Origin of the sequence: Devosia sp. (genome assembly GCF_035944845.1) — a bacterium.
Lineage (GTDB): Bacteria > Pseudomonadota > Alphaproteobacteria > Rhizobiales > Devosiaceae > Devosia_A.
The window spans coordinates 1-56,126 of the sequence record NZ_DASZAW010000087.1 but is presented as its reverse complement, the minus strand read 5'-3'; the positions used below and the strand labels follow the sequence as shown (position 1 = coordinate 56,126).

At 64.7% G+C, this 56,126-nt stretch carries 55 protein-coding genes and 1 pseudogene (1 of these 56 running past the window's edge); 29 read left to right on the top strand and 27 right to left on the bottom strand.

Translation table 11 applies throughout. From position 1 onward, the window contains the following. The 6 genes from VGV07_RS17185 to VGV07_RS17160 form a co-directional block, all read left to right on the top strand. Window positions 1-436, top strand: partial view of a carbohydrate kinase family protein gene (locus VGV07_RS17185; RefSeq protein WP_326869950.1) — the end only. 497 nt of this gene lie to the left of the window's left edge; the window shows 436 of its 933 coding nt (coding positions 498-933); the start codon falls outside the window, past its left edge; it ends in the stop codon at window positions 434-436. A gap of 77 nt (window positions 437-513) precedes the next feature. Further along, the gene (locus VGV07_RS17180; protein WP_326869949.1) at window positions 514-1,746 is read left to right on the top strand and encodes a sugar ABC transporter substrate-binding protein; all 1,233 of its coding nucleotides are present in this window, start codon (window positions 514-516) and stop codon (window positions 1,744-1,746) included. Window positions 1,747-1,884: 138 nt separating this feature from the next. Beyond that, window positions 1,885-2,760, top strand: coding sequence for an amidohydrolase family protein (locus VGV07_RS17175; RefSeq protein WP_326869948.1), 876 nt, complete (start codon window positions 1,885-1,887; stop codon window positions 2,758-2,760). Next, a complete protein-coding gene (locus VGV07_RS17170; RefSeq protein ID WP_326869947.1) occupies window positions 2,760-3,662 on the top strand; it encodes a sugar ABC transporter permease in 903 nt (300 codons plus the stop codon). The genes VGV07_RS17175 and VGV07_RS17170 overlap by 1 nt, the downstream gene beginning before the upstream one ends. Continuing rightward, complete coding sequence (locus VGV07_RS17165; RefSeq protein ID WP_326869946.1) at window positions 3,655-4,479, top strand: carbohydrate ABC transporter permease; 825 nt, start codon at window positions 3,655-3,657, stop codon at window positions 4,477-4,479. The genes VGV07_RS17170 and VGV07_RS17165 overlap by 8 nt, the downstream gene beginning before the upstream one ends. Before the next feature lie 316 nt (window positions 4,480-4,795). Next, window positions 4,796-5,842: a hypothetical protein gene (locus tag VGV07_RS17160; protein WP_326869945.1), complete on the top strand. Its 1,047-nt coding sequence runs from the start codon at window positions 4,796-4,798 to the stop codon at window positions 5,840-5,842. A gap of 67 nt (window positions 5,843-5,909) precedes the next feature. Here VGV07_RS17160 and VGV07_RS17155 read toward each other — a convergent pair whose 3' ends face one another. From VGV07_RS17155 to VGV07_RS27420, 10 genes and pseudogenes are all read right to left on the bottom strand, one after another. Beyond that, complete coding sequence (locus tag VGV07_RS17155; RefSeq protein WP_326869944.1) at window positions 5,910-6,629, bottom strand: ABC transporter ATP-binding protein; 720 nt, start codon at window positions 6,627-6,629, stop codon at window positions 5,910-5,912. Next, a complete protein-coding gene (locus VGV07_RS17150) occupies window positions 6,629-7,474 on the bottom strand; it encodes an ABC transporter ATP-binding protein (RefSeq protein WP_326869943.1) in 846 nt (281 codons plus the stop codon). Before VGV07_RS17150 ends, VGV07_RS17155 begins: the two co-directional genes overlap by 1 nt. Next, a complete protein-coding gene (locus tag VGV07_RS17145) occupies window positions 7,471-8,373 on the bottom strand; it encodes an ABC transporter permease (protein ID WP_326869942.1) in 903 nt (300 codons plus the stop codon). The genes VGV07_RS17150 and VGV07_RS17145 overlap by 4 nt, the downstream gene beginning before the upstream one ends. Beyond that, window positions 8,370-9,413 carry an ABC transporter permease gene (locus VGV07_RS17140; protein ID WP_326869941.1) on the bottom strand — a complete coding sequence of 348 codons (1,044 nt, stop codon included), beginning with the start codon at window positions 9,411-9,413 and terminating at the stop codon, window positions 8,370-8,372. Before VGV07_RS17140 ends, VGV07_RS17145 begins: the two co-directional genes overlap by 4 nt. Window positions 9,414-9,608: 195 nt before the next feature. Continuing rightward, window positions 9,609-11,219, bottom strand: a complete 1,611-nt coding sequence (locus tag VGV07_RS17135) for an ABC transporter substrate-binding protein (protein ID WP_326869940.1) — start codon at window positions 11,217-11,219, stop codon at window positions 9,609-9,611. Between the two features lie 62 nt (window positions 11,220-11,281). Next, window positions 11,282-11,779 (bottom strand): GAF domain-containing protein, encoded by a 498-nt coding sequence (locus tag VGV07_RS17130; RefSeq protein WP_326869939.1) that lies wholly within the window; start codon window positions 11,777-11,779, stop codon window positions 11,282-11,284. After that, on the bottom strand, window positions 11,776-12,384 hold the full coding sequence (locus VGV07_RS17125; protein WP_326869938.1) for an XRE family transcriptional regulator: 609 nt from the start codon (window positions 12,382-12,384) through the stop codon (window positions 11,776-11,778). Before VGV07_RS17125 ends, VGV07_RS17130 begins: the two co-directional genes overlap by 4 nt. A 77-nt stretch (window positions 12,385-12,461) precedes the next feature. Continuing rightward, on the bottom strand, window positions 12,462-13,430 hold the full coding sequence (locus VGV07_RS17120; RefSeq protein ID WP_326869937.1) for an NAD-dependent epimerase/dehydratase family protein: 969 nt from the start codon (window positions 13,428-13,430) through the stop codon (window positions 12,462-12,464). Window positions 13,431-13,522: 92 nt separating this feature from the next. Beyond that, window positions 13,523-14,545, bottom strand: coding sequence for an ROK family protein (locus VGV07_RS17115; RefSeq protein WP_326869936.1), 1,023 nt, complete (start codon window positions 14,543-14,545; stop codon window positions 13,523-13,525). Between the two features lie 6 nt (window positions 14,546-14,551). Next, window positions 14,552-14,656, bottom strand: a pseudogene (locus VGV07_RS27420) (helix-turn-helix domain-containing protein); the annotation flags it as partial. Between the two features lie 232 nt (window positions 14,657-14,888). On the opposite strand from VGV07_RS27420, the gene VGV07_RS17110 reads away from it, so the two are divergent. The 8 genes from VGV07_RS17110 to VGV07_RS17075 all read left to right on the top strand — a co-directional run bounded on the left by VGV07_RS17110 (window position 14,889) and on the right by VGV07_RS17075 (window position 23,127). Next, complete coding sequence (locus VGV07_RS17110) at window positions 14,889-16,163, top strand: ABC transporter substrate-binding protein (protein ID WP_326869935.1); 1,275 nt, start codon at window positions 14,889-14,891, stop codon at window positions 16,161-16,163. Between the two features lie 88 nt (window positions 16,164-16,251). Beyond that, window positions 16,252-17,172, top strand: coding sequence for a sugar ABC transporter permease (locus VGV07_RS17105; RefSeq protein WP_326869934.1), 921 nt, complete (start codon window positions 16,252-16,254; stop codon window positions 17,170-17,172). Beyond that, complete coding sequence (locus VGV07_RS17100; protein ID WP_326869933.1) at window positions 17,165-18,073, top strand: carbohydrate ABC transporter permease; 909 nt, start codon at window positions 17,165-17,167, stop codon at window positions 18,071-18,073. Before VGV07_RS17105 ends, VGV07_RS17100 begins: the two co-directional genes overlap by 8 nt. A 1-nt stretch (window position 18,074) precedes the next feature. Then, entirely contained in the window at window positions 18,075-19,181 is a 1,107-nt protein-coding gene (locus tag VGV07_RS17095; protein WP_326869932.1) for a sn-glycerol-3-phosphate ABC transporter ATP-binding protein UgpC, read from the top strand. Between the two features lie 54 nt (window positions 19,182-19,235). Further along, window positions 19,236-19,946, top strand: a complete 711-nt coding sequence (locus tag VGV07_RS17090; protein ID WP_326869931.1) for an SDR family oxidoreductase — start codon at window positions 19,236-19,238, stop codon at window positions 19,944-19,946. Between the two features lie 28 nt (window positions 19,947-19,974). Then, the gene (locus VGV07_RS17085; protein WP_326869930.1) at window positions 19,975-20,958 is read left to right on the top strand and encodes a sugar phosphate isomerase/epimerase family protein; all 984 of its coding nucleotides are present in this window, start codon (window positions 19,975-19,977) and stop codon (window positions 20,956-20,958) included. A 47-nt stretch (window positions 20,959-21,005) separates the two neighbouring features. Further along, the gene (locus VGV07_RS17080) at window positions 21,006-21,818 is read left to right on the top strand and encodes an SDR family NAD(P)-dependent oxidoreductase (RefSeq protein WP_326869929.1); all 813 of its coding nucleotides are present in this window, start codon (window positions 21,006-21,008) and stop codon (window positions 21,816-21,818) included. A gap of 259 nt (window positions 21,819-22,077) precedes the next feature. After that, window positions 22,078-23,127: a glycosyltransferase family 4 protein gene (locus VGV07_RS17075; protein ID WP_326869928.1), complete on the top strand. Its 1,050-nt coding sequence runs from the start codon at window positions 22,078-22,080 to the stop codon at window positions 23,125-23,127. On the opposite strand, the gene VGV07_RS17070 is transcribed toward VGV07_RS17075, so the two are convergent. Beyond that, window positions 23,077-23,235 carry a hypothetical protein gene (locus VGV07_RS17070; protein ID WP_326869927.1) on the bottom strand — a complete coding sequence of 53 codons (159 nt, stop codon included), beginning with the start codon at window positions 23,233-23,235 and terminating at the stop codon, window positions 23,077-23,079. The two genes, VGV07_RS17075 and VGV07_RS17070, sit on opposite strands and share 51 nt — an antisense overlap. A gap of 203 nt (window positions 23,236-23,438) precedes the next feature. Between VGV07_RS17070 and VGV07_RS17065 the strand changes: the two genes are divergently transcribed. Then, on the top strand, window positions 23,439-23,960 hold the full coding sequence (locus VGV07_RS17065) for a CAP domain-containing protein (RefSeq protein ID WP_326869926.1): 522 nt from the start codon (window positions 23,439-23,441) through the stop codon (window positions 23,958-23,960). 262 nt (window positions 23,961-24,222) lie between these two features. After that, window positions 24,223-25,341, top strand: a complete 1,119-nt coding sequence (locus VGV07_RS17060) for an epoxide hydrolase (RefSeq protein WP_326869925.1) — start codon at window positions 24,223-24,225, stop codon at window positions 25,339-25,341. 70 nt (window positions 25,342-25,411) lie between these two features. Here the strand turns inward: VGV07_RS17060 and glpK are convergent, their stop codons facing one another. Genes glpK through VGV07_RS17045 form a run of 3 tightly spaced genes read right to left on the bottom strand, consistent with a single transcriptional unit; the run spans window position 25,412 to window position 29,198 of the window. Beyond that, entirely contained in the window at window positions 25,412-26,902 is a 1,491-nt protein-coding gene (gene glpK / locus VGV07_RS17055) for a glycerol kinase GlpK (RefSeq protein WP_326869924.1), read from the bottom strand. Further along, complete coding sequence (glpD, locus tag VGV07_RS17050; protein ID WP_326869923.1) at window positions 26,899-28,419, bottom strand: glycerol-3-phosphate dehydrogenase; 1,521 nt, start codon at window positions 28,417-28,419, stop codon at window positions 26,899-26,901. The genes glpK and glpD overlap by 4 nt, the downstream gene beginning before the upstream one ends. Further along, window positions 28,416-29,198: a DeoR/GlpR family DNA-binding transcription regulator gene (locus tag VGV07_RS17045; protein WP_326869922.1), complete on the bottom strand. Its 783-nt coding sequence runs from the start codon at window positions 29,196-29,198 to the stop codon at window positions 28,416-28,418. The genes glpD and VGV07_RS17045 overlap by 4 nt, the downstream gene beginning before the upstream one ends. Before the next feature lie 252 nt (window positions 29,199-29,450). Between VGV07_RS17045 and VGV07_RS17040 the strand changes: the two genes are divergently transcribed. After that, window positions 29,451-30,428, top strand: a complete 978-nt coding sequence (locus tag VGV07_RS17040) for an AEC family transporter (protein ID WP_326869921.1) — start codon at window positions 29,451-29,453, stop codon at window positions 30,426-30,428. A 67-nt stretch (window positions 30,429-30,495) separates the two neighbouring features. Here VGV07_RS17040 and VGV07_RS17035 read toward each other — a convergent pair whose 3' ends face one another. The 3 genes from VGV07_RS17035 to VGV07_RS17025 form a co-directional block, all read right to left on the bottom strand. Continuing rightward, complete coding sequence (locus VGV07_RS17035) at window positions 30,496-31,299, bottom strand: transglutaminase family protein (RefSeq protein ID WP_326869920.1); 804 nt, start codon at window positions 31,297-31,299, stop codon at window positions 30,496-30,498. Beyond that, window positions 31,299-32,243, bottom strand: a complete 945-nt coding sequence (locus tag VGV07_RS17030) for an alpha-E domain-containing protein (RefSeq protein WP_326869919.1) — start codon at window positions 32,241-32,243, stop codon at window positions 31,299-31,301. Before VGV07_RS17030 ends, VGV07_RS17035 begins: the two co-directional genes overlap by 1 nt. A 171-nt stretch (window positions 32,244-32,414) precedes the next feature. Then, window positions 32,415-33,833 (bottom strand): circularly permuted type 2 ATP-grasp protein, encoded by a 1,419-nt coding sequence (locus VGV07_RS17025; RefSeq protein WP_326869918.1) that lies wholly within the window; start codon window positions 33,831-33,833, stop codon window positions 32,415-32,417. A 319-nt stretch (window positions 33,834-34,152) separates the two neighbouring features. On the opposite strand from VGV07_RS17025, the gene VGV07_RS17020 reads away from it, so the two are divergent. Both VGV07_RS17020 and VGV07_RS17015 read left to right on the top strand, forming a co-directional pair. Next, entirely contained in the window at window positions 34,153-35,082 is a 930-nt protein-coding gene (locus VGV07_RS17020) for a 2-hydroxyacid dehydrogenase (protein ID WP_326869917.1), read from the top strand. A 2-nt stretch (window positions 35,083-35,084) separates the two neighbouring features. Beyond that, complete coding sequence (locus tag VGV07_RS17015; protein ID WP_326869916.1) at window positions 35,085-35,867, top strand: SDR family NAD(P)-dependent oxidoreductase; 783 nt, start codon at window positions 35,085-35,087, stop codon at window positions 35,865-35,867. Between the two features lie 180 nt (window positions 35,868-36,047). Here VGV07_RS17015 and VGV07_RS17010 read toward each other — a convergent pair whose 3' ends face one another. Next, complete coding sequence (locus VGV07_RS17010) at window positions 36,048-36,875, bottom strand: helix-turn-helix domain-containing protein (RefSeq protein WP_326869915.1); 828 nt, start codon at window positions 36,873-36,875, stop codon at window positions 36,048-36,050. 58 nt (window positions 36,876-36,933) lie between these two features. On the opposite strand from VGV07_RS17010, the gene VGV07_RS17005 reads away from it, so the two are divergent. Continuing rightward, complete coding sequence (locus VGV07_RS17005; RefSeq protein WP_326869914.1) at window positions 36,934-37,359, top strand: SRPBCC family protein; 426 nt, start codon at window positions 36,934-36,936, stop codon at window positions 37,357-37,359. A 154-nt stretch (window positions 37,360-37,513) separates the two neighbouring features. Here VGV07_RS17005 and VGV07_RS17000 read toward each other — a convergent pair whose 3' ends face one another. After that, window positions 37,514-37,915 (bottom strand): DUF1761 domain-containing protein, encoded by a 402-nt coding sequence (locus VGV07_RS17000; RefSeq protein WP_326869913.1) that lies wholly within the window; start codon window positions 37,913-37,915, stop codon window positions 37,514-37,516. 155 nt (window positions 37,916-38,070) lie between these two features. On the opposite strand from VGV07_RS17000, the gene VGV07_RS16995 reads away from it, so the two are divergent. Next, on the top strand, window positions 38,071-39,714 hold the full coding sequence (locus VGV07_RS16995) for an alpha-glucosidase (RefSeq protein WP_326869912.1): 1,644 nt from the start codon (window positions 38,071-38,073) through the stop codon (window positions 39,712-39,714). A gap of 156 nt (window positions 39,715-39,870) precedes the next feature. On the opposite strand, the gene VGV07_RS16990 is transcribed toward VGV07_RS16995, so the two are convergent. The 3 genes from VGV07_RS16990 to VGV07_RS16980 form a co-directional block, all read right to left on the bottom strand. Next, window positions 39,871-40,191 (bottom strand): hypothetical protein, encoded by a 321-nt coding sequence (locus VGV07_RS16990; RefSeq protein WP_326869911.1) that lies wholly within the window; start codon window positions 40,189-40,191, stop codon window positions 39,871-39,873. Window positions 40,192-40,302: 111 nt separating this feature from the next. Further along, entirely contained in the window at window positions 40,303-41,355 is a 1,053-nt protein-coding gene (locus tag VGV07_RS16985; RefSeq protein ID WP_326869910.1) for an AbrB family transcriptional regulator, read from the bottom strand. A 227-nt stretch (window positions 41,356-41,582) separates the two neighbouring features. Continuing rightward, window positions 41,583-42,743, bottom strand: a complete 1,161-nt coding sequence (locus VGV07_RS16980) for a M20 aminoacylase family protein (RefSeq protein WP_326869909.1) — start codon at window positions 42,741-42,743, stop codon at window positions 41,583-41,585. A 248-nt stretch (window positions 42,744-42,991) separates the two neighbouring features. Between VGV07_RS16980 and VGV07_RS16975 the strand changes: the two genes are divergently transcribed. From VGV07_RS16975 to VGV07_RS16945, 7 genes are all read left to right on the top strand, one after another. After that, entirely contained in the window at window positions 42,992-43,750 is a 759-nt protein-coding gene (locus VGV07_RS16975) for an electron transfer flavoprotein subunit beta/FixA family protein (protein ID WP_326869908.1), read from the top strand. Next, entirely contained in the window at window positions 43,750-44,676 is a 927-nt protein-coding gene (locus VGV07_RS16970; protein ID WP_326869907.1) for an electron transfer flavoprotein subunit alpha/FixB family protein, read from the top strand. Before VGV07_RS16975 ends, VGV07_RS16970 begins: the two co-directional genes overlap by 1 nt. A 233-nt stretch (window positions 44,677-44,909) precedes the next feature. Beyond that, entirely contained in the window at window positions 44,910-46,094 is a 1,185-nt protein-coding gene (locus VGV07_RS16965) for an amino acid aminotransferase (RefSeq protein WP_326869906.1), read from the top strand. Between the two features lie 106 nt (window positions 46,095-46,200). Continuing rightward, window positions 46,201-46,854 carry a fructose-6-phosphate aldolase gene (fsa, locus tag VGV07_RS16960; protein WP_326869905.1) on the top strand — a complete coding sequence of 218 codons (654 nt, stop codon included), beginning with the start codon at window positions 46,201-46,203 and terminating at the stop codon, window positions 46,852-46,854. Window positions 46,855-47,065: 211 nt separating this feature from the next. After that, window positions 47,066-48,145, top strand: a complete 1,080-nt coding sequence (locus tag VGV07_RS16955) for an Mrp/NBP35 family ATP-binding protein (RefSeq protein WP_326869904.1) — start codon at window positions 47,066-47,068, stop codon at window positions 48,143-48,145. Window positions 48,146-48,148: 3 nt separating this feature from the next. Continuing rightward, entirely contained in the window at window positions 48,149-48,586 is a 438-nt protein-coding gene (locus tag VGV07_RS16950) for a GNAT family N-acetyltransferase (RefSeq protein ID WP_326869903.1), read from the top strand. 235 nt (window positions 48,587-48,821) lie between these two features. Then, window positions 48,822-50,126 (top strand): GH1 family beta-glucosidase, encoded by a 1,305-nt coding sequence (locus VGV07_RS16945; RefSeq protein WP_326869902.1) that lies wholly within the window; start codon window positions 48,822-48,824, stop codon window positions 50,124-50,126. A gap of 186 nt (window positions 50,127-50,312) precedes the next feature. Here the strand turns inward: VGV07_RS16945 and VGV07_RS16940 are convergent, their stop codons facing one another. Beyond that, window positions 50,313-51,119 carry a hypothetical protein gene (locus tag VGV07_RS16940; protein WP_326869901.1) on the bottom strand — a complete coding sequence of 269 codons (807 nt, stop codon included), beginning with the start codon at window positions 51,117-51,119 and terminating at the stop codon, window positions 50,313-50,315. Window positions 51,120-51,293: 174 nt separating this feature from the next. On the opposite strand from VGV07_RS16940, the gene VGV07_RS16935 reads away from it, so the two are divergent. Beyond that, the gene (locus tag VGV07_RS16935; protein ID WP_326869900.1) at window positions 51,294-52,070 is read left to right on the top strand and encodes a glycosyltransferase family 25 protein; all 777 of its coding nucleotides are present in this window, start codon (window positions 51,294-51,296) and stop codon (window positions 52,068-52,070) included. Between the two features lie 14 nt (window positions 52,071-52,084). Here VGV07_RS16935 and VGV07_RS16930 read toward each other — a convergent pair whose 3' ends face one another. From VGV07_RS16930 to hisS, 4 genes are read right to left on the bottom strand one after another with little or no spacing between them, the layout of a single operon-like run. Continuing rightward, window positions 52,085-52,837: a TSUP family transporter gene (locus tag VGV07_RS16930; RefSeq protein ID WP_326869899.1), complete on the bottom strand. Its 753-nt coding sequence runs from the start codon at window positions 52,835-52,837 to the stop codon at window positions 52,085-52,087. Continuing rightward, on the bottom strand, window positions 52,834-53,568 hold the full coding sequence (hisG, locus tag VGV07_RS16925) for an ATP phosphoribosyltransferase (protein WP_055884785.1): 735 nt from the start codon (window positions 53,566-53,568) through the stop codon (window positions 52,834-52,836). Before hisG ends, VGV07_RS16930 begins: the two co-directional genes overlap by 4 nt. Next, window positions 53,565-54,650 (bottom strand): ATP phosphoribosyltransferase regulatory subunit, encoded by a 1,086-nt coding sequence (locus VGV07_RS16920; protein ID WP_326869898.1) that lies wholly within the window; start codon window positions 54,648-54,650, stop codon window positions 53,565-53,567. The genes hisG and VGV07_RS16920 overlap by 4 nt, the downstream gene beginning before the upstream one ends. Next, on the bottom strand, window positions 54,647-56,107 hold the full coding sequence (gene hisS, locus VGV07_RS16915; protein ID WP_326869897.1) for a histidine--tRNA ligase: 1,461 nt from the start codon (window positions 56,105-56,107) through the stop codon (window positions 54,647-54,649). The genes VGV07_RS16920 and hisS overlap by 4 nt, the downstream gene beginning before the upstream one ends. Window positions 56,108-56,126: the final 19 nt, after the last annotated feature.

The following is a 56,126-nucleotide window of genomic DNA, read 5'->3' as shown; positions in this document are numbered from 1 at the left end:
CCTGGAAACCCCGGGTGTCCGCGAGTTCCTCGGCCTGCTCGACGTGTTTTCGCCCAACGAGGACGAAGCGGTCGCGCTCACCGGCATGCAGCACCCCAAGAAAGCTGCGGCGCAACTGGCCGAACTGGTGCCGATCGTTGCCGTCAAGCGCGGGGCAGGGGGCGCCCTGGTCAGCGACCAGGGTCGTTGGATCAAGGTCACAGCGCCCGAGGTGGCGGTCAAGGACACCACCGGGGCGGGCGACACCTTCAATGGCGGCTTTCTTTACGGGCTCTGCTCGGGTCGCTGCACCGAAGAGGCGGCCGAACTCGCGGTGCTCACCGCCTCGCTCTCGGTCACCGACTACGGCACCCTGGCGGCGCCAACGCCGGGCGCGCTCAAAAAGTTCGCCGCCGAGCACGGCAGGGAAAAGCTGTTTCTGGAAACGGCCTCGTAGGGTCGGCGCAATGATAGTAGTGATTGTCTATAGGATTTGTAGAGAATAAACACAGACCACAGACAAGGGAGTCCGTCATGACTAAGAAATGGCTTGCCTACGCCATCGCTGTTTTAGGATTAGTGTCTCCTGCGCTTGCGCAGTCAACGATTAGTTTTGGATACTGGGGCGATCCACCGGAGCTGCCGCCGTTCGAGGAAATCGTCTCGAAGTACCAGGCGGCGCACCCGGATGTGAAAATCGAGATCCAGCATGCTCCCTGGTCGGGCTATTTCACCCGCCTCGATGCCCAGCTCGCCGCCGGCGCCGGCCCCGATGTGTTCTTCATCACCAATGTGCCGAGCTACGCCTCGCGCGGCGCCCTGGCCCCGCTCGATGACCTGATCAAGGCCAGCAATTTCCCGATCGATGAGTACGTGCCGAGCTCGCTGCTGACCCATAGCTTCGAGGGCAAGCTCTATTCGATCCCGCGCGACAGCGCGCCGAGCGCCCTCTACTATAATTCCGATGCCTTCGATGCCGCCGGCGTCGCCTATCCGAATGCCGACTGGAAGTGGGCCGACCTCCGCGACGCGGCGATCAAGCTGACCACCAATGAAGGTGGCCGCATCACCCGCTATGGCCTCGCTCTCGAATCCAACGATTGGGCCACCTGGGTGCAGCAGAACGGCGGCAAGGTGTTCGACGATCCGCTGAAGCCGACCACCTTCCTGTTGGCCGAGCCGGCAGCGGTCGAGGCCATCCAGTACATCGGCGACCTGATCAACAAGGATAAGGTTGCCCCGAACTTCCTCGAGGCCGAGCAGGCCGGCGGCACCGCCCAGATGTTCTCGAGCGGCCAGGCGGCAATGGTGATCACCAACCCCTCGCGCCTCGGCACCTTCGCCGATGTGCCATTCAAGTGGGCGGTGGCGAACCTGCCTGCCGGGCCAACCGGTATCCACTCCAACCGCACCGGCGGCGCCGGCTTTGCCATCAACGCCAACAGCAAGAACCCGGAAGCGGCGTGGGCCTTCCTGCAATATCTCGCCGGTCCCGAGGGCCAGTCGATCTTTGCCAGCGCCAAGGCGGCGGCAGTGCCGGCGATGACCGGCAACGAGATGGTGCGGGCGGCCTTCACCGCGCCGTTCGGTGATGTCTTCCTCAGGGAAGCCGATGTCGGCGAGCAGTTCCCGCAGTTCCCGCGCTTCGTCGATCTCTCCAACCTCTACATCCAGCCGGCGCTGGATCTGGTGTGGAACGGCGAGAGCAGTGCGGCCGATGCGCTCGGCGGCATCAAGGACAAGGTCAACGCCGAACTGGCCAAATAGTCGAAACAGCAGGCCACTCTGCTGGCCGGGACGCGATCGGGCGCCCCGGCCCCTCCAAGCCTTTGATTTGGTCGCGCTTTCGAACCCGAAAAGTCTGCAACTTTTCCTGAAAGCGCTCTAGCAAACTGGATCTGACCCATGCGCGTCTTCGATGCACACGTTCACTACGGTTTCTGGGACAAGCTGTTCTCGCGCGGCGCCGAGATCGGCTTCCTCGAGGCGCTGTCCGATACCTGCGAGGCAGCGGGGGTCGAGAAGGTCGCACTGCTCGCCAACCCGGGCCGCGGCAACGACGCGCTGGCCGATGCGCTGGAGCGGCGTCCCGACCTGATCGTCGCGCTCGGTCGTCTCGAACTCGACAAGGACCCGGTGACGCTGGTCGAGGATTTCTACCAGCGCGGCTTTCACGGCATCAAGGTGACCGGCGTCTCGCGCAATTATGACGACCCGGCCTATTACCCGTTTTACGAGGCGGCTCAGGCGCGCGGGCTGCGAATGCTGTTCCACACCGGCATCCTCGGCGGTCCGGTCGATTACCTCGAGGGCGGCAAGGAGGATGCCTGGAAGGCGATCCCCGAGGGCGCCGACGAGGAAGCGCTGGTCACCCGGCTGTCGCGCGGCATCAAGCGTGAGCGCTACGGTTTCTCCAGCGCCCGCATGCAGCCGATCTACCTCGACACCATCGCTTTCTATTTTCCCGAGCTCTACATCATCGGCGCGCATCTGGGCTGGCCGGATTACCGCACCGCCTGCGCCATCGCGCGCTGGCGGCCGCGGCTGTTCTTCGATGTCAGCGGTGGCGACGTGGTGCACAACCACATCGTCGAGGGCGGCTATATCGGCAAGGAAATCTCGCCGCGCAAGCTCGTCTACGGCTCCGATTCCGACCTGCGCCGGATCAAGGGCGATATCGAGCGCTGGAAGGCCGCCTTCGACAAGATGGGGCTTTCCGCCGACGATCAGGACCGGATTTTCTACCGCAACGCGGCCACCATCTACGGGATCGACAAATAGTGGCCCGAAGTCGGCTCACGCTGACCAAGGTGGCGCGCGCCGAGGAACGCGCCGCCTGGCTGTTCCTCGCGCCGAGCCTCGTGCTGTTTGCCATCTTCACCGCCATTCCGGTGATCTCGGCGCTCTTCATCTCGTTCACCCAGTGGAACCTCTTCAACGAGGTGACCTGGGTGGGCCTGGGCAACTACATCGCCTTGGCCGGCGATGAGATCTTCGCCAAGGTTCTCGGCAACACCGCCTATTTCGTCCTGGTCTCGGTGCCGGTGCAGATCGTCCTCGCGCTGGCATGCGCGCTGGTGCTCAACCGCGGCATCAAGGGCCAGACCTTCTTTCGCGTCATCTACTTCCTGCCGGTGGTCACCAGCACCATCGCTGCCGCCCTGGTCTGGGCCTGGCTGTTCAACTCCAATTTCGGGCTGATCAACGCCGCTCTCAGCCTTGTCGGCGTCACTGACCTGCCCAAGTGGATGGGCTCGACCCGCTGGGCCATGCCGGCCATCATCATCGTCTCGATCTGGCAGAACCTCGGCTATGCCATGGTGCTGTTCCTCGCCGGGCTGCAGAACATCGGCAAGGATGTGCATGATGCAGCCGCGCTCGATGGCGCCACCGGCTGGGACCGGTTCTGGCACATCACCCTGCCGCTGCTCTCGCCCACCACCTTCTTCGTCCTGGTCATCTCGATCATCGGCAGCTTCCAGGTGTTCGAACTGGTGCTGGTGATGACCAAGGCGGGGCCCGCCAACGCCACCAACACGCTGGTCTACTACATCTACCAGAACGGCTTTCAGTTCTATCAGATGGGCTATGCCAGCGCCGCGGCAATGGTGCTGTTCCTGATCGTCCTCGCCTTCACCCTGGTGCAATACAGGCTGCAGCGGCGCTGGGTGCACTATGGGTAAGACCGCCACCGACTGGGTATTGTTCGTGGTCCTCCTCGTCGGCGCCCTGCTGATGAGCGGCCCGTTCGTCTGGATGATCGCCACCTCGTTCAAGCCGGCGGCCGACGTGTTCCAGTTCCCGCCGACCCTCTTCACGGCCGACCCGCAGGTCGAGAACTATGTCCGCATCTTTTCGACCATTCCGTTCGGCCGGGCCATGGCCAACAGCCTCGTCGTCTCGGTGTTGGTGACGCTGCTGCAGCTCATCACCTGCTCGATGGCGGCCTACGCCTTCGCCTGCCTCAGGTTCCGCGGCCGCGAAGTGCTGTTCCTCATCTACCTCGCGGCATTGATGGTGCCCTCGCAGGTGACGCTGATCCCTAACTTCATCCTGATCAAGTCGCTCGGCTGGATCGACACCTATCAGGGCCTGATCCTGCCCTACGCCTTCTCGAGCTTCGGCACCTTCCTGCTCCGGCAGTACCTGAAGTCGATTCCCGCCGAGCTGCTCGAAGCGGCCCGCATCGACGGCGCCTCGCATGCGCAGATCTATCTCACCATCGTCCTGCCCTTGGCCAAGCCCGCCTTGGGGGCGCTCGCCATCTTCACCTTCGTCGCCCAGTGGAACAACTTCCTCTGGCCGCTCATCACCACCACCAAGCCCGACATGCAGGTGGCGATCGTCGCGCTTGCAACGCTCCAGGGCCAGTACAACACCGATTGGCCGCTGCTGATGACCGGCAGCGTCATCGCCATCATCCCGGTGCTCCTGGTCTTCGTCTTCGGCAACCGCGCCTTCATCGCCGGCCTCACCACCGGCGCCTTTGGCGGGCGCTGACGCGGGCAGGGCTGTCGCACAGGGGTTATTCGCGCCGGCCTCTCGGTGCTCCTCCACCGTGAAACGGGGGAGGGGGACCAGCGAAGCTGGTGGAGGGGGCGGCCCAAACACCGGCGGATCCTGCCGCCCCCTCCACCGCCTTCCGGCGGTCCCCCTCCCCCGCTGCGCGGTGGAGGACCACCGAGAGGCCGGTGTGGGACCCATATGCGATTGCCTTACTGACGCGGGTGGTTGAAAAGCCGCAATCGTGCTTCGATTTCGGCGCGGGCATGGGCTACGGCTGCATGCATTGCCGCGCTGGGACCGCTCCCAAATCATGCTCACCTACCTTGCCGACCTCCTGACCCCGATCTGGGGTCCCGCCCGCCTACTTTCGTCCTTCGTCATCCTCGCCACCGTCGGCTCGCTGGTTTCTGCGCTGGCGACACTGTTCCTGTTGCCCAGGATGTGGGACCCCCTGCCGCGCGACCGGGGCAGGGCGCATGCCATCGGCGCCGCGGACAGCGTCGGCAAGCCTGTGGGCGTCGGGCTGATCATGGTCCTGATCCTCCTCGCCATCGTCGCGCTGTTTTCCCCGATCGATCCGCACATCTATTTCTCGATGGGCGCGGTGCTGCTCGCCTCCTGCGTCGGTTTCATCGACGATCGCACCGGCGGCCTGAGCGAACTGACGCTCGGCCTCACTGACCTGCTGGTGGCGCTGTTCGTCTGCGTCGTCCTGCTCTGGGGTCAGGACACCAGGCTCTGGTTGCCGTTCACCCCCATGGTATTCGACATCCCGTTCTGGCTGGGGCTCCTGATCTACACGCCGGTGGTCTGGCTCTGCATCAACGCGGTCAACTGCAATGACGGTGTCGATGGGGTGTCGGGTTCGCTCTCGGCGGTCACCATCGCCGCGCTCGGCTTCATCCTCTACATGGTGGTCGGCGACGCCGGGAACGCCAAATACCTCTTGATCCCGTTCCGCGAAGATGCCGCCAGCTGGGCCGTAGTCGCCGCTATCTTCTGCGGCGTCATCGTCGGCTATCTCTGGCACAACGCCCCGCCCAGCGCAGCGCTGATGGGCGATGCCGGCTCCCGCCCGATCGGGCTCTTCGTCGGCATCTGCATCGTGGTCTCGGGCAACCCGGCGATGATCTTCTTCGTCGCGCCGTTGATGCTGTTCAACGGCGCCACCGGGCTTGCCAAGGTGGCGCTGATCCGGGTGTTCGGCTTACGGATCCTGAGTTCGATCCGCTTCCCGTTCCACGATCACGCCCGCAAGAACCTCAACTGGTCCAACTCCCAGGTCCTGCTGCGCTTCCTGTTGATCCACCTCGCAAGCCTGTGGTTCCTCGTGATCATCCTGCTGAAGGTGCGGTGACGCTCTTGCAGCGTTCGCCCATCACCTCGCCACACCCACCGAGTAGGAGGCGGACCTTGCGGTCCATCTAAGCCGCGGCGATCAACGCCTTCGTATAGTCCTCGGCAATGGCGCCCGAGCGCAGCTGCTCACGGGTCAGCGTTTCCACCGGCTGGGCGTTGCGCATCACCATCAGCCGCTCGCACATGTAGCTGATCACCGCCAGGTCATGGCTGACGATGACGAAGGTGAGGCCAAGCTCCTTGCGGAGCCGGTTGAGCAGGTTGAGGATTTCCGCCTGGATCGAGACGTCGAGCGCCGAGGTCGGCTCGTCCAGCAACAGCAGCTTGGGGTTGAGCGCCAGGGCGCGGGCGATGGCGACGCGCTGGCGCTGGCCACCCGACAGCTCATGCGGGAAGCGGAACTGGAACTTTGCGCCGAGCCCGATTAGCTCCAGCAGTTCCGCCGTGCGGCGCTCGGGGTTGGCAATGCCGTTGATCTTCATCGGTTCGGCGATCTGCTGGCCGATGACATAGCGCGGATGCAGCGACGAGTAAGGGTCCTGGAACACCATCTGGACCACCTTGGCCAATTGCTTCCGCGGCGTCTTCCGTACGTCGAGACCGTCGACGCTGATGCTGCCGTTCCAGTTGGCGTTGAGTCCCATCACGGTGCGGAGGATGGTGGATTTGCCCGAGCCGGATTCGCCGACGAGCCCGAAACTCTCGCCCGGCTCTACCGAAAAGCTGGTGTCGCGGACGGCCAGCTTGCCGGAGAATTCGACGTTGAGGTGTTGGATGCTGAGCATCAGGCGGCTCCTGCCCAGCTTGCGTCGCGGTTGAGCACCGGCAGCGGCTCCAGGGAGCCATCGATCTGCGGCAGGCAGGACAGCAGCCCGCGCGTATAGGGGTGCGTCGCCTCGCTGAGGCGGCTCGCTTCGATGCTTTCGACGATGCGGCCGGCATACATCACGATCACCCGGTCGCAGAACTTCGACACGAGGTTGAGGTCGTGGCTGATGAAGATCAGCCCCATGCCGCGCCGCGTCACCAGTTCGTCGAGGATCGACAGCACCTGGGTCCGCACGGTGACGTCGAGCGCCGAGGTGGGCTCGTCCGCAATCAGCAGGTCGGGTTCGCGCACCACCATCATGCCGATCATCACCCGCTGCCCCATGCCGCCGGAGAGCTCGTGCGGGTAGAGCGAAAACACCCGCTCCGGCTCGCGGATATGCACCGCTTCGAGTATTCCCAGCGCCTTCTTCCTGGCGTCGCTGCCGGAGATGCGCCGGTCGCCGATGCGGATCGCTTCGACGATCTGCTTGCCGACGGTCATGACAGGATTCAGTGAGAATTTCGGGTCCTGCAGGATCATCCCCATGCGGCCGCCACGCAGCGAGCGCCGGAGCTTCGGCGAGGCCGACTTGAGGTCGATGCCGTCGAAAGCCATTGTGTCGACGCTGATCCTGGCATAGGGCGGCAGCACACCGAGCAGGGCGCGGCCGGTGAGGCTCTTGCCGGAGCCGCTTTCGCCGACAATACCGAGCTTTTCGCGCCCGAGCGTGAGCGACACGCCGCGCACCGCGTCATTGTAGCCGCCGTCGTCATTGCGGAAGGCGACGCGGAGGTTTTCGATCTCGACCAGAGCACTCATTTGCGCTGCCTCAGGTGCGGATCGAGCAGGTCGCGCAAGGCATCACCCAGGAGGTTGAAGCCGAGCGACACCGTGAAGATCGCGATGCCGGGCACCGTTGCCACCCACCACTGGTCGAAGATGAACTTGCGGCCGGTGGAGATCATGGCGCCCCACTCGGGCAGCGGCGGCTGCGCCCCGAGCCCGATGAAGCCGAGGCCGGCGGCGGTGAGGATGATGCCCGCCATATCGAAGGTCATGCGCACGATCACCGAACTCAGGCACATCGGGATGACGTGGAACACGATGATGCGGAACTCGCTGGCCCCGGCCAGCCGCACCGCGTTGACATAGTCCGAGTTGCGCACGATCAGCGCCTCGGCCCGGGCGAGGCGCGCATAGGGCGGCCAGGCGGTGAGCGTGATGGCGAGCGCCGCGTTGGTGATCCCGGGCCCCAGCGCCGCGACGAACGCCAGCGCCAGCAGCAGCTTGGGGATGGCGAGGAACACGTCGGTGATGCGCATGAAGATCACGTCGACCCAGCCGCCGACCGTGCCGGAGACCGCGCCGATAATCAGCCCGATCGGCGCCGAGGTGACGATCACCAGCCCCACGATCAACAGCGTCAGCTGCGAGCCGTAGAGAATGCGCGAGTAGATATCCCGGCCGAGCTCATCGGCGCCGAGCCAGTAGGTCGCGCTTGGCGCGGCGAGGCGATCGGTGAGGCTCGGCAGATAGGGGTCGTGCGTCGCGAGAAGCGGCGCGAATGCGGCGCAGAACAGCAGCAGAACGACGATCACCAGCCCGACGACGCCCAGCGGGTTGCGCATGAAGCGGCGGGTGAAGATCTTGAACTCGGCCCAGCGGGCGGCCCGCACCGCGCGTTTCGGATCGGCGACGAGATCGGGGGTGACGCTCATTTGGCGAACTCCCGTGAGCGCGGATCGAGTGCGCGGTACAGCACGTCGCTCAGCATGTTGAGAAGGATGAACACCATCCCGACCAGCAGCGTGCCACCCAGCACGGCGTTCATGTCGGCGGCGAACAGCGAGGAGTAGATATAGTTGCCGATGCCCGGCCACGAGAAGATCGTCTCGATCAGCACCGAGCCCTCGAGCAGCCCGCCATAGCTCAGCGCGATGACCGTGACGAGCGGGATCGCGGCGTTGCGCAACGCATGCCCGGCCACGGCGCGGAACTCGCTGGCGCCCTTCAGCCGGGCGGTCAGCACATACTCGCGGCTCAGCTGGTCGAGCATCACCGAACGCGTCATGCGCGAGATGTAGGCGAGGCTGTAATAGCCGAGCAGCAGCGCCGGCAGGATCATGTGGCTGATGGCGTTGAAGAAGATTTCCCACTCACCGGCGATGGCGCTGTCGATCAGGATCGAGCCGGTGATGCGGTCGACCACGCCGACAAAGAACACATCGAGCTGGCCCGGGCCCGAAACCCAGCCGAGCAGGTAGTAGAAGACGAACAGCCCGACGAGGCCGAGCCAGAACACCGGTACCGAATAGCCGACGAGCCCGACGACACGCAGCAGGTGGTCGGGCCACTTCTCGTGCCAATAGGCTGAGGCGACACCCATCGGCACGCCCAGCACGACGCCGATGATCAACCCGATGGTGGAGAGCTCGAGCGTCGCGGGGAAGAAATTCAACAGGTCGGTGAGCACCGGTCGGGAGGTCGAGAACGAGGTGCCGAAATCACCGCGCAGGAGCTTGCCCAGATAATCCCAGAACTGCGCCCACAGCGGCTTGTCGAGGCCGAGCTCGAGATAGACCTTCTGGTACACTTCCGGCGTCGCCTTCTCGCCGACGATCGACAGGACCGGATCGATCGGCAGCACGCGGCCGATGAAGAAGGTGAGGGCCGCAAGCCCAATCAGCGTGATCGCCACCGTGATCAGCCATGAGCCGATATCGATGAACAGGCGGAGGGGTTTGGGTGCAGCGCTCAAATGGTGGCCCTAGCTTGGTATGTGGCCATTCCACCCCCCTCCCAACCTCCCCCGCAAGGGAGGAGGTGCCGATTTGTGGAGGCGGCTCGATCGGAGCCAAAGCCACCGGCGGACACCCTCCCCCTTGCGGGGAGGGTCGGGGAGGGGTGGAGGCAGGCACGGAACCGGAGCCGAAGCCCCGGTCCCCCGGTTCAGTTATTCCTTGCTCACGCCGCCATAGCGGTCGTCGGAGAAGGTGATGCCGAGCACCACGCCCTTGACGTTCGAGCGCATGGCAACCTTGCGGCTGTCCTGGAACATGAACACGAACGGCGAGGTGTCGGTGTGCAGCCGCTGGGCTTCGTCGTACAGCGCCTTGCGCTTTTCGACGTCCTGCTCCTGCACAGCCTGGTTCACCAGTTCCGAGACCTTGCCCGAGTTCCAGCCGAAGCGGTCGGCGAGGTTGCCCTTGGTGCCATCCGGATCGGACGGATCATGGTTGCCGAACGCCTTGGCGTTGGAGTGCGGATCGGGATAATCCGGGCCCCACAGGCCGAACCAGATGTCGAGATCGTGCGAGCGGTAGCGATCGAGCCACGGCCCGCCGTCCACCACCTGCAGGTCGAGATCGACGCCGATCTGGCTGAGCGTCGCCTGCACGGCCTGCGCGTAGTCAGGGTAGGGCGGCACGTTCCAGACGACGGTTGCGAGCTTGATCGGCGTCGCGACGCCGGACTCGGCGATCAGCGCCTTGGCCTTCTCGATGTCGAGCGAGTAGGGGTTGTAGTTGATGCCACCGCCCAGGAACCCGTCCGGGATCATGGTCTGGTGCACCTTGATGGTGCCCTTGCCGATGGTGTCGGCGATGCCCTGGTAGTCGACGCCATACTTGATGGCTTCCACGACCTTGGGGTTGCTCAGCGCTGCGTTGCGCATGTTGAGGCCGAAATAGTACATCGTCGAGGAGACGCCCTCGAGGATCTGCACATCGGGGTTGGCCGACACGGCGCCGATATCATCCGGCCCGAGCTTGTTGGCGATGTCGATATCGCCCTTCTCCAGCGCCAGGCGCTGCGTTGCCGATTCCGGCATGTGCTGCAGGAAGATGCGGTCGACGCCCGGAGCGGTGCCCCAGAAGTTCTCGTTGCGCGACAGGAGGATCGAGACCTTCGGATCCCACTTGGTCAGCACATAGGGGCCCGAGCCGGCGGAGTTGTCGGCCTTCAGCCAGGCATTGCCGTAGTCGTTGGCGCCGGCTTCAGTCTTGCCCTCGTGCTGCTTGACGATGGCCGAGTCGACGATGCCGCCGGTGTAGCCCGAGAGCACGTAAAGCACGAAGCTCGGCGCATATTTCTGGTCAACGACGAGTTGCAGGGTCGAGGGATCGATCGCCTTGATGTTCGCCTCGACGTTGTCCTTGTTCAGGCCAAACTGGGTGAGGATGAACGAGATGCGGCTGTCGAGCAGGATGACGCGGCGCAGCGAATACTCCGCGTCGGCGGCCGTCACCGGATTGCCCGAGGCGAACTTGGCGTTCGGGTTCATCTTGAACGTGAAGGTCTTGCCGTCTTCCGACACCGTCCAGCTCTCGGCGAGCACGCCGGTGATCTTGGTCGGGTCCTTGGGGTCGAAGCTGACCAGCGGCTGGTAGATCTGCTGGCTGGCCAGCACGCCGCCCACTTCCGACACTTCGGCGGGGTCGAGCGTGATGATGTCGTCGATCGCATCGGCGATGACGAGGGTATTCTTGGGCGTTTCGGCGATCGCTCCGGACGCGGTCATCACCGCGCCGACGGCAACCGCCATAAGCGTCTTGAACAAACGCATGACAGTCTCCCTGGTTGAAGGCGTTAGTCTCCGGCTGATGCGGCCGGTTATCGTCGTAGGTGTCATCTCTCGCTAATTCCCTCGAAGCTGAAGGTCAGCGCAGCGATGGGTAGAAGGGTGTCGATCTGGGCCAGCGTCGCCGGCGTGAAGGTGCCGGCATCGCCGAGCAGCGCCACGACGCCGCGGGTTTCGCCGGAAATCACGATCGGGAAACACGAGCAGGCGCCGTAGCCCATGGCGGTGAGGCCCGATGCCTCATCGCCGAGAAAGGTTACCATGCCTGGCGTATCGTCGCCGATCAGCGGTTGCTGGTCGCGCAGCATGCTGCGGTTCCAGAGGCTGTCATTGACGGGGTCGACATTGCCGACCGGAAAATCCACCGGGTTTGAGGTGCCGATGCGATGCGTCACGGTCTTGTCCGGCGCCACCGCGATGAAGGTCGCGGTGCGAATGCCCGGCAGCGAGGTGAAGAGCTCGGACAGGACCGCGAACAGCTGCGTCGGGCCAACCGCCAAAGCCGTGCCGAGCGTCTTCGCGATCGTCGGGTCGAGCACTGTCATTCGGGGAACAACTGCATGGTCCCGACCCACAGTTCGAGTGCCGTACCCGGGCCGATATTGGTGCCGCGATGCGGCCGACGGCTGTCGAAATGCAGCGTATCGCCGGGGCCGAGGCGATACTCGACGCCATCGACCTCGTACAGCATCTCGCCCGAGACCAGATAGACGAAGTCCTCGCCCTCGTGACTCATCATCTCCGAGGCATGGCCGGGCGGCACATGCGACAGGCAGGCATTGAGCTTGGCGTCGGGGAAGCCGCGCTCGAGGAATTCATAAAAGCGCGAGGTGCCGCCGACTTTGTAGGTCTGGCGCTGGCCGGAATGGCTGACCACGCTGTGCTGGCGTGCCGGAGCGGAAGACACGAACTGGTCCACCGTGCTCTCGAGCGCCTTGGCGACATTGTAGAGCGAAGCCAGCGATGGCGTGGAGATGCCGCGCTCGATCTGCGAGATGAAACCGACCGTGAGCGACGCCTCCTGAGCCACCTGTTGCTGCGTCTTGCCCAGTTCCTTGCGGCGGTCGCGCAGACGCTGCCCAAGGCTGGGATCGATCGGGGTCGATGCCTCGACCGGATCGGAACGCTTTTCAAACTTCAAGACTGGCACGGGCGCCCTCGCGATTTTAGTGACACTAAAGTAGCGCGCGCCCGAGTCAATCCCGCCTGGTGGTCGTTTGTTGGAAGCTAGCCCTGGCTGAGCTCCCAATCGATGGTGCGGCGCAGCGCCTGCTCTTCGGGAACGATCTCACTGTAGCCGAGTTCGGCGCGAATACGAGCGGAATCCAGCGTCAGCGGATAGCTGAGGTCGCTGCTGTCGGCGCGGTCCGCCAGCGCCCCGCCGGCCTCGGCATCGACCAACACGATCTCGCTGTCGACCCCCATCAGCGTCAGTACAGTGCGGGCCCAGTCCGCCTGGGTCCGGACGAACGGCTGCGCCACGTTGTAGATGCGCCCTTCGGCCTCGGGCAGCGTAGCGGCCAGCGCCAGCGCTTCGGCCACATCGTCGATGTAGGCATAGGAGTTGAGCCAGCCCGCACCACGCCGGTCGAGCCGAAACGGTTCGCCCAGTTTGGCCCCTTTGATGGCCCAGGCGAAACGATGCTGCTTGTCCTCCGGCCCGAAGATCATCGGCAGCCGCAGCACTGTCGCCTGCGGCGCCCCGGCCGCCATGGCGAACTCCTCGATCGGGATCTTGTCGTATTCCTCGAACAGGTCGTCCTCGATCCCCTTGGGGCGACGGTCGTTCTGCCGATATGGGTAGCGCAGGGTCCTCAGCGGCGAGTCTTCGGTGGCCGGCTCTGGCCGGATCGCCGGGCGCTCCTTCTTCAACAGCCCCCCATAGTTGGAATAGACGTCGGTGGAGCTCACCAGCACATAGCGCGCGCCGGCCTTGCCCGCCGCCTCGATCACCGGCTGCGTGTTACGCAGGCTGATGGTGAAGATGTCGATGACGGCGGTGACGGCGTTGTCCTTGAGCAGCCTGGCCAGCGTCTCGCCGTCCATCCGGTCGGCCTCTTCGAACCGCACCCCGTCGGGCAGCGCCACCTTGTGCCGGCCGCGCGCCACCACCAGCGTATCCTGCCCGCGTTGCCTCAGCCGTTTCGCCGTGGCCGTGCCGAGAAACCCCGTCCCTCCGATGATTGCGATGGTCATGCCGCGACTCCTTTTTCAGAGAGGCGGAGACTGTTCGAGGCAGGAGAGGCGCGCAACCCCGAATGTCCGCGACGGGCTGTCTCAGTCGGAGCTCAGTTCACCAGCCGTCCGTGATGCCGCAGCACCAGCCCGACCGCCCCCATGCACGCGCCATTGTCCGAGAACCGGCTGGGCCGGAGGATGGTGCGGGCCTGGTCGGGAACGTCCCCATGCTTGACCAGCGTGAAGCGCTCGAAACTCTCGGCCAGCGGCTTCATCAGGATGTCGCCGGCCAATGCCAGCCGGCCGCTCACCACCACCAGCGTCGGGTTGAACACCGAACCGATCAACCCCAGCCCGTGGCCGCCGGCTTCGCCGGTGCGGGCGATCAGGGCGGTGCACAGGGGATCGCCGCCGAGTGCCAGGTCGACCACATCGGTCAGCCGTAGCGAGCGGCCGAAATGCCGCTCCGCTTCGGCTAGTGGTGCGCGAAAGCTGGCATAGACTTCGATGCAGCCGCGGTTGCCGCAGCGGCACAGCGGACCGTCGGGATCGAGCACCACATGCCCGAACTCGCCGGCCCCGCCGGCAATGCCGCGCAGCACCCGGCCACCGGCCACAATGGCGCCGCCGATACCGAGGTCGAGCGTATAGACCACGAAGTCGTCGTGCCCCTGCGCGGCGCCCCAGGTCATCTCGGCGATGGCCGAGCAGTTCGACTCGTTGTCGCAGAAGATCGGCACCTCGGGAAAGATAGGGCCGAACAACTCGCGCATGTCGACGCCGGCCCAGGTCGGCATGCCGCCGGCGCGCAGCACTGTGCCGGTCACCGGGTTAACCGGCCCGCCGACCGCGATGCCGACTCCGAGCAGGCCGTCCTGGCGCTGCCACTGCCCCTGATAGGACTCGGTGATCAGCCGGCGCACATGCTGGATGGCGGTCGCCGGGGAGTAGTCGACCTCGAGATTGATCGTCTTGTCCGACAGCACTGTGTGCGCCACGTCGGCCAGGATCACCTGAATCTCGGTCGAGCCGATCAGGATGCCGATGCAGGTGCCGGCGCGTGGATTTAGGGTCAGCGCGGTCGCCGGTCGGCCGACGCCACCGGCTGATTCGCTGCCGATTTCCACAACCATCTGCGAGCGTCTGAGCTCGGTGAGGGCCGTTGAAACCGTGGACTTGGCAAGCCCGGTGAGCCGCGCGATCTGTGTTGCGCTCAGGGCTCCGCGCTCACTCAGGGCGCGCACAATCCGCCCTGCTGGTGTCGCTAAGGCACTGTCAGCAAGTAGAGATTTGAGCTCGATCCGGTTCACGCTCCCCCCTCCTCAAGCGCGTTGACAAGCCGAATAAGTTCACCATAGAACTAATGCGACGGTGTGCAGGAGGATGTGCACCGCCGGGAGAAAAGCGCAAGTAGCCACAGTAACCGGCAGGGAGAGCCGGGGTGGGGACGGGCGCTTTCAAGGGAGAGAGACAACTATGACCTTCACGACCAAGGTCGCGGCTGCCGCGACCACGATGCTTGCTGCCGCGCTGCTTTCGGGCACCGCGATGGCCGCCCCCAAGGTGCTGATGCTGCACCAGTGGGCGTCCGGCAACGACGCTGCTTCCATTGCCAAGCTCGGTGAGATGTTCACCGCCAAGGGCGGCACCTGGGAGCAGACCGCCATTGCCGGTCACACTGCCAACACCCTCGCCAAGCTCCGCGCTGACGTGGTTGCCGGCAACGCTCCGGCTGCCGTGCAGCTGAAGGGCCCGGAAATCGCCGAGTGGAATGCCACTGGCGGCACCGCCGACATGGACGAACTGGCGACCGCCGAAGGCTGGGATGCCGTCGTTGCCCCCGAACTGCTGCCGGTGATGAAGCCGGAAGGCAAGTGGGTCGCCGCGCCGATGAACATCCACCGGATCAACTGGATCTGGGGCAACAAGGCCGCCATGGAAGGCGTCGGTGTCACCGAGCTTCCCAAGACCTGGGCCGACTTCAACGCCGCCTGTGACAAGGCCATTGCCGGTGGCAAGATCTGTCTTGCGCACCTCTCGGCGGACTGGACCGACGCGACCACGTTCGAGACCATCGTCTACGGCATGGACAAAGACCTCTACACCAAGGCCTTCGTCGAAGCCGACGTCGAGTCGCTGCGCTCGCCGGGCATGATCAAGGCGTTCGATCAGATGCGCCTGATGGTCACCAAGTATATGGACCCGGCCATCGCCGGCCGTGACTACGACACCGCCTCGAACATGATGGTCAACGGCGACGCGCTGTTCTTCATCATGGGCGACTGGGAACTGGGCACCATCAAGTCGGTGGGCAAGGAACCGGGTGTTGACATCCTGTGCGGTCAGTCCCCGACCGACTGGGGCAAGGCGGGCTTTATCCTGAACTCGGACTCGGTCGTGTTCTTCAACCAGAAGGACCCGGATTTCCAGGAGGGCCAGAAGCTCCTCGCTTCGACCATCCTGAGCCCGGAATTCCAGACCATCTTCAACATCTCGAAGGGCTCGATTCCGGCTCGCCTGGACGTCGACCTGTCGCAGGGTTTCAACGTCTGCCAACAGGACAGCCAGGCTGCGCTGAAGGCTTCGATCACCGAGGGCACCCTGGTTCGGTCGATGGCGCACAACATGACGGTGCTGCAGAAGTATCGCGGCGCGATGATGGACACCATCACCGAGTTCGTGAACACGCCTGAGATGACCTCGGAAGAAGCGGCCAACATCATGGCCGACGCCGTCGAAGCTCAGATGTAACTTCTGACCAGGATTGCCGGCCGCGGTGCTCCCTGAGCGTCGCGGCTGGCTCTTTTGGCGGCCGGTTTTGGAGGATAGTCCGTTGGCAATGACAGGTCAGTCCGTCTCGACTGGCACGAGTACGTGGGACCGCATCAAAAAGTGGACGCCCATATTCATAATCGCGCCATCCATCGTTGCGTCGTTTGTCTACGTCTTCGTCTTTGCCGGCTGGACGCTCTACATTTCGCTCAGTGACTCGACGCTGCTGCCCAGCTACGGCTTCAAGGGGCTTGATAACTACATCTCGCTCTGGACCAACCGACGCTGGAGCGTCGCCTACACCAACCTGCTGTACTTCTCGCTCTTTTACGTAACGATCTCGATGGCGTTCGGCCTGCTGCTGGCCATCCTCATCGACCAGAAAATACGTGCCGAGTCGTTCTGGCGGACGATTTTCCTCTACCCGCTGGCGGTCAGCTTCATCGCTACCGGTACGGTATGGCAGTGGCTTTACAATCCCTCGAGCGGTATCCAGTTCCTGGTCAACGCGATGGGCTGGACCGATTTCCAGTTCGCCCTCACGTCGGATCGGAAGAACGCGATCTGGGCGATCATCATCACAGGCATCTGGGGCTCGGCCGGCTTCTCGATGGCGCTGTTCCTCGCCGGCCTCCGGTCGGTCGATCCAGACATCATCAAGGCCGCCCAGATCGACGGTGCCGGCTGGTTCCGCACTTATCGCAAGGTGATCCTGCCAACCATCGGGCCGATCTTTATCGCCGTCGCGGTCGTGCTGCTGCAGTTCGCCATCAAGACGTTCGACCTTGCCGTCGCGCTGACCAATTCCGGTCCGGGTATCTCGACCACCTTCCCCGCCACCTACGTCTACGATTTCATGTTCCAGCGCGGCGAGATCGGCGAGGGCGCCGCGGCCGCGATGATGGTGCTGGCGGCGCTTGCAATCGTCCTGGTGCCCTACTCACTCTATCTGGTCTGGCGCAAGCGCAGGGAGGCGAACAATGGCTGACGCAGTCCTCACCGCTGCAGGCGTCGAAGACCGGGAAGCGGCAATCGCGAGTCGCCGTCGGCTGATATCGCGGATCGTGATCTATGGCCTGCTCGGCCTGATTTCGATCATCTACATCGTGCCGTTTCTGGTGGTGTTCCTCAACTCGTTCCGCACCAACGAGGAGATCGGCCAGCTCGGCCTGATTTCGCTGCCTCGCAGCTTCCGGCTCGATGCCTGGCCGACGGCCTGGAGCGACTTCTGTATCGGTGGCCAGTGCGATGGCGTTGCCAGGTACTTCTGGAACTCCGTGGCCATGGTCATCCCGGCGACGATCATCTCCACTGCGCTCGGTGCCATCAACGGCTACATCCTGTCGAAGTGGAAATTCCCCGGTTCGGAGATCGTCTTCGGCTTCATGCTGCTTGGCGTGTTCATGCCCGGGCAGATCGCGCTGCTGCCCTGGGCCTTCACGCTCGGCCAACTCGGCCTCTCGAACTCGGTCTACGGCCTGATCCTGGTGCACTGCATCCAGGGCCTCAGCTTCACCACGCTGTTCTTCCGCAACTACTATGTCAGCGTGCCGGACGACCTGCTGAAGGCCGCCCGCATCGACGGTGCCGGCTTCTGGCGGATCTTCTGGAAGATCATGATCCCGCTGTCCCCGCCGATCATCATCGTAACGGTGATCTGGCAGTTCACCGGTATATGGAACGAGTACCTGTTCGGCGTGGTGCTGAACTCGGGCTCCAACCAGCCCATCACCGCGGCCCTGGTCGCACTTTCGATGAGCGGAACGTCCGTTCGGACCTACGACGTGATGAGTGCGGCCGTGCTGATCGGCGCCCTGCCTCCACTCCTCGTCTACTTCTTCGGCGGCAAGTACTTCGTCCGCGGCCTTACCCAGGGAGCAATCAAGTAAAATGGCATCCTTGACCATCAGGAACCTGCGTAAGAGCTTCGGCGTCGTCGAAGTGCTGAAAGGTGTCGACCTCGAAGCCAATACCGGCGAGTTCATCGCGCTGGTCGGCCCGTCGGGCTGTGGCAAATCCACCTTGCTCGCCATGATCGCCGGTCTTGAGACCGTCACCTCGGGCGAGATCTATATCGGCGACCGGCTGGTAAACTCGGTGCAGCCCAAGGACCGCGACATCGCCATGGTGTTCCAGTCCTACGCGCTCTACCCGACCATGACCGTCAAGGAGAACATGGCCTTCGGCATGGAGAGCCGCGGCGTGCCCAAGGCCGAGCAGGAAAAGACCATTGCTCGCGTTGCCGCGTTGCTGCAGATCGAGCCGTTCCTGAAGCGCAAGCCCGGTCAGCTGTCGGGCGGCCAGCGCCAGCGCGTCGCCATGGGCCGCGCCCTGGTGCGCGACCCGGCGCTGTTCCTGTTCGACGAGCCGCTGTCGAACCTCGATGCCAAGCTTCGCGTCGACATGCGCACCGAAATCAAGAAGCTGCACCAGCGCATCGGCAAGACGACGATCTACGTCACCCACGACCAGGTCGAAGCCATGACGCTCGCCTCGCGCATCGCCGTGATGCACCAGGGCGAGGTGCAGCAGTTCGCCGATCCGGATACCGTCTATAACCGCCCGGCCAACGTCTTCGTCGCCGGTTTCATGGGCTCGCCCTCGATGAACTTCATCGATGCCGAGATCACTTCGTCGGGCGGAGCGCCGACGGTCAATTTCCCGCTTTCGGGCGGTGGCGTTGCGAGCCTCGCGCTGCATAACGGCGTTGCCGGTCGCGCGCCGAGCAAAAAGGTGATCCTCGGCATTCGTCCGGAGCACCTGAGCCGGCAGTCCGCGAACAACAGCGGCAAGCAGGGCTTTGCCACCATGTCGGCCCCGGTCGAAGTGGTGGAGCCGACCGGTGCCGAGACCATGGCGGTGCTGAAGTTCGGCGATCGTGAAGTGGTTGGCCGCTTCTCGCCGGACGAGGCGCCCAAGACCGGAGAAAACATGCCGCTCGCCGTCGACATGACGCGCGCCTGCCTGTTCGACCCGGCGACGACACGACTGATTTAGGGATCGCCCGAAATTTCCAAGTTTGCAAAATACCCCAGTCTCGAGGGGCGGGTAGTGTTCGTCACCGGCGGTGCCTCCGGCATCGGCGCCGACATCGTTCGCGCCTTTGCAGGGCAGGGAGCCAAGGTCGGCTTCGTCGACATTCTCGATGACGACGGTCGGGCCGTCGCCGACGAGACCGGCGCCCATTTCATCAACTGCGACATCACCGATGTCACAGGGTTGAAGGCCGCCATCGACGTCGTCAAGAACCGGCTCGGCAACATCACCGTGCTGGTCAACAATGCCGCCAATGACGACCGGCACGAGATCGACGCCGTCACCGAAGAATACTGGGACGCTTCGCTCGACCTGAACCTCCGCCCGCAGTTCTTTGCCGCCCAGGCAGTGCGCGAGCAGATGCGGGCCGAAGGCGGCGGCTCGATCATCAACTTCTCCTCCATCGCCTGGCGCGGCGGGGCCTCGAACATGCCGGTCTATGCGACGGCCAAGTCAGCGATCATCGGGCTGACCCGCGCCCTCGGCCGCGGCTTCGGGGCCGACAACATTCGCGTCAATGCGATCGAGCCTGGCGCCGTGATTACCGACCGGCAGAAGCGGCTGTGGTTCAAGGACCAGGCCTCGATCGACCAGGTCGTGTCGCGCCAGACCATTCAGCAGGTGCTGCTCGGCGACGAGATCGCCCGTATGGTGCTGTTCCTCGCATCCGACGACAGTCGAATGATCACCAAGCAGTCGATTACTGTAGATGGTGGTCTGCGCTAACTCTCACTGACTCGAAGACGGTGACCCGATGAAACTCACGACCGGCCTCAACCCCTATGGCCTCACCTACTATCTCGGCATGCAGGGCTCGGGCACGCCACGCCACAACCCCAACGGTGTCGGCCTCGAGGGCTTCATCAAGCTGACCGAAGAACTGGGCGGCAAGGCCATCGAACTGTGGGAAGGCTGGCTGAAGGACAAGTCCGACGCCGAACTCGCCACGCTGAAACTGCGCCTCGACAGCCTCGGCTGGAAGCGGATCGTCAGCTCCGGCCTGCAGCATGGCGACATGGACATGCTGATCCGCGCCGCCACCGCGCTCGACGCCAAATACATCCGCGTGGCGCTGACCCCGATCCTCTGCGGCGATCGCGCCGCCGCGGGGCAGAAATGGCACGATCTCGTCGCTTCCGTGCACGAGAAGCTCGAGGCCGCGGTGCCCAAGCTCACCGCCGCAGGCGTGGTGTTGCTGATCGAGAACCACCAGGATTTTACCTCGCGCGAGCTGGTCAACTTCTGCGACGAGTACGGCCCCAATGTCCGCATCGTCTTCGACATGGCCAACACCTTTCCGGTGGGCGAGTCGCCGCTCGATTTCACCCGGGTCATTGCTCCCTATGTGCGGCACTGCCACGTCAAGGACTATCGCGCGGTGATTGAGGCCGATGGCTTCCGCCTGGTGCGCTGTCCATCGGGCGACGGGTGCGTACCGCACAAGCAGATGTTCGATATTCTCGCCGAGCACAATGACGAGATGCTGGCCTGCATCGAGATCGGCGCGCTCGAGGATCGGCACGTCAAGCTCTACACACCCGAATGGTGGCACGGCTACGCCCCCAAGCCGGCTGAAGACCTCGCCGCGTGCCTCCTCGCCGTGCAGAAGAACCGCTTCGAAGTCGGCGAAGAGTGGCGCACTCCGTGGCAGCGCAACGCCGACCACGAACTCATCGATTACGAGCTGTCGCAGTACAGAAAGAGTGCTGCGAACCTTAAGGCCCAGGGCCTGATGTAGTCAGGCCGACGCTCAACTAGACGCGACTCATGTGATTGGAGGCCGTTGTGGCAGGAAAAGATCTCTCAGGAAAAATCGCTTTCGTAACCGGCTCGGGCCGTGGTCTCGGCAGCGTCATGGCGCGGAAGCTTGCGGCGCGCGGCGCCGATGTCGTGGTGCATGACCTGACCTGGGATGCCGCCGCCAAATACGGCGAGGCCGACAATCTCGGCGCCATGATCAAGACCATCGAGGGCCTCGGCGTCCGCTCCATGGGCGTCACCGGCAATATCGGCGACCGCGATGCCGTCAACAACATGAAGAAAGAGATCGAGGAGAAGTTCGGCCCGGTCGAAATCCTCGTCAACTGCGCCGGCGGCGATATCGGCGCGGCCGGTGGCAAGCCGGTGCCCAACAACATCCTCGGCATCACCTATGACGACTTGATCACGCTGACCAACAACAACCTGATCGGCACCATGCTGGTGACCCAGGCATTCGTACCGCAGATGGTCGAGCGCCAGCACGGCATCGTCGTCAATATCGCCTCGGTCGCTGCCCATATCGGGGTGAGCGGTGGCGGCATCTACGCCACGCTGAAGGCCGCCGTGACCCACTACACCCGCTGCCTCGCCGACGAAGTGCGCGAGCACGGCGTGCGCGTCAACGTGGTGAGCCCGGGACCGTCCAAGACCGCCCGCTTCCAGGCGACCCGCACCGTCGATCCGGACAAGATGAACTCCAACAAGGTCTCGATGGACCGCTACGCCGAACCCGAGGAAATCGCCGACGCGGTGGTGTTCCTCTGCTCGCCGGAAGCCAAGTTCATCCACGGGCAATTGCTGCGGGTCGACGGCGGGCTGCAGCTTTACGCGGGTTGATTGCAGGCGCCGGAAGAAACGACCCCCTCTCTTGCGAAATCTAAGGCTTAGCAAACGCTAAGCCCAAGATTTCGCTTTCTCCCCCGCCGAGGGGGAGATGGAGTTCCGGGGACGTGCAGCGCGCACCCTCTCCCCCTTGGCGGGGGAGAAAGCAGTTTCTTGGGCTTGGCGCAGCCAAGTCCTTAGAAACTGCAAGAAGGGGGTTGCGGACCCTCCGCTTGCGCCATTACCGCTTTCTGGGTCTGTCCCCGGAGCGCCCATGCCTACTCTCGGCCTCGCCATTGCAGCCATCGCGGCGCTCGTTTCCTTCTTCACCGCATGGTTCATCATGCGCCGGGCCGGCAGGCTCGGGCTGATGCAGCAGCCGAACGATCGCTCCTCGCACGTGATGCCAACTCCGGGCGGTGGTGGCGTCGGTATTGTCGCCGGCGGCTCCGTGGCCGGCTTGCTGATGGCGCTGCTGCTGCCTTGGCTGGGCGTGCCGGTGATCATGGCCGGCATCCTGCTCGCCTTCATCGGCTATTCCGACGACAAGCGCCCGATCGCGGCGCGCTGGCGGCTCGGCGCGCAGGTGCTGCTGATGGGTGCCATCGTCGCGGTGCTGCCGATCGATCAGCTCGGCCTGCCGGTGCCGGAATCGGTGCTGCTGGTGCTCCTGACTGTCGGCGGCGCGCTGTGGATCAACCTCTTCAACTTCATGGACGGCATCGACGGCCTCGCCGCCTCCGAGGCGATCTTCCTGCTCGTCGGGGCCGCACTGCTCGCCTTCCTGTTCGAACCGGGCGTCGTCGACGATCCTCGGCTCTGGTGGATGCTCGGCCTGGCCGCCGCCTCGTTGGGCTTCCTGCTGCTCAACTGGCCGCCGGCAAGGATCTTCATGGGCGATGCCGGCAGTACCTATCTGGGGCTGATGACGGCTTTCTTCGCGCTCAGCACCATGCTGAGCTTCTGGCTCACTCCGTGGCAGTGGCTGATCCTTGCCGGCCTGTTCCTGGCCGACAGCCTCACCACACTCATCCGCCGCACGCTGCGCCGCGAGCGGTTCTGGGAGGCCCACAATCGCCACGCCTACCAGGCGTTGCAGCGTCGTTTCGGTTCGCACCTCAAGGCGACGCTGCTCTATGTCGGGATCAACGTGCTCGTGCTGCTGCCGCTGGCCTGGTTGGCCGGAGCGTATCGCGACTGGGGTTTTGCGATTGCTGCGCTCACCTACGTAGCGCTGGTGATGGCGGCCTTGCGGGCCGGGGCTGGGGCGCCGCTAGAGCAAGAGGCTCAGGAAGAAGGCGCCGGCGCCCAGGATGGTCAGTGACGCTGCGCTCGCGCCGAACAGCATGTTGCGGGCGAAGTCGGCGTGTCGCGCCAACTCCTGCCTCGTCATGGCGCGGACATCGAAGTGTTCGAATTCCTGGTCGAGCATGGTGCGAGCCCCTCAGCTGCAGGCCAAAGGGTGCGCGCAACTGCCCGGGCCGGCCAGCGCTTTGCAAAATCATGCTTAATTAGCGTCAAATGCCTTGTAGTTCGCTCCGCCTCGCGCAACCGTGTGGGCGGTGGCGCGCCAACGCCATTGCAACGCCACGATTGGCGCGCTTCTGCCGCCGCCTCGCACTGGAACACTCGCCTATGACGCTTCTGCGCAGCGGTTTTCTTCTCCTCGCCATTCTGACATCGCTTGCTGCCTGCACTTCGGTGGTCCCGCCGGCCAAGCCTCCGGGCGGCAGCACGGCCGCGGCGCCGATCCAGCTGACCCAGGGCGGCATCATGGCGGCAATCAACGGCACCCGCGCCGCCGCCGGCAAGCCGCCGCTGCGCTACAACATCCAACTCGAGAATGCCGCCCGCTCGCAGGCCAACCTGATGGCTGCCAAGGATACGCTGTCGCACGATCTCGGCGTCACCCTGCGCCAGCGCGTTACCACCGCCGGCTACGAGGGGGCGGTGGGCGAGAACGTCGCCGGTGGGCAATCCACGCTCGACCAGGCAATCAACGGTTGGCTCGGGAGTCCGGCGCATCGCGACACGCTGCTCTCCACCAAGTTCCAGGAATTCGGCCTCGCGGTGGCAACCGTGCCGGCCAACCGCCCGAGCAAGTATCGCACCTATTGGGCGTTCATCGCCGGCGGGCCGTTCGAGGCCTGGCGCTAAAGCGTCTCACGCGCCGGCAGGCAAGGCGGACGTCCTGCTCCCTTCCTGCCAATGAGAGGTCGGGCGCGTCGGCAGCTGCCGGTGCCAGCGCTCGATTGTCGGATTTTTTCAATCTCCTCCCGGCTCCTCCCCGTAGCCTCATCCCATCGACAACGCGTGGAGATGAGAGATGAACCGCCGTCAGTTTTCCAAGGCCCTCGCAGCCTCAGCCCTGTTCGCCGGGCTCGCATCCAGACACGCGCATTCAGAGGAGACGCCCGCCATGACCACCCCCACCGCCTTCGAGATCGCCATCCCGGGCTCGCAGCTCGCCGACCTCAAGTACCGGTTGCAGCACACCCGCTGGCCCGATCAGCCGGCCGATGCCGGCTGGTCCATCGGCACCAATCTCGACTATCTGAAACAACTGACCGACTACTGGCTCAACGACTATGACTGGCGGCGTGCCGAAGCCCAGCTCAACGCGCTCGGCAACTTCAAGGTCGAACTCGACGGCGTGAACCTGCACTTCGTCCATCGTCCCTCGACCAACCCGAATGCCGTGCCGCTGCTGCTGCTCCATGGTTGGCCGGACTCGTTCTACCGCTACCATCGGGTGGTCGAGCAACTGTCCAAGGACTTCCATGTGGTCGTTCCATCCATTCCGGGCACCGGATTTTCCGGCAAGACGGCGCTACCGATGGATCAGGTCGCCGACCTCTTTGCGCGCCTGATGACCGAGACGCTCGGGTACGGCAAGTTCATCGCTGCGGGCGGCGATGGCGGCTCGATCATTTCGATGTCGTTGGCGCAGCGTCACCCCGAGGTGCTGCTGGGCTATCACGTCACCGATGTGGGCTATCCCGACCAGACGACCGATTTTGCCGCCCTGGCTCCTCCGGAGCAGGCCTATGCCGGCGCCATCCAGCAATGGTTCTTTGCGCACGGCGCGTTCAACCTGGTGCATGCCACCAAGCCGCAGAGCCTGGCCTTCGCCATGAACGACTCGCCGGTAGGGCTCGCCGCCTGGATCATGAGCTTCATGGCCGGCATGGGCGTCGGCGACGAGGCGGACACGCGCTTCGGTCGCGACGAGCTGATCACCAACATCATGATCTACTGGCTGACCGAAACCGCCGCCTCGTCGTTCCGGATCTACAGCCTGAACGCCATGCAGCCCCCGACCATCAAGGGCGCCAATACCGGAGTTCCGGTCGCAGTGGCCACCGAGCATCCGATCCCTGGTGGGGTGCGTCTGCCGCGCGAATGGGCGGATCGGCAGACGGGGGGCAACGTCGTCCAGTTCCACGACATGCAGAAGGCCGGGCACTTTGCAGCCTGGGAGGACCCCGAGTTCTTCGTCGGCGACCTCCGCGAGTTTGCCGCGCTGCTCAACCGCTGATCGCAACCACAACTTTACGGGGAGCGCCGGTGGGCTTTCACCGGCGCTCCCCGCGTTCGTTGCCGGACCTTCAGCTCGAACTCAGCGTCCGCCGCACCGCGTCGCGCCAGCCTTTGAGTTTCCGCGTCCGCTCGTCTTCGTCCATCCGCGGAGCGAACTGCCGATCGAGGGCCCAGCGTTCGGCGAAGCCCTTCTGGTCCGGCCACACGCCGGCCTTCCAGCCGGCGAGCCAGGCAGCGCCGAGCGCCGTGGTTTCGAGGATGGTCGGGCGGTCGACGGGGGTGTTCAGGATGTCGGCGAGGAACTGCATGGTGAAATCCGAAGCGACCATGCCGCCATCCACCCGCAGCACCGTGTCGTGCGCACCCTTCCAGTCCTTGCGCATGGCGTCGATCAGGTCGCGCGTCTGGTAGCTGACGGATTCGAGCGCCGCCCGTGCGAGCTCTGCCGGCCCGGTATTGCGTGTCAGCCCGGTGAGTGAGCCGCGCGCCGCCGCATCCCACCATGGTGCGCCCAGCCCGACGAAGGCCGGCACCAGGTAGACGTTCTGCGTCGGGTCGGCTTTCAACGCCAGAGCGCCGGCATCGCCGCTCTTTTCGAAGATTTTCAGCATGTCGCGCATCCACTGCACGGACGCACCGGCGATGAAGATGGCGCCTTCCAGTGCATAGGTGGTTTCGCCGTTGAGCCGATAGGCAACCGTGGTGAGCAGCCGGTTCTTCGAGCGCACCATGTCGGCGCCGGTATTGAGCAACGCAAAGCAGCCGGTGCCATAAGTCGATTTCAACATGCCCGGAGTGAAGCACGCCTGGCCGATCGTCGCCGCCTGCTGGTCGCCGGCCGCCCCGTAGATCGGCAACGCCACGCCGAACACCTCGGGGTCGGTCATGCCGAAATCATCGGCATTGTCCTTCACCTCGGGCAGGATAGCGCGCGGGATGCGGAACAGCTTCAACAGCTCATCGTCCCACTGGCCGGTCTTGATGTCGAGCAGCAGCGTGCGGCAGGCATTGGTGATGTCGGTGGCGTGGCTCTTGCCGCCGGTCAGCCGCCAGATCAGGTAGCTGTCGACGGTGCCGAAGGCGAGTTCGCCCTTTTCGGCCCGCTTCCGCGCCCCCGGCACATTGTCGAGGATCCAGGCGAGCTTGGTGGCAGTGAAATAAGGGTCGAGCAGCAGTCCGGTCTTCCTGGTAACCAGCTTCTCGTGTCCGGCCTTTTTCAGCTTCTCGCAGAGCTTGGCGGTGCGCCGATCCTGCCAGACGATGGCGTTGTAGATCGCCTTGCCGCTCTGCCGATCCCAGACGATCGTCGTCTCGCGCTGGTTGGTGATGCCGATGGCGGCGATCTCGTCGGCCTTCACGCCTGCCTTCTTGATCGCCGTCTTGGCGCTCCACAGCGCCGTGGCCCAGATCTCCTCGGGCACGTGTTCTACCCAGCCATCCCTCGGGAAATGCTGGGTAAACTCCATCTTGCCGAGCCCGGCGATCTTCTGGTGCTCGTCAAAGACGATCGCCCGGCTCGAGGTGGTGCCCTGGTCGATGGCGAGGATGTTGCCGCTCATTGTCTCTTCCCCATACCGGCGAGGCGTTCGGCCATGTACCTGGCCAGTTCCGCCTTCTGGTTCGCATTGAATTTCAGGCCCTGCTTCGAGCGACGCCATAGCACGTCGTCGGCGGTCCGCGCCCATTCTCGATCGATCAGGTAGTCGACCTCGCGTGCGTAGAGCGTCGTGCCGAAATGCTGCCCCAGCTCCGCCGTGCTGGTCGCGTCGCCCAGCACCTCGGCCGCCAGCGTGCCATAGGCCCGCACCAGGCGGCGGATGAACGCTGGGTCGAGGTTCGCTTTCTTTGCTGCGAGCTTGCGCACCTCGGCCTCGAATGCCGTCGGCGGGAAGTCGCCGCCTGGAAGATGCGCCCCCTTGGTCCAGCGCGGCCCCTTCTGTCCGATCAGCCCGTCGATCTTGTCGACCACCTGTTCGCTGAGCCGCCGATGCGTGGTCAGCTTGCCGCCGAAGACGTTGATCAGCGGCCCGTTGCCGGCTTCGCCTTCGGTCTTCAGCACATAGTCGCGCGTCGCTTCATCTGCGGCGCTGGCGCCATCGTCGACCAGCGGCCGCACCCCCGCATAAGTCCAGACGATCTCGGCACGGGTCACCGGCTTGACGAAATACTCGCTGGCCGCGGCGCAGAGATAGTCGGTTTCCTCGTCGCTGATCCGCACCCCGGTCGGATCCCCTGTGAATTCCTGCTCGGTGGTGCCGATCAGCGTGTAGTCGCCCTCATAGGGAATGGCGAAGAAGATGCGGCCGTCGGCATTCTGGAAGAAATAGCAACGCTCGTGGTCGAACAGCTTCTTGACCACGATGTGGCTGCCTTTCACCAGCCGCACATTGTGCGCCTCGTTCTGGCCGACCGTTTCGCGGATCACCTGGTCGACCCACGGACCACCGGCATTGACCAGCAGCCGCGCCGATACGGTCTCTGTGCCCGCGGGGCCCACCATCTCGATCCGCCACAGCCCGCCCTCGCGGCGCGCCGCGGTCACCTTGGTCTCGGTCACCACCCGCGCGCCTTTGTCTGCCGCGTCACGGGCGTTGAGCGCCACCAGCCGGGCGTCGTCGACCCAGCCGTCCGAATATTCGAACGCCAGCTTGTGTCCCGGCTTCAGCGGGCGCCCGGCCGGATCCTTGGTCAAATCCAGCGTCCTGGTCCCCGGCAACAGCTTCCGGCCGCCCAGGTGGTCGTAGACGAACAGGCCGAGGCGCAGCAGCCAGGCTGGCCTGAGGCTCTTTTCGTAGGGCAGCACGAACCGCAGCGGCCAGATGATGTGCGGCGCCGAGGCCCACAGCACTTCGCGCTCCCCCAGCGACTCGTGCACCAGGCGGAACTCGTAGTGTTCCAGATAGCGCAGGCCCCCATGCACCAGCTTGGTTGCCGCCGACGAGGTGCCCGAAGCGAGATCGTGCATCTCGGCCAGCATGACCGAATGTCCGCGTCCGACGGCGTCGCGAGCGATGCCGGTGCCGTTCACCCCGCCGCCAATGACGAACACATCGAAGCTATCTTGCGTGTCGTTCATCTGGGGGGCGGTCCTTCGCTTGCAATATGGAGTTCGACGCCGGCCGCAGCGCAGATGGCGGCGATGGCGGGGGAGGGGGCTTGGTCGGTAACGAACACGTCGATCTGCTCGAGGTGGCCGATCCGCACCGGCGCGGTGCGCTCGAACTTCATCGCGTCGGCGACGAGGATGGTCTTGCGCGCCGTGTCGATGATCGCCTGCGCCACTTTCACTTCACGGAAATCGAAATCCAGCAAGGTGCCGTCGGCGTCGATCGCCGAAGCGCCGATCACCGCATAGTCGACCCGGAACTGCCGGATGAAATCCACCGCCGCCTCACCCACCACGCCACCATCGGCATGCCGCACGACACCGCCCGCGATCACCACTTCGGCGCTCGGCACCTCGCGCAGGATGTTGGCGGCGTTGATGTTGTTGGTCACCACCATCAAGCCGGTGTGACGGCGCAATGACATCGCCACCTGTTCGGTGGTGGTGCCGATATTGAGGATCAGCGAGGAGTTGTCGGGGATCAGCGCCGCCGCAGCAAGCCCGATGCGGCGCTTGCTCTCCGCTGCCAGCATCCGCCGCGCCTCGTAGGCATAGTTCGAGACGCCCGAGGGGTAGGCCGCGCCGCCATGCAGCCGGTTGAGGAGCTTCCGGTCGCAGAGCTCGTTGAGGTCCTTGCGGATGGTCTGCGGTGTCACCGCGAACTGCTGCGCCAAGGCGTCGACATCCACCCGCCCGTGCTGCCGGGCCAGCGCCATGATGTCATCCTGCCGATCCGTCAGCGCGTCCAACCCGTCCCCCTGGATGAGGTTCAATCTATACGCGGATCAGGTTCGTTTCGATAGCGAAATGTTCGGTTGGGTTTCGTTATTGAGCCGAGGCAGACGGCCCCTCCCGGCCTCCCCCATAAAGGGGGAGGTGAAGAATCGAGGCTCTGTCCTCGGTCGTGCCAAGTGCACCGGCAGGGCACCTCCCCCATTATGGGGGAGGATGAGAGGGTGCCGTCTCTATCAGTATGCCACCCTGCCATTGACCCTAAACCCATGAGCGTGCATCAGGAGCTTCCCCCTCCTGACCGGCCGACCATGCTCGCCATTCTCAACGTCATCCTGCCGGTCTTTGCCATCCTCGCCCTGGGCTACGGCGCCGTGCGGCTACGGCTGTTTCCGTCCGAGGGAGTGCGCGGGCTGGTGGTGTTCGTCAACAACTTCGCCACCCCGTGCCTGTTGTTCAACGCCATGCTGCACACCGACTTCGCGACGACCTTCAACTGGGGCGTCATCGTGCCGTTCTATGTCGGCGCCATCGTGGTGTTCATCGTCGGCATCGTGGTGTCGGCGAGGCTCTTCCGCAACAAGCCGGGCGAGGCCGTCGCTTCGGGCTTTTCCGCCACCTTCACCAACACCGTGCTGGTCGGCATTCCGGTGGTGCAGCGCGCCTACGGCGATCAGGCGCTGGCCACCGCCTTCTCGATCATCGCCTTTCACGCCCCGGTGCTGATCACTGCCGGCATGATCACCATGGAGCTGCTGCGCCGAGACGGCGCGCCACTCCACAAGACGCTGGGCGTGGCGCTGATGCGGGTGATCGCCAACCCGTTGCTCTGGGGCATTGCCGCAGGCGCCGCCGCCAACCTGCTGAATGTGAAACTGGTCGAGCCGGCGGAGGCCTTCATCACCATGATGGCCGCCGCCGTCACGCCGGCTGCGTTGTTCGGCCTCGGCGGTGCGCTGAACGACTACAAGCTTTCTGACAGCTGGGGCCAGTCGCTCACCATGTCGCTGCTCAAGCTCATCCTGCAGCCGGCCATCGCCTGGGTGATCATGGTGCCGATCCTTCATATGGACCACGACCTCGCCCGCTACGGCGTGCTGCTCGCCGCCATGCCCGCCGGCATCAATGTCTATGTCTTCGCCACCTACTACAATCGCTCGGTCCACATCGCCGCGAACTCGATCCTGATCTCGACGGTGCTGTCGATCCTGACGGTGAGCGGCTGGTTGTACGTGCTGGGGCTCTAGGGATTACCGACCTCTCGGTGTGGGCCTTGTCCCACAAGGGGAGAAGGCGATCACCGCGAGATCGCTTCTACTGCGCCGCCTCGACGCTCATCGCAAGCACCTGCGGCTCGCCGGCGACCGGGATCGCACGCACCGGCATGGTCGAGGTAGCGTCGAGCCCCACGGCCACCCGCACGTGCTCGTCGGTCGGGCAGACCTGCAGCATCGCATCGAAGCCGATCCAGCCCAGCCCGTCGTCCCAGGCCTCGGCCCAGGCGTGCAAAGCCGGCTGCTCGCTGTCGGTGCCATGGAGATAGCCGGTGACATAGCGGGCCGGGATCTCCAGCGCCCGCGCTGCGCCGATAAAGGCATGGGCATAGTCGCTGGCCGGCGCATGCACCGCCGACGCCTGCGACTGGCTTTGGCTCTGCCCATCCTGGGTCTGTACCTGCTCGCTGCCGCCCACGACTTCCGCCACCCGTGCCATCAGTGCATGCAGTAGCGCGATACGATCCTTGCCGGTCTTCGGCGCTGCACGGAACTTCGAGGTGATACTCCCCGCCGCCTTGGTGGCCGTCGTCGGGCGGCGATAGAGCGCCGGCGGAATGTCACCCGGCACCCGGCCGATCACCCCGTTGCGATCGATGGTCTCGACGATCCCGGCAACCGTGATCACCAGTTCGGGCTCAGGCTTGATCTGGCTTACCAGCTGCGCCCGGTTGCCGAACGCATCCAAAAAGCTCGCCGCCCTGTCGATGCCGGGCATCTCGATCGACCACTCGCGCACCGTCTGCGTCGGGCCGGTCAGCGGCGTCAACAGTACATGCTGCACGCTGCGGGCGACACCGGCGCCAACCATCAGGCTCATGGAATGTCGGATAGCGATTTTCATCAGTAGAAATTGTAGCTTTCGGCCAGGGCGTCCGTCATCCGGTTGTTGCGGTCGATGAACTCGGTCAGGAACTCGTGCAGGCCATGCTCGAAGATCCTGTCGACGCTGGCGTCCATCACCAGTGCCGTCACCGCATCGGCCGCATCGTGGCCCGCGGTGCGCTCACCGTAAATCTCCTCGAGCATGTCGATGGTGCGGTTGATCCACTGCACGCAGAAGATCAACGAGCGCGGCATTTCGGGCCTGAGGATCAGGTAGTCAGCGATGTTCCAGGCCTTGTAGCGATCATGGTAGACGTGCCGGTAGCTGCGATGCGCCGACGCAGCGCGGAGGATCATCGTCCATTGCTGGATATCGACGTCGCCACCCACCATGGTGGCGCGCGGCAGCAGCACGTAATATTTCATGTCGAGGATGCGGGCCGTGTTGTCGGCCCGCTCGACGAAGTTGCCGATCTGGCTGAAGGCGTAGCCGGCATCGCGGAGGAAGGTCGAGAGCAGCGCGCCGCGATAGCGGTGGCTGACCTGTTTGACCCAGAACAGCAGCTCCTGCAGCTTGGCTCCCGAGATGTCGCGCGGCCGGATGGCGGAGAATTCCAGCCACGCCGAGTTGATCGATTCCCACATTTCGGTGGTGAGCGCCGTGCGTACCGAACGCGCGTTGGTACGCGCCGCGAGCAGGCACGATTTCACCGAGGAATAGTTCTCCTCGTCGAACAGCATGTAGTGCGCAACGCTCTGGACGTCGGCCTGCTTGTGCTTGAGGTTGAACCCCTCGTCGGCCTCGGCCGCCTGCAGCATCGACACCAAATGCTCCGACGCGCCACCCTCGCGTCGCGAGGTGAGGCTCATGCGATAGCCGACCTCGAACATCCGGGCGACATTCTCGGCCCGCTCGATATAACGGGAAAGCCAGAACAGGTTCTGTGCGGTCCTACCGAGCATGGGGCACCTCGTGCCGGACGCCGGCGGACGGCCCCCTCCCCGCCTCCCCCATGAAGGGGGAGGTGAAGAGGCGAGTTTGTGGCTCGATCGAGCCCATGAACAGGTGCGGCACCTCCCCCTTCATGGGGGAGGATAGGAGGGGGCCGTCTGCTTCAGTCAGCATGTGCATCCTCAATCCTCCAGCACCCAGGTATCTTTCGTCCCGCCGCCTTGCGACGAGTTCACCACCAGCGAACCCTTCTTCAGCGCCACGCGGGTCAGCCCGCCGGGGGTGATCCGGATGTCGTCGCCACACAGCACATAGGGCCGCAGGTCGACGTGCCGCGGCGCAATCCCCTTGTCGACGAAGGTCGGGCAGGTGCTCAGCGCCAGCGTCGGCTGCACGATGTAGTTGTCGGGGCGGGCGAGGATCTTCTTCTTGAACTCCTCGCGCATCGCCTTGGTCGAGGCCGGCCCGACCAGCATGCCGTAGCCGCCCGAGCCGTGCACTTCCTTCACCACCAGTTCCTCGAGATGCTCGAGCACGTAGGCCCGCTCGTCGTCATTGGTGCAGTTGTAGGTGGGGACGTTCTTCAGCAGCGCCTTTTCGCCGAGGTAGAACTCGATGATCTCGGGCACATAGACATAGACCGCCTTATCGTCGGCGATGCCGGTGCCCGGCGCGTTGACCAGCGTGACATTGCCGGCGCGGTAGGCATCGAACAGCCCAGGCACGCCGAGCATCGAATCCGGTCGGAAGGTCAGCGGGTCGAGAAAATCGTCGTCGATCCGGCGGTAGATGACGTCGACCCGCTCCGGCCCCGTGGTGGTCCGCATGTAGACCTTGCCGCCATCGACGAACAGATCCTGCCCTTCGCAGAGCTCGGCGCCCATCTGGTCGGCAAGGAACGAGTGTTCGAAATAGGCCGAGTTGTAGATGCCCGGCGTCAGCACCACGAGGTTGGGCGAGCCGTGCACACCCCCCGGCGCCACGCTCTCCATCGTGCGCCGCAACGTCTCCGGATAGGTCTCGACCGGCGCCACCTTGTAGCGCTGGAACAGCTCCGGCGCGAGTTGCAGCATCGCCTCGCGGTTTTCCAGCATGTAGCTCACGCCGGATGGGGTCCTGAGATTGTCCTCGAGCACATAGAAATCGTCCGGTCCGGTGCGGACGATGTCGACGCCGATGATGTGCGAATAGACCCCGCGCGCCGGATCGAGCCCCATCATTTCCGGACAGAATGCCGAGTTGTTGAGGATCAGCTTTTCCGGCACCCGCCCGGCCTTCAGGATCTCCTGGCGGTGGTAGATGTCGTAAAGAAAGGCGTTGAGCGCCCGCACCCGCTGCTCGATGCCCTTCGACAGCCGTCGCCATTCCATCGCCGAGATGATGCGCGGGATGATGTCGAACGGGATGAGCTTTTCGGTGCCTTCGTTGCTGCCGTAGACGGCGAAGGTGATGCCGAGGCGTCGGAACAAGGCTTCGGCGTCAGCCGACATCAGACCCAGGGCTTGTGGAGGCTGCTCTTTCAGCCACTCTTCCAGGATGTGGTAGGGCGCGCGGACAGAGGCATCCGCATTGGTCATTTCGTCAAACGGCGTTGCGGACATCAACTCCCAAGGGCTTACGGCCTATCCCACTCGATTTGCATTGGTACACGTTTACTTGGGGGCGACAAGCCGTCCGATGCGCTTTGTCCGGCCCGCGCTTCAGGCCCGCCGACCGAGCTACAAACTCGGTGTCATCCCTGCGAAAGCAGGGACCCATCTCACAGCCCGCGCCAGCCGCGAGTTGGGTCCCTGCTTTCGCATGGATGACAGCCTGTGGGGTGGCGAGACCTGAGCACGCCGGGCGAGTCCCCCCACCAACGTCGCCTTCACCCTCACGCAAAACTGCCATACAACCTTGCGCCGAATAGGGATGGGACCAATGCCGGAAGAGATTCTCCAGACTCACAAGCTGCTCGATCGCTGCGAGAAGGCGCTCGCCGAACGCTACACCGTGCACAAGCTGCACGAGGCGGCCGACAAGGAGGCGCTGATCAGATCGGTGGCGGACAAGGTTCGCGCCATTGCCGGTGGCAATGTCGACGGCGCGCTGATGGACAAGCTCCCCAAGCTCGAGATTATCGCCAATTTCGGCGTCGGCTACGACTCGATCGATACGAGAGCCGCCAAGGAGCGGAACATCCGCGTCACCAATACGCCGAACGTCCTCAACGATGCCGTCGCTGAGCTCACCCTTGGTTTGATGATCGGCCTTGCCCGCCGCATCCCGCAGGGCGATCAGTTCGTCCGCCAGGGCAAGTGGCCGAACGCCGGCTTCCCGCTGCTCACCGAACTCAACGGCAAGACCGTCGGCATCCTGGGGCTCGGCCGTATCGGCAAGGAAATCGCCACTCGCTGCCAGGCCATGAAGATGCGCGTCGTCTATCACGGCCGCAGCCGCCAGCATGACGAGCCCTATATCTTCTATGACAAGCTGATCGACATGGCCCGCGACAGCGACTGGCTGGTGATCATTGCGCCGGGCGGCAAGGGCACCGAGAAGATCGTCTCGCGTGAAGTGCTCGAAGCGCTCGGTCCTGAAGGCTTTATTGTCAACGTGGCTCGCGGCACGCTGATCGACGAGGCAGCGATGCTGGAACTGCTGCTCTCGAAGAAACTCGGCGGCGCGGCGCTCGACGTATTCGAGAAAGAGCCGCAGGTGCCCGAGGGCTTCTTCGCACTCGACAACGTTGTGCTGTCGCCGCACCAGGGCAGCGCCACCCACCAGACGCGCAACAAAATGGGCGATCTGGTCGTTGCCAATATCGTCGCGCACTTTGCCGGCGAACCTCTGCTCAGCGCGGTGGTCTGATCATGCTGATTGATCTCAAGGGCAAAGTAGCCATCGTCACCGGCGCCTGCCGGGGTATCGGCCGCGCCATCGCGAGGACCCTCGCTGCCGAAGGCGTTACTGTCGCCATCGTCGATTTCCGTCAGGATCTGCTCGACGACGCAGCGGTGGAATGGACCGAGGCCGGCTGGCCCGGCCTGCGCGTCCTCTGCGACGTCCGCGAAGCGGCGCAGGTCAATGCCGCGGTGGGCGCGGTGAACGAGGCGTTCGGCCGGGTCGACATCCTCGTCAACAACGCCGGCGTCGCCAGCGGAGCGCGGGTCGACAAGCTCGCCGAGGCGGTGTGGGACGCCAATTTCGACACCAACACCAAGGGCACCTTCCTGATGTGCCAGGCGGTGGCGCCGATCATGCAGCGCCAGGCCTCCGGCCGCATCATGAACGCCGCCTCCTTCGCCGCAATCATCCCCTCGGTCGGTGGCGAGGCCTATGCCGCTTCGAAATCCGCCGTGGTACAGTTCAGCCGCGTGCTGGCCGGCGAACTCGGCCCGTTCAACGTGACGGTGAACTCCTACTCGCCGGGCATGATCCCTACCGAGATGAACGGCTTCGCCAAGCTGCCCGACGCGCGCCAGCAGCGCCTGCTCGACACCCTGACGCTGCGCCAGTGGGGCGACCCCCAGGACGTCGCCAACCTCATCTGCTTCCTCGCCTCCGACCAGGCCCACTACATCACCGGCGCCTCGATCGATTGCTCCGGCGGCAAATACGCCACGCAGTTCCCCTCGGCGGCTTACGAGAACTGAGGGCAGGGGGCGGTAACCGGCGCGCCCCACTCACCCCCCACCGGCTGTCATCCCTGTGAAGGCAGGGACCCAACTCGCCACCGTGCGGATGGATGGTTGGGTCCCAGCTTTCGCTGGGATGACACCGAGTTCTCGGCGATAGCAGTCCTGCGCAGGGTCTTTCGGTGAGGTGATACCAGCCTAGCCCCGCACCGCCCGCGCGTATTCCGTCGGCGCGCGCCCGACGATCCTGCGGAAATCATTGCTGAAATGCGCCTGGTCGGCATAGCCCAGTTCGTGCGCTACTTCGGTCCAGTTCGGCGCCTCCGCGGCGGTGGCGCGCGCCGCCGCCTCGACCAGCCGGTAGAGCCGGATCACCCATTTCGGCCCCACCCCGACATAGTGCTGGAAAAGGTGCTGCAGCGTCCGCTCGTTCACCGCCGCCCGCCGCGCCAAGCTGGCGACACTGACGATCTCCCGGTCGGTCCGCGCCAGCTCGACGATCCCGGACGCCAATGCGGTGTTCGGGTCCATCGCCGGTAAGCCTCGGCCTGCCAGTATCGCTTCTACGGCGGCGATCATCTGCTGCCGGTCCGGCTCCGCCATCAGCTTGAGCCGCGCGGCCGACGTCGCGCCCGGAAACACTTCCACCGCATCGAGCGTCGTATCCATCAACTCGGCCACCGCCCGTCCAAAGAACGGCCGGAATCCACCGGGCCGGAACATCACGCCCAGTACCGAGCCGGAACCCTTCACCTCATAGTCGTAGCGGCCCGTCGTCACGCCCGTGATCCAGCCGCGCTCGTGGGTGAAGGCGAGGTTGAGGTTGGGATGCGGCAGTACCTCAGCCGGATAGGATGTTCCCTCCGGCAACGCCCAACTGACCACCCAATAATGCTCGACGAACGGCGCCAACGCCGCCGATGGCCGGTAGCGGCTCAGGCCATAATTCTGCGCCGAGCCAGCCGGATCGAGGATGCCGGCGAAGTCGTCCTGTTTTTCTTCGAACGGCGTTGCGGGTTTTTGCAAGCGCGTCTCCCAGCCTCGTCCATAGGCTCGCCCCGGCCATCAACCAGGGAGACCTATCATGTCCGCAACTTTCACGGCCACCGCCAGCCTGGAGCTATCGGCGCCACCCGCCCGGGTCTGGGCGGCCCTCACCGATCCCGCAATGATCAGGCAATACATGTTCGGCGCCGAACTCAGTGGCGATTGGGTGACGGGCGGCACCGTTACCTATCGTGGCGAATGGGACGGCACGCCGTTCGAGGACAAGGGCGACATCATCGAGATCGATCCGCCGCGCCTGCTCAAGGTCAACTACTACAGCGCCATGAGCGGCCAGCCTGACACGCCGGAGAACCGGCAGTTGATCACCTACGACCTGCAGCCCGCAGGCAACGGCACCCGGCTCACCGTCTCGCAGGCAGGCAACCCGACGCAGGAGGCTGCCGCCGCCGCCCAGGGCAACTGGGCCATGACCCTGGAGACGTTGAAGGGGCTGCTCAGCTGAGGCAAATCCGGTGCGGGAAAAGCATCTCCTTGTCCCTCCCCGCAACCGGTAGGGAGACCAAAACACTGACGCCGGTGTGGGCGGCTCCTCCCCCTTGCGGGGGGAGGGACAGGGTGGGGGCTCTTCCCGCACCAGCCTATCAGCCCAGTTGCAGCTACCGCCAAACTGCCAGCAGCGCACCCATCAGCAGCAGCGCGATCAGGTTGTTGCCGAGGTTGATGGCGATCAGCTTCAGCGAACGGTTCTCATAGCCCCACAACGACACCAGCAGCGTCGCCTGGAAGCCGAGCCACACCCAAAAGCCGGCCAGTGCGCCGTTGAGCCAGTCGGTAATATTGGCGCCGACGATAATGTTGGCCAAGGCGAACGCCATGATCAGCGAGGCAATGATGTCCACCACCATTGCCTTGCCAAGCCCGGCCTTCATCGTCTCCGGCGTCACGCCGGTGAGCGCCTGCCAGGGCTTCAGCAGCACCGGCGGCGAATACCAGCCAAAGCCCACGGCCATGCGGATGATCGCGGCAACCAGTACCGCCAGCCAATTGATCGGTAGCATTATTGAAACTCCCCAGGGCGCCCCTCGCGCCAAGGATAAGTTCTAGCGCCGAAGCAAACTGCGTCGCAATCGAGGCGGAACCCCTATGCCGTCAAAGCGATTGCCTTTCCGGCGGGTGATCGTGACAGTGCAGGCCACACATGGCGGAGACTTCGATGACGGATTGGTGGCGCGGCGCGGTGATCTATCAGGTCTACCCACGCTCGTTTCAGGACAGCAATGGCGATGGTGTCGGCGACCTGCCGGGGATCATGCGGCGGCTCGACCACATTGCCAGCCTCGGCGTCGACTGCATCTGGCTCTCGCCGATCAACCAGTCACCACAGAAGGACATGGGCTACGACGTTTCCGACTATAAGGAAGTCGACCGCCTGTTCGGCAGCCTCGAGGATTTCGACGACCTGATCAAGCGCGCCCATGCGCTCGGCCTCAAGGTGATCATCGACCAGGTGCTGTCGCATTCCTCGGACATGCACCCATGGTTCCGCGAAAGCCGGCTCAACCGCACCAACGCCAAAGCCGATTGGTATGTCTGGGCCGACCCCAAGCGCGACGGCTCGCCACCCAATAACTGGCCATCGGTGTTCGGCGGCCGCGCCTGGGAATGGAACCCGTCGCGCGGCCAGTACTACTTCCACAATTTTCTGATCGAGCAGCCGGACCTCAACTTCCACAACCCGGACGTGCAGGATGCGGTGCTCGACGTCATGCGCTTCTGGCTCGAACGCGGCGTCGATGGCTTCCGGCTCGACACCGTCAACTACTATTTCCACGACCGGCAACTGCGCAGTAACCCGCCCGCCCGGCGGCCGAAGCACCTGCCTTACGCGGTGAATCCCTACGACATGCAGGACCACAAGTTCGGCAAGAGCCAGCCCGAAAATGTCGGCTTCCTGAAGCGGGTGCGAAAGCTGCTCGATCAGTATCCCGGCACCACCACGGTGGGCGAAGTTGGCGACAGCCACCGCGGCCTGCAACTGATGGAGGAATACACCTCGGGCGGCGACAAGCTGCACATGGCCTACACCTTCGACATGCTCGGCCCCGAGTTCACCGCCGAACATTTCCGCACCAAGCTGGCAAAGTTCTTCGCCGGTGCGCCCAACGGCTGGCCGTGCTGGAGTTTCTCCAACCACGACGTCAACCGCCACATGACCCGCTGGGCACAGTATTCGAGGAACTCTGCCGATCTCGCCCGCCAGGCCGCGGCCATGCTGCTGAGCTTCAAGGGTTCAGTCTGCCTCTATCAGGGTGAGGAGCTGGGGCTGCCCGAAGCCGATATCCTGTTCGAGGAACTGACCGATCCACCTGGCATCCGCTTCTGGCCCGAATACAAGGGACGCGATGGCGCTCGTACGCCGATGCCGTGGGAGGAGGGGGAGGCGCCCAACGGCTTCTCCAGTGGCAAGCCGTGGCTGCCGGTGAAACCCAACCACTCTGCGCTCAATGTCGCGGCCCAGAACGCCGACCCCAACTCGACGCTCAACTTCTATCGTAAGGCGTTGGCCTTCCGCCGCGCCCACCCGGTCTTCGCATCAGGCGATATTGAATTCCTGAAGGTAGCTGAACCGTTGCTCGCCTTCCGCCGCACCGGCAAGGACGGCGCCATCACCTGCCTGTTCAACCTCTCGGCCGATCCGGTGACAGTGACGCTCGATGGCGGCGAAGGGCTCGAGCTGCTGGAACTCTCGCATGGCGCCGAGCGCCGGAAGAGCAAACTGAAGCTCGACGCCAACGGGTTTGCGTTTTTCGCGACAGGCGAGATGAAGGTGGCGTTCGGGGGGCGAAGGAAGCGCTGATTGGCTGAGAGGCTGGTGCGGGCTGGCCCCCACCCTTGATCCCCCCCGCAAGGGGGAGGGAGACGCAGACTGCGGCGCTGGTGTTTTGGTCGCCCTCCCCCTTGCGGGGAGGGGACAGGGGTGGGGGTCAGCCCGCACCGGATTCTCGGATACCGCTCAGTCCACCTGTTCCCAGGTATCGGGATCGTAATAGTCGCTGTGCCAGCTGCCGTCCGGATACTGCACAAAGGCCTCGATGCAGCCGTCTGAAGCGCGACTCACCGAGCGCGCTTCGACGCCGCGCTTGCGCAGTTCCATCTTGACGATGTCCTGGTCGAAGCTGTCGCCATCACCGCCCGACTTGCCGCCGATCGAAATGCCGAACTCGACTGTCAGCCCGGGGCGGGTGCCGTTCATATCGCAGTTCTCGCGCGCCATCGCCGGGCCGGCGACGAACAGGGTGGCGGCAACGACGGCAAGGACTAGCGGACGCAGCATGTGAATCTCCATGGAACGGGAGGCATGTGCCGGAGGATTTGGGCAGGCTTGCGGCTCCATGACGTTGTCAGGAAAAGTTGCAGACTTTTTCCGGTTCGAAAGCGCGTCAGACTAAGGCAAGTCCTTGTCACGAATGAGCATCGCCACGACCGGAATGGCGAATGTCAGCATAAGCAGGCGGCTCACATGGTGGGCCGCGATGAACGCCGTGTCGAACCCAAGCGCGATGCCGAGCGCCCCCATGCCTTCGAGCGCCCCGGGCGACAGCCCCAGCCAGATCTGTCCGAACGGCATGTCGACAAACGGCGCCACGGCGAGGGTTACCAGAGTGGCGATGGCGACAGTCAGCGCCGTGCCGGCTAGCCCGCCGATCGCCGCCTGCTGGAACTCGCTGCGGGTGATGCCGTTGAAGCGCGAGCCGATCAGGCCGCCGATCAGGACGAACGTCGCGATCAGCAGCGGCTGCGGCATGGAGCCCTCGAACAGCCCCGCAAATTTCGCGCAGATCGCCACCGCCATGGCCCCGAGCACATATCCGGCCGGCGCTCGCAACTTGGTCAGGATAAACCCGGCGACCGCGCAGACCGCCGCCACCGGAAGCAGCGTCTCGAAGCCCATCGCCGCCTGCACCGGCGCGCCTTCATAATGCCCGATCGGCAGGAACAGCGCCCCGATCGGTACGCAGATGGTGAGGATCAGGATGCGGATCACCTGGATGATGATGATCTGCCGGGTATCCCCCACGCCGGCCGCCGCAATCGACATCACGAAGCTCAGGTGCCCGGGGAACGAGCTGAGATAGGCCGTACCGCGATCGAGCCCGAAGAGCTTCCGCAGCAGGAACCCGGTGAGCGAGATGATCAGGATCAGCTCCACTGCCAGCGCCGCGAGCGTCACCGGCCACTGCACCATCAACGCCAGTGAATCGCGCGCGACCGCCGCGCCCATCGAGAGGCCCGTGAGCACGAACGTCGCATCGCGCAGCCAGGTGGGGAGCATCACCTTGACGCCCAGCAGCGCTGCCATGGCCACTGCCAGGGCCCCACCCATCAGCCACGCCGCCGGCAGGTTGATCAGCGCCGCTAACCCGCCGCCGGCCGCCGAGATCAGCAATGTGATGAGCGTCCGGCGGACGATGGTGCCGGCGGGCAGGGGGGAGGTCATTTTGGCGGAACGAGTCGAGTTGGCTAGGAGCCTAACTATTGACCAATCGCCAGCTTGGGGAAAGCGGTCCGTTGGGCGAATACGGAGTGCTTGGCGCCCCTCACCCCGGCCCTCTCCCCAGAGGGGCGAGGGGGCGGTGTGGCACTGCCGGCGCACCTATCGTCCCCTCGCCCCTTTGGGGAGAGGGTTAGGGTGAGGGGCGCCAAGCGCACCGTCGCCGCGAAATCTCACCGCCCGGAAGCACCCTCGACCAGTTTCACGAAGAAGCTCACCCCGACCGGGATGATTTCGTCGTTGAAGTTGTAGGTGTCCGAGTGCAGCTCCGAGCTCGGCCCATTTCCGAGGAATACATAGGCGCCCGGCCGGGCCTGCAACATGTAGGCAAAATCCTCGCCGCCCATCTTGGGGTCGACATTGGGATCCACCCGGTCCTCGCCGACCACCGTCGCGGCGATCGCAGCGGCATAGGCCGTTTCGTCCGGCGTGTTCTCCACCACCGGGTAGCCGCGACGATAGTTTACGTCTGCCTTGCCGCCGAAGGTTTCGACTATGCCCTTGGTCACGGCCTTCAGCCGCTCTTCCATCAGGTCGCGCACTTCGTCGTTCAGCGAGCGCACCGTACCGGTGAGTTTTACCTTCTGCGGAATGATGTTGAACGCTTCGCCGCCCTGCATCATCGTCACCGACAGCACCGCCGAGCGGATCGGGTCGATATCGCGCGAAACGATGGTATGCAGCGCCGTGATCAGCTGCGCCGCGATCATCACCGGGTCCACCGTGTTCTGTGGCCATGCGGCGTGCCCACCCTGGCCCTCGATCACGATGTTGAACTCGTCGCTCGCGGCCATCAGGCCGCCGACCCGCATGGCGATGCTGCCGGCTTGCTGGCCGGGCATGTTGTGCAGTCCATAAACCTCGTCGATGCCGAAGCGGTCCATGATGCCGGCTTCCACCATGGCGCGCCCGCCGGCGCCGCCTTCTTCCGCCGGCTGGAAGATCATCACCGCGTTGCCGTCGAAATTGCGCGTCTCGGCCAGGTACTTCGCCGTGCCGAGCAGGATCGCCGTGTGGCCGTCATGCCCGCAGGCATGCATCCGGCCCGGCGTCTGGCTGGCATAGTCGAGCCCGGTCCGCTCGAGGATCGGCAGCGCATCCATGTCGGCGCGGATGCCGATGGTCTTGCCAGGCTGGCGTCCCCTGATCACTCCGACCACGCCGCTCTGGGCGATGCCGGTGACCACCTCGTCGACGCCGAACGAGCGCAACAGCTCGGCAACTTTCCCAGATGTGCGAGGCAGATCGTATTGAAGTTCGGGATGCACATGGAAGTCGCGGCGCCATTCGGCGACCTCGTCGGCGAATTCCGCGATACGATTGATAACGGGCATGAAGAACCTGAACGCTAGTAAGCGCGCACTGTGCGGGGAGCGGGGTAGGGCGTCAACCCGCCGAAGGTACGATCTTGCGGTTGGTATGAGCGGACGCATAGGCCGGTGGGGGGCAACACGCGCCGGGTTCTCCCTGAGCGAGAGGCACGTCATTTTCTCTAGCGCCCTCGGCGTAGTCAGAAATTCCCCGCCTGAACTTGCCCCTCTCCCTCATATTTGCCAAACACCCGGCAACACTGGAGGAACCGATGAAAATCCTCGTTGCCGTCAAGCGCGTCGTCGATCACGCGGTGCGCGTCCGCGTCCGCCCTGATGGGTCGGGCGTCGAGACCGAGAACGTGCGCATGTCGATGAACCCCTTCGACAAGCACGCCGTCGAAGCCGCCGTGCAGCTTGTTGAGGCCGGCCACGCCACCGAGATCGTCGTCGTCTCGATCGGGCCGAAGCAGAGCAACGACGTTATCCTCACCGCCCTCGCCATGGGCGCCCATCGCGGCCTCCTGATCGAGGCCGATGGCCGCGTCGAAACCCTGGCGGTGGCCAAGCTTCTCAAGGCAGTCGTTGCGGAAGAGAAGCCTGACCTGGTCCTGCTGGGCAAGCAGGCCGTGGATGACGATTCCAATCAGGTCGGCCAGATGCTTGCCGGGCTCCTCGACTGGCCGCAGGCGACGTTCGCCTCCGAGATCAAGGTGGTTGATGGCGGCCTCGAAGTAACCCGCGAGGTCGACTATGGCCGCGCTACGGTTGGCGTGTCGCTGCCCGCCATCGCCACTGCCGATCTCCGCCTCAATACCCCGCGCAATGCGGCGTTGCCGATGGTGATGAAGGCGCGCTCGAAGCCGCTGGCGGTCCGTCCGGCCGCTGAATTCGGCGTCGATCTGACGCCACGGCTTACGCTGGAAAAGGTGAGCCCACCGGCCGAACGCGTGGCCGGGCGCCGGGTCGCCGATGCTGCCGAACTGATCTCGGCAATTCAGGCTGAACTTTCCGAGCTGGAGGCGCTCTGATGGCCGTCCTCGTTCTCGCCGAACACGATCTCGGCGTGCTCTCCGCCGCCACGGCTCGTATCGTTGCTGCCGCCGAGAAGCTTGGCCCAGTCGATCTGCTGGTTGCGGGGCAGGGCGTGTCGGCCGTTGCCGCTGACGCGGCAAAGCTTGCCGGGGTCGAAAAGGTGCTCGTCGCCGACAGCGCCGCGCTCGCCAGCCTCTCTGCAGAGGCCGTCGCGGCGCTGCTCGCCCGGCTCGCCGAGCCCTATACCCACATCGTTGCCGCCGCCGCTGCCACCGGCCGCGACGCCATCCCGCGCCTCGCCGCCAGGCTCGACCTGATGCCGGTGACCGACGTCGTCGCCATCCACGGCCCGACCCGCTTCGACCGGCCGATCTATGCCGGCAACGCCATCGAGACGGTATCGTCGGGGCAGGTGAAGCAGCTCCTCACCATCCGAGCCTCGGCCTTTCGTCCGGCGGCCGCGGGCAATGCCGCGCCGATCCACCCGGTCGATGCCGATGTCGCAGCCCTTGCTCGCTTCCTCGCCGCGCACCGCACCGAAAGTGATCTGCCTGAACTCTCGACCGCCCAGGTCGTCGTCGCCGGCGGCGTCTCCTTCGGCTCAGCCGAGAAGTTCGCGCTGGTCTCCGACCTTGCCAAGGTGCTCGGCGCCGCCGTCGGCGCCACCCGCGCCGCGGTCGATGCCGGCTACGCCCCCAATGACTGGCAGGTAGGCCAGACCGGCAAGATCATCGCCCCCGACCTTTACATCGCCATCGGCATTTCCGGTGCGCTGCAGCACCTCGCCGGCATCCAGGGCGCCAAGAAGATCGTCGCGATCAACAAGGACCCCGAAGCACCGCTGATGAAGATTGCCGATATCGCATTGGTGGGCGATCTGTTCGAAGTGGTGCCGCAGCTGATTGCAGGGTTGAAACGGTAGGCTGTGCGGGGGGCTACCCCTCACCCCGCGGTGAGGCCTTCGGCCTCTCCGCCGCCCTCTCCCCAGAGGGGCGAGGGGGCGATGTGGCACCGCCGGTTCACCTCGCGTCCCCTCGCCCCTCTGGGGAGAGGGCCAGGGTGAGGGGCGCCCCACGCACCCAACTATCCGCCCCGTTGCAATTCCCCCACCACCGCCTATAACAGCCCCGCCTCGTTTTTCCCCGGACAGACCTGATGTTTGAGACCCTCAAGAAGGCCACGCTCGACAAGATTTTCGTGCTGATGGCCGAGTATGCCAACGATCCCCGCGACGGAAAGATCGACCTCGGCGTCGGCGTCTACAAAGATCCCAAGGGCGTCACACCGGTCATGAGTTCGGTGAAGAAGGCCGAGCAGCGCATCCTCGATAGCGCCAAGACCAAGACCTACAAGGGCGTGGTCGGCAACAAGGAATTCTCTGCCGCCATCGTCGACCTGGCGCTCGGCGGTGTGGTCGAAAATAAGCGCATCCGCTGCGTCAACGGCGCCGGCGGCACCGGCGCGCTGTCGATCCTGATGAACGTGCTCGGTCGCGCCCGACCCAAGGGCCGCATCTTCATTTCCGACCCGAGCTGGCCGAACCACTGGCCGATGGCCGAACTCGCCGGCCTGACCCCGGTCTACTATCCGTATTTCGACCATGCCAAGCGCCTCGTCGATTTCGACAAGATGATGGGAACGCTCAACACCCTCACCTCCGACGATATCGTCCTGCTGCACGGCTGCTGCCACAACCCGACCGGCGCCAGCCTCACGAACGCGCAATGGGATGAGGTGGTCGAGAGCCTGAAGCGCACCGGCGCCTTCCCGCTGGTCGATCTCGCCTATCTCGGTTTCGGCGATGGGCTCGAAGCCGATGCCTATGGCGTGCGCAAGGTCGTCTCCTCGGTGCCCGAGTCGATGGTCGCGTTCTCGGCCTCGAAGAATTTCGGACTCTATCGCGAGCGTGCCGGCGTCGCCATCGCTATCGCCAGGGATTCCGACAGCGCCGACGTCGTCTCCTCGCAGATGCAGAACGTCATCCGCGCCACCATTTCGCAGACTCCCGACCATGGCGCCGAGATCGTCCGCGTCATCCTCGAGGACAAGGAACTGCGCGCCGAGTGGGAAGCCGAGCTCACCGAAATGCGGGAACGGATGAAGCGCCTGCGCGTCAAACTTGCCGACGCCATCCGGCAGCGCTCGAATTCGAAGGATTTCGATTTCATCGCCGAGCACACCGGCATGTTCTCGCTGCTTGGCCTGCCCGAGGATGTCGTCACCAAGCTCAAGCTCGACGACGCCATCTACATGATCAACGACAGTCGCATCAACGTCGCGGGAATCCCCGAGGATCGCATTGGCGAACTCGCCGACAAGATGCTGGCGGCGATCCGCTGAGATCCGGTCTCGGCATCTTGCTGAGACCTTCTTCGAGGCGTTGTCTCACGCCCCGATTGTGACTACCTAAAGAGCAGCCAAACCATCTCCCTTGGAGGGGACTGAAATGAAGTTCTTCGTCGATACCGCCGAGATCAAGGACATCCGCGATCTCTATGAAACCGGCCTGCTGGACGGGGTGACGACGAATCCTTCGCTGATCGCCAAATCCGGTCGTCAGTTCAAGGAAGTGATCAAGGAGATCTGCTCGATCGTCCCGGGTCCGGTGTCGGCCGAAGTCGCTGCCACCGACTATGACGGCATGATCGCCGAGGGCCATGTGCTGGCCAAGCTCGCAGAGAATGTCGTGGTCAAGCTGCCGCTCACCATCGATGGCCTCAAGGCCACCAAGACCTTCTCGAAGGAAGGCATCAAGACCAACGTCACGCTCTGCTTCTCGCCCAACCAGGCGCTGCTGGCGGCCAAGGTCGGCGCCACCTACATCTCACCGTTCATCGGCCGCCTCGATGATATCAACGCCGATGGCGTCGAGCTGATCGAGAATATCCGCACAATCTACGACAACTACTCGTTCGCCACCGAGATCCTCGCGGCCTCGATCCGCACCCCGAACCACATCACCGAAGTGGCCCTCGCTGGCGCCGACGTCGCCACCATCCCGCCGGCGGTGATCTACAAGCTGGCCGACCACCCGCTGACCAAGTCGGGGCTGGAAGCGTTCGTGAAGGACTGGAAGTCGACGGGCCAGTCGATCCTCTGATCGGCTCACGAGAGCAGTAAGTGCAGTCGGGCCTTCTCCCCTTGTGGGAGAAGGTGCCCGAAGGGCGGATGAGGGGTATCTGTCCGCGTACTGGATCGCTCCTCGTTCGCACTCGGATCGGCGACACTTCGTGTCGCGACCCCTCATCCGGCCTTCGGCCACCTTCTCCCACAAGGGGAGAAGGCCCGACTGAAAGCCCGGAGGCACTTGAATGGCCAATGAACTCATCGCCACCGCCGTCCGCAACGCCCTCAACGCGGTGGAAATCCCCGGCGGCGGGGCACTCGCGGGCTATGGCGGGCTGAGCGAGATCATCGTCACCACTGGCGCCGTGGCCTTCGCCATCTCGGTTGCGCCCGGCATGGAGGCCGCCTTCGGCCCGGCCCGCGTTGCCGCCCAGGCGGCCGCCGAGAAGGTCGCCGAGGGTCGCAAGGTCATGGTGTCATTGACGTCCGACCGCGCCCAGGCGGCCACCGGCCAGGCCAAGGCGCAGGGCCGCCCCGGCCCGCCGCCGCGCGAAGCCGTACCCGGAGTTCGCCACATCGTCGCGGTCGGCTCCGGCAAGGGCGGCGTCGGCAAATCCACCGTCGCCGTCAACCTGGCGCTCGGCTTTGCCGCCGAAGGGCTGCGCACCGGCATCCTCGATGCCGATCTCTACGGTCCGTCGATCCCGAAGCTCCTCGGCCTCGAGGGTAAGCCCGCCGTCCGTGACGACGGCATCTTTGCCCCGCACGAAGCCTATGGCCTCAAGGCGATGTCGATCGGCTCGATGCTCACCGCCAACCAGGCGGTGGTCTGGCGCGGCCCGATGGCCACCTCGGCACTGCGCCAGCTGTTGCGCGAAAGCGATTGGGGCGGTCTCGACGTTCTCGTCGTCGACCTGCCGCCCGGCACCGGCGACATCCAGATTTCTCTGGTCCAGCAGGTGCCGTTGCTCGGCGCCGTCATCGTTTCCACACCGCAGGATCTGGCGCTGATCGATGCCAAGAAGGCGATGGACATGCTGCTCCGCACCGACGTGCCGATCCTCGGCCTCGTCGAGAACATGAGTTACTTCGTCGCCCCCGATACCGGGACGCGTTACGACATCTTCGGCCATGGCGGCGCCAGGACCGCTGCGTCGACCTTCGATATCCCGTTCCTCGGCGAGATTCCCCTGGTAATGTCGATCCGCGAGAGTTCCGATGCCGGCCGTCCCGTCGTCGCCACCCAGCCCGATGGTCCCGAGGCCCAAGCCTTCCGCACCATCGTCCGTGCCATCCTCGCAGGCAGCCCGCAGCTGAGGCCCTGAGCCATGCTGTCGATCAGGCCCGCGACCGCCGCCGATCTCGACGCACTGATCGCCATCGACCACGTCGCCAGCCACAGCGCCGACCGCCGCCAGGCGATTGCCGAGTGGGTCGCGCTGGGCCAATGCCACCTCGCGGAACGCGGTGGCGCGGTCGTCGGCTATGTCGCACTCACGCGCAGCTTTTTCCGCTCGCCGTTCATCGAAATGCTGATGGTCGGCGCCGCCTTCCGGCGCGGCGGCATCGGCCGCGCCCTGATCGAGCACTGCATCACGCTGACCCCGAGCGAGCAGAAGCTCTGGACTTCGACCAACCAGTCCAACGCGCCGATGCGCGCCCTGCTGCCGCAACTGGGCTTTGTGCAGACCGGGATGTTCGAGCATCTCGACGAGGGGGATCCGGAGCTGATCTTCCTGCGCTGGCCGTCGGTGGCAAGTCGATAGGCCGGCGCGTGCCGACCCCCACCCCTGTCCCCTCCCCCCGGGGCGACCTCTTGTCGTCCCCTTGCGGGGAGGGACAGGGGTGGGGTCCACAGCTACCGGCTTATCAGTGGCACCCGTGACATCCCGCCGTCACGCTGTTATGCAATCGATTACATTGATCCGGCGATGTCGAGAATCGGCCCTGTCGCCCGACCACAACGAGCGCTGAAGCGCCGCCCTGTTGAGGAGAGATTTGTTGTTCTCGATTTCGCGTAACGACCTTGGCCCGAACTTCACCTTCGGCGCCGCCACTGCCGCCTATCAGATCGAAGGCGGCCAGACCGATGGCCGCGGCACTTCGATCTGGGACAGCTTTTCGTCCACCCCCGGCAACGTGAAGAACCTCGATACCGGCGCCATCGCCTGCGACCATTACAACCGCTGGCCCGGCGACCTCGACCTGATCCGCGACGGCGGCTTCGACACCTACCGTTTCTCCTTTGCCTGGCCACGCCTGATCCCCGAGGGGATCGGCGCGGTGAACCCCAAGGGCCTCGAGTTCTACGATCGCCTGATCGACGGCATGCTCGAGCGCGGTATCAAGCCGTACGCCACGCTCTATCACTGGGATCTCCCGAGCGCCTTGCAGGACAAGGGCGGCTGGATGAACCGCGACATCGCCAACTGGTTCGCCGAGTACGCGACACTGGTCGGCCTCCACTTCGGCGATCGCCTGCACGCGACCGCCACCATCAATGAGCCGTGGTGCGTCGCCTTTCTGAGCCATTTCCTCGGCGTCCATGCGCCCGGCTATCGCGACCTCCGCGCCGCCGCGCGGGCCATGCACCACGTGCTGTTCGCTCACGGCACTGGCATCGATGCGCTGCGCGCCGAAAGCGTCAAGAATCTCGGGATCGTGCTGAACCTCGAAAAGGCCGAGGCCTTCTCAGACAAGCCCGAGGACATCGAGGCGCAGAACCTCGGCGATGCGCTGTTCAACCGTTGGTACCTCGATGGCGTGTTCAAGGGCCGCTACCCCCAGGAACTCACCAGCCGGCTCGCAGCCTATCTTCCCGATGGCTTCGAGAAGGACATGGAAGTCGTCTCCCGTCCGCTCGACTGGCTCGGCATCAATTACTACACCCGCGGCCTCTATGCCGCCGGCCCCAACGGCCCGTTCGGCGCCGAACGCCGCTCCGGCGATCTCGAACAGAGCGATCTCGGCTGGGAAATCTACCCCAAGGGCCTTGAGGATCTGCTCGTGCGGGTCAATCGCGATTACACCAAGCTGCCGCTCTACGTCACCGAAACCGGAATGAGCGAGACCAACGATGAGCGCCGGGTGAAGTATTACGACGACCACCTGCGCGCCGTGGCCGACGCCCAGGGGCAGGGCGCCGATGTCAGGGGCTTCTTCGCCTGGTCGCTACTCGACAACTACGAATGGTCGCAGGGCTACACCTCGCGCTTCGGCATCGTGCATGTCGACTACGAGACGCAGGTGCGGACACCCAAAGCCAGCTACCGCGCCTTCCAGGGCATGCTGCACAACACGCGGTGAGAGGGCGGTAGTCGTTCCTCGCTCCGCTCGGATCGGCGTTGCTTCGCGCCGCGTACCCCTCATCCGCCCTTCGGGCACCTCCGGACGAGGGCGTAGCCCTCGCCGCGAGATGGCGCGAAGCGCCGGATGAGGGGTATCGCAACCGTGAGGTTGCGCGATCGGAGCGAAGCGACGAGCGACTCGGCGTCACATCGCCGGCGCCGGCTCCGCCGCATAAGTCACCGTGTGCTTGCCACCCACCCATGCATAGGTCGCCCAGCAGGCCTCGTCCGCCGTCGCCTTGGGGCAGTTGGTGCTATCCACCCAGAGCCGGGCCGTCGTCCCGGTTTCCGCCTGTACCAGCATCGGCATGCCCCCGAGCGCCTCGATCGGGTCGGCGAACTTCTCCGACGACACCGCGATCTGGACCTGGCAGCCGCCATTGCCGCAGAACGCCGTCGCCGAGTTGCTGCACTGCAGCGGTTGCGAGTTGATCACGTAGTCGGCGATGCCATCGCCATCGAGATCGGCGCTCAGCAGGCCCGGCCGGTCGCCGCCGGCGTTCAGCGTACCGCCCAATCTGGTGCACTGCTCGGCATAGCCGGAGACCAGCGTCTGCACACCCTCCGGGATCGGCGCCGTGACCGGCGGTACCTGGTTCTGCAAGTCCGAGAACTGCTGCATCGCCACGCCCAACTGGGTCTTCAACGCCACGATCCGGTTGGTATAGACCTTGCGCAGGCACGTGATGTCGGCACCGCATTTGCCGCGCTCGGCAAGAAAGGCCTCGGCATCATCGTGCCGGGCACCGTTCGCGCCCATGAACATCGGCACTTTGTCATAGGCGAAGGACAGCCCGGCCATCTCGCTGTCGAGCGCCGAGGTTACGCCATCGCGGCACACCGCCACTTCATCGGCGGTGGTCGCCTTGCTGCAATCGAAGCTCGCCGCCTGCAAGGGTGAGGCGACCAGCAGCAGAAACATGAGGCTCACGAGGCCCAGAAATGCGCGCATAATTTCACCTGCCGAATGTAAGTTGTTCGAGACACTAGCGTTTTTGGAGCCGCTCGACGACGCAACTCTCCGTGCGTTCTCAACGAAGCCTGAACTGCCGCCTACGGCGCTTGCCATAGCCACCGGCATTGGCCAAGAAGCAGCACGTCAATCCTGGCCATTCTGCGGTGCCCGATGCATGTCTACGTGATCAACCTCGCGCGCCGCCCCGACCGCCGGGCGTTCATGCAGCAGCAGGCCGACCGACTGGGTTTGCAGTTCGACTACATCGACGCCGTCGACGCCCGCACCGACGCCCCCGAATTCACCGAGATCGAGGTGCAGGCCGGTCTGCATGGCCGCATCTCGAGGGGCGATCTCGCCTGCACTCTCAGTCACCGCAAGTTCTGGCGCTTGTTTCTCGCCTCGGGCGAGCCCTACGCCGTCGTGCTGGAAGACGACGCTATCCTGGCCGACGATTGTGCTCAGTTCTTTACCGACACCGGCTGGATCCCGCCGGGCGCCGATGTGGTCAAGCTCGAACGCTATGGCCGCCATCGCCCGATGTTCATGGACCGCGATACCCGGCCGGCTCACAGCCGCCGTGTCGGCCGCTTCTATGGCAAATCCGCCGGCACGGCCGGCTATGTCGTTTCCGCGGCCGGCGCCCGCATGCTGCTCGCTGCCACCACCTCGGTCGATGACCCGATCGACCAGATGATGTTCAACCCTGGCCGCTCCGCCCTGTTCGGCCGGCTGGCGCCCCATGTGCTGGAGCCCGCCATCTGCGAGCAGGAACAGGTTGTCGTGCCCTCCGACATCCGCGGCAAACGCCAGTCGAGCCGTGACGGGCTGCAGGGCATAGTCAACGAGCTGCGGGTCGTGCCGCGGCAACTCGCGCACGCCTTGAGTCTGGCATTGCCGCTGCTGCAGGGGCGGCTCGAACGCCGCGTCCTGACCTTCCGCCGCTAGCGGCTCAAAGCACTCTACGGAAACACCAGCAGCTTCACCGCCAGCGCGATCGACACCACGACCACCAGCGGCCGGATCAGCCTTGCGCCGAAGCGGATGCCGGTGAGCGCCCCGAGATAGCCGCCGATGATCTGCCCGACGATCATCACCCCCGCCACGAGCCAAACGACGTTGCCCGAGGGGATGAACAGCGCCAGCGCCCCGAGGTTCGAGGTGAGGTTCAGCACCTTGGTGTGCCCCGCCGCGCGCGTCACCCCGAAGCCGAACAGCGTCACAAAGCCCAGCGTCATGAACGAGCCCGTTCCCGGCCCCAGGATACCGTCGTAGAATCCGACGGCGAACCCCATCAGCGGCAGGAAGATCGCGACGCCGAGCCGGGCGTGGCTGTCCTCGTCGGTGAGCCTCGGCGCGAATGCGAAGTAGAGCGCTACCGCGATCAGCGCTACCGGCACGGCAAGTTGCAGCACGGTCGTGTCGATCGATTTGACCGCCAGCGCCCCGAGGAACGAACCGCCAAAGGTCAGCGGAATCGCGATCGCCAGCAGCTTCAGCGACACGAACCCCTTGCGCCAGTAGGTGAAGGCGGCGATCACCGTTCCCACCACCGATTGCAGCTTGTTGGTTCCGAACGCGGTGACCGGGGGAATGCCAACCGCCAGCAGCGCCGGAATGGCGATCAGTCCACCGCCACCGGCAATGGCGTCTACGAACCCCGCGAGCATCCCCACAAAGCCAAGCGCCACGAGGATCGTCAGGTCGAAGCTCACAGCAGGGTGGAAATCCCCGGCGGCACCCCACCCATGATCGACAACAGGGCCTCGAGCTGCGCCTTCCTGAGCGGCGTCCAGTCGGCAGTGCGCGAGACGATCAGGTTCGCCTCCGACTTCATGATCAGCCCGTCTTCCAGCACCCTGAGCTGGTTGGCCGCGAGGGTGGAGCCGGTCGAGGTGATGTCGACGATCAGGTCGGCCGAACCTGCGGCGGGCGCCGATTCCGTCGCGCCGGCGCTTTCGACGATGCGGTATTCGGCGATGCCATACTTGGCGAAATGCCGCCGCGTCAGGTTGACGTACTTGGTGGCGACACGCAGCCAGCGGCCATGACGGGAGCGGAAATCCGATGCCACGTCGGCGAGGTCGGTCATCTGCTGCACATCGATCCAGCTGTCGGGGATGGCCACCACCACATTGGCTTCGCCGAACCCGAGCCCGCGCACGAACAGCACGTTCTCTTCGCCGTTCTCCGAGGCTTCGTGGATCAGGTCAGAGCCGGTAACGCCGATATCGACGCCGCCCAGGATCAGCTCGCGTGCGATTTCGGCCGCCGGGTAGAAGCGCACCGTGACCTGCGGCTGGTTCTTGATCGAGCCGACATACGAGCGCGCCCCGCCCGGACGGGCAATGTTCATCCGCGCCGTCGAGAACGCCTTGCGCGTCAGCTCCTCGAGCCGCCCCTTGCTGGGAATGGCGAGCGTCAGGCCGCCGGGCAAAGTGCTCATTGTTCGGCCTCCCTCTCGAGCCGGTCGACCCACAACGCGCAGCCCGAGGCCTTCACCGGCTCACCGGCGCCCAGCCGCTCCAGCATGCGGTCATACTCGCCGCCCGATGCCAGCACCTCGCCGTCCGAGCCGGTCATCTCGAAGACGATGCCGGTGTAGTAGTCGAGCCGCGGCGAAAAGCTCGCGTCGAAGATCACATCGGCATTGGGCGATAGCGCTGCGAGCGCCGCGGCGTGGTTGCGCACCTGATACAGCGGCTCGTCGAAATCGAAGCCCGCTTCCTTGCACATCTCCGAAATGCGCTCGAACGCCGTCTCGGTGCTTTCAGACACCGACAGGTAGTTCTGCAGCAGCGCCACCGTTTCGGGCGGGATCGGGGCGGATTCCAGCGCCTGCTTTTCGAGATAGCGGTCGGCGATTTCTTCGGGCGTGCGGCTGCCGATCAGGCTCAACCCACCCGACAGCATCGCATCGGTAACGATCTCGATCACCGTGTCGCGGCTGTCCGGGGCAGGGGCCTCGACCCGTTCCTCGGGGTTGGCCAGTCGCTCCATCAGCCGCTCCAGCGCTTCGGGGTGGCCGAAGCGGTGGCGGATGCGGCTGCGCCACGCCGCCGGGATTTGCGCCGTCTCGAGAAACGCCTCGAACAACCCGACGCCGCCCAGCCGCACGTTGGGCGCCGTGATGTCGTAGATGGCGAGCGCCCAGCGTGCAAAGGTCAGCACCTGGTCGAGCGCGTTATCGGCGTCCGCCTGGCCCAGCAGTTCTAGTCCCGCCTGCTCGAACTCCACCGGCGTCGAGTTCTGCTGGCGGAAGATCGGCCCCAGATAGGTGAAGGCAGCCGGAGCGCCGATCAGCCCGTCTTCGAGATATTGCTGCGCAATCGGCAGCGTGAAGTCCGGACGGAGGCAGTATTCGAGCCCGTTATTGGTGGTGGTGAGGAGCAGGTTTCGCCCGAACTCCTCGCCGGCGAGGTCGAAATAAGGACCGGCGGGCAGCAGCAGCGCCGGCGTCGCGCGCGTCACCGTGCGCGATTCGACCAGCCGCACCAGCGCGGCATATCGCTCGGATGCTGTCTTCACTTATTGGCGTCCGGGTTCTGGGCATCGAGGTATGCGGCCACCGCAGGCAGTTCGGAAATGGCGGCAACGATCGCGTCGAGGTCGCCGTCGCATTCGAACTGCCCCGGGCGCGCGGCCTTGTACTCGGCATTGTCGGCAATCGCCTTGGCCGCTTCTTTGCCGGCGATCAGGTCCTTGATCTGCACCTTGCCGAGTTCGCGTTCCTGCGTGCCTTCGATGATCACCGCCGGGGAGTTGCGCTTGTCGGCATAGGCCACCTGTTTGCCGAAGTTTTTGGTGTTGCCCATGAACATTTCGGCGCGGATGCCGGCGCGACGCAGCCGCGAGGTGATCGCCTGGTAGCGCGCCGTCTGCTCCTTATCGAGCACCAGCACCACCACCGGCCCCAGCGGCTCTTCGGCCCCCAGATTGCCGGTCAGCTTCAGCGCATGGGCAAGCCGGGAGACACCGATCGAACAACCGGTCGCTGGCACCGGCTCGCTGCGAAAGCGCGAGACGAGGCCGTCATAGCGCCCGCCGCTTCCCACGGCGCCGAAGATCACCTGCTGGCCTTTTTCGTTGGTTACCGGGAAGGTCAGCACGACCTCGAAAACCGGGCCGGTATAGTACTCGAGGCCACGCACGATGGAGGGGTCGATCTCGATACGGTCGTTGCCGTAGCCGGCAGACCGGAACAGCACTTCCATGGCGCGCAGCTCGCTCACGCCCTCATTCTCCTCGGGTGCCTTGCCGGCAATGAAGTCGAGCACGACCTGCTGCTGTGGCGCGGAGAGGCCCGCGCCCTTGGTAAAATCGCCGCTCTCGTCCTTGCGGCCCTCGCCGAGCAACAGCTTCACCCCGTCGGTGCCGAACTTGTCGAGCTTGTCGATGGCGCGCAGCACCGCGAGCTTCTGCTCATACTCGTGCACATCCGCGCTTTCGAGCACACCGTCGAGCACCTTGCGATTATTGACCTTCACCACGTATTTGCCGGTAAGGCCCAGCGCGTCCATGACATCGGCGAGCATCATGCACATCTCGGCATCGGCCTCGGGCCCCGCCGCGCCGACCGTATCGGCGTCGAACTGCATGAACTGGCGGAACCGCCCCGGCCCCGGCTTCTCGTTGCGGAACACATAGCCCGCCCGATAGCTGCGATAAGGCTTTGCCAGATCCTGGAAGTGCTCGGCGAAGTGCCGGGCCAGCGGCGCCGTCAGATCGTAGCGCAGGCTCATCCACTGCTCGTCATCGTCCATGAGCGAGAACACGCCGGCATTCGGCCGGTCGGTATCGGGCAGGAACTTGCCGAGCGTCTCGGTATACTCGAGCAGCGGCGTTTCTACGGGATCGAAGCCGTAGCGCTCGTAGACCGCGCGGATCTTCGCCGTCATTGCGTTCACCGCCGAAATATCGGCGGGCAAACGATCTTCGAAGCCGCGCGGCAGCCGCGGCGCGATGAGCTTCTTCTTGTCGGTCATGGTGTCTGCTGGTCAGAGC

Excerpts from the sequence above, each read along its gene's own strand:
- hisG (WP_055884785.1), bottom strand. The coding sequence starts at position 53,568 with ATGAGCACTTTGCCCGGCGGCCTGACGCTCGCCATTCCCAGCAAGGGG.
- VGV07_RS16970 (WP_326869907.1), top strand. The coding sequence starts at position 43,750 with ATGGCCGTCCTCGTTCTCGCCGAACACGATCTCGGCGTGCTCTCCGCC.
- VGV07_RS17180 (WP_326869949.1), top strand. The coding sequence starts at position 514 with ATGACTAAGAAATGGCTTGCCTACGCCATCGCTGTTTTAGGATTAGTG.
- VGV07_RS17005 (WP_326869914.1), top strand. The coding sequence starts at position 36,934 with ATGTCCGCAACTTTCACGGCCACCGCCAGCCTGGAGCTATCGGCGCCA.
- VGV07_RS17155 (WP_326869944.1), bottom strand. The coding sequence starts at position 6,629 with ATGCTCAGCATCCAACACCTCAACGTCGAATTCTCCGGCAAGCTGGCC.
- VGV07_RS16995 (WP_326869912.1), top strand. The coding sequence starts at position 38,071 with ATGACGGATTGGTGGCGCGGCGCGGTGATCTATCAGGTCTACCCACGC.
- VGV07_RS17000 (WP_326869913.1), bottom strand. The coding sequence starts at position 37,915 with ATGCTACCGATCAATTGGCTGGCGGTACTGGTTGCCGCGATCATCCGC.
- VGV07_RS17020 (WP_326869917.1), top strand. The coding sequence starts at position 34,153 with ATGCCGGAAGAGATTCTCCAGACTCACAAGCTGCTCGATCGCTGCGAG.
- VGV07_RS16985 (WP_326869910.1), bottom strand. The coding sequence starts at position 41,355 with ATGACCTCCCCCCTGCCCGCCGGCACCATCGTCCGCCGGACGCTCATC.
- VGV07_RS17065 (WP_326869926.1), top strand. The coding sequence starts at position 23,439 with ATGACGCTTCTGCGCAGCGGTTTTCTTCTCCTCGCCATTCTGACATCG.
- VGV07_RS16935 (WP_326869900.1), top strand. The coding sequence starts at position 51,294 with ATGCATGTCTACGTGATCAACCTCGCGCGCCGCCCCGACCGCCGGGCG.
- VGV07_RS17175 (WP_326869948.1), top strand. The coding sequence starts at position 1,885 with ATGCGCGTCTTCGATGCACACGTTCACTACGGTTTCTGGGACAAGCTG.
- VGV07_RS17160 (WP_326869945.1), top strand. The coding sequence starts at position 4,796 with ATGCTCACCTACCTTGCCGACCTCCTGACCCCGATCTGGGGTCCCGCC.
- VGV07_RS16990 (WP_326869911.1), bottom strand. The coding sequence starts at position 40,191 with ATGCTGCGTCCGCTAGTCCTTGCCGTCGTTGCCGCCACCCTGTTCGTC.
- VGV07_RS17150 (WP_326869943.1), bottom strand. The coding sequence starts at position 7,474 with ATGAGTGCTCTGGTCGAGATCGAAAACCTCCGCGTCGCCTTCCGCAAT.
- VGV07_RS16980 (WP_326869909.1), bottom strand. The coding sequence starts at position 42,743 with ATGCCCGTTATCAATCGTATCGCGGAATTCGCCGACGAGGTCGCCGAA.
- VGV07_RS17120 (WP_326869937.1), bottom strand. The coding sequence starts at position 13,430 with ATGACCATCGCAATCATCGGAGGGACGGGGTTTCTCGGCACGGCCACG.
- VGV07_RS17035 (WP_326869920.1), bottom strand. The coding sequence starts at position 31,299 with ATGAAAATCGCTATCCGACATTCCATGAGCCTGATGGTTGGCGCCGGT.
- VGV07_RS16940 (WP_326869901.1), bottom strand. The coding sequence starts at position 51,119 with ATGCGCGCATTTCTGGGCCTCGTGAGCCTCATGTTTCTGCTGCTGGTC.
- VGV07_RS17075 (WP_326869928.1), top strand. The coding sequence starts at position 22,078 with ATGCCTACTCTCGGCCTCGCCATTGCAGCCATCGCGGCGCTCGTTTCC.
- glpD (WP_326869923.1), bottom strand. The coding sequence starts at position 28,419 with ATGAACGACACGCAAGATAGCTTCGATGTGTTCGTCATTGGCGGCGGG.
- hisS (WP_326869897.1), bottom strand. The coding sequence starts at position 56,107 with ATGACCGACAAGAAGAAGCTCATCGCGCCGCGGCTGCCGCGCGGCTTC.
- VGV07_RS17030 (WP_326869919.1), bottom strand. The coding sequence starts at position 32,243 with ATGCTCGGTAGGACCGCACAGAACCTGTTCTGGCTTTCCCGTTATATC.
- VGV07_RS17060 (WP_326869925.1), top strand. The coding sequence starts at position 24,223 with ATGACCACCCCCACCGCCTTCGAGATCGCCATCCCGGGCTCGCAGCTC.
- VGV07_RS17165 (WP_326869946.1), top strand. The coding sequence starts at position 3,655 with ATGGGTAAGACCGCCACCGACTGGGTATTGTTCGTGGTCCTCCTCGTC.
- VGV07_RS17110 (WP_326869935.1), top strand. The coding sequence starts at position 14,889 with ATGACCTTCACGACCAAGGTCGCGGCTGCCGCGACCACGATGCTTGCT.
- glpK (WP_326869924.1), bottom strand. The coding sequence starts at position 26,902 with ATGAGCGGCAACATCCTCGCCATCGACCAGGGCACCACCTCGAGCCGG.
- VGV07_RS17115 (WP_326869936.1), bottom strand. The coding sequence starts at position 14,545 with ATGGTTGTGGAAATCGGCAGCGAATCAGCCGGTGGCGTCGGCCGACCG.
- VGV07_RS17130 (WP_326869939.1), bottom strand. The coding sequence starts at position 11,779 with ATGACAGTGCTCGACCCGACGATCGCGAAGACGCTCGGCACGGCTTTG.
- VGV07_RS16955 (WP_326869904.1), top strand. The coding sequence starts at position 47,066 with ATGGCCAATGAACTCATCGCCACCGCCGTCCGCAACGCCCTCAACGCG.
- VGV07_RS17015 (WP_326869916.1), top strand. The coding sequence starts at position 35,085 with ATGCTGATTGATCTCAAGGGCAAAGTAGCCATCGTCACCGGCGCCTGC.
- VGV07_RS17025 (WP_326869918.1), bottom strand. The coding sequence starts at position 33,833 with ATGTCCGCAACGCCGTTTGACGAAATGACCAATGCGGATGCCTCTGTC.
- VGV07_RS17085 (WP_326869930.1), top strand. The coding sequence starts at position 19,975 with ATGAAACTCACGACCGGCCTCAACCCCTATGGCCTCACCTACTATCTC.
- VGV07_RS17095 (WP_326869932.1), top strand. The coding sequence starts at position 18,075 with ATGGCATCCTTGACCATCAGGAACCTGCGTAAGAGCTTCGGCGTCGTC.
- VGV07_RS17070 (WP_326869927.1), bottom strand. The coding sequence starts at position 23,235 with ATGCTCGACCAGGAATTCGAACACTTCGATGTCCGCGCCATGACGAGG.
- VGV07_RS17100 (WP_326869933.1), top strand. The coding sequence starts at position 17,165 with ATGGCTGACGCAGTCCTCACCGCTGCAGGCGTCGAAGACCGGGAAGCG.
- VGV07_RS17040 (WP_326869921.1), top strand. The coding sequence starts at position 29,451 with ATGAGCGTGCATCAGGAGCTTCCCCCTCCTGACCGGCCGACCATGCTC.
- VGV07_RS16975 (WP_326869908.1), top strand. The coding sequence starts at position 42,992 with ATGAAAATCCTCGTTGCCGTCAAGCGCGTCGTCGATCACGCGGTGCGC.
- VGV07_RS17135 (WP_326869940.1), bottom strand. The coding sequence starts at position 11,219 with ATGCGTTTGTTCAAGACGCTTATGGCGGTTGCCGTCGGCGCGGTGATG.
- fsa (WP_326869905.1), top strand. The coding sequence starts at position 46,201 with ATGAAGTTCTTCGTCGATACCGCCGAGATCAAGGACATCCGCGATCTC.
- VGV07_RS16965 (WP_326869906.1), top strand. The coding sequence starts at position 44,910 with ATGTTTGAGACCCTCAAGAAGGCCACGCTCGACAAGATTTTCGTGCTG.
- VGV07_RS17145 (WP_326869942.1), bottom strand. The coding sequence starts at position 8,373 with ATGAGCGTCACCCCCGATCTCGTCGCCGATCCGAAACGCGCGGTGCGG.
- VGV07_RS17105 (WP_326869934.1), top strand. The coding sequence starts at position 16,252 with ATGACAGGTCAGTCCGTCTCGACTGGCACGAGTACGTGGGACCGCATC.
- VGV07_RS16950 (WP_326869903.1), top strand. The coding sequence starts at position 48,149 with ATGCTGTCGATCAGGCCCGCGACCGCCGCCGATCTCGACGCACTGATC.